Below are 57,671 nucleotides of genomic sequence, written 5' to 3'. Positions count from 1 at the left end.
CCGGATCCGCAGCTTCTGGCGCGGCTGACGCCCGGCATTATTTGGGTCGCTGCGCTGCTCTCCTCGCTGCTGGCGCTGGAGCGCTTGTTTCGCGACGACTTTCAGGACGGCAGCCTCGAACAGCTGATGCTGCTGCCTTTGCCGTTGCCGGCAGTGGTGCTGGCTAAGGTGATGGCTCACTGGACGGTGACCGGTCTGCCCCTGCTGATCCTGTCGCCGCTGGCGGCGCTGCTGCTGGGCATGGACGTCTATGGCTGGAAAATTATGGCGCTGACCCTGCTGTTAGGGACGCCAACGCTGGGATTCCTCGGCGCGCCGGGCGTGGGGCTCACCGTCGGGCTTAAGCGCGGCGGCGTGCTGTTAAGCGTACTGGTTCTGCCGCTGACGATTCCGTTACTCATTTTTGCCGCCGCCGCGATGGATGCGGCGGCTATGCATCTGCCCGTTGAGGGGTATATGGCGATTCTGGGCGCGCTGCTGGCGGGCAGCGCAACGTTAAGCCCTTTTGCGACGGCGGCGGCGCTTCGCGTCAGCATGCAGTAGCGCCTGTCTCCCTGATGGCGCTTATCAGGTTTGCGACGGCGGGTGGTTTTCAGGCCCGCGCTTATCAATAGATTCATCTTTATTTCTGGTGACTGAAATATGAGGAAAACAGGGATTCGACTAACGCATCCGCCGCGGCTTTATCAGCTCTGCGGCAGGGTTGCGCCGTGGCTGGGCTGCGTCAGCGCGCTGGTGCTACTCGCGGGCTGGGTCTGGGGATTTGGCTTTGCGCCCGCGGATTATCAGCAGGGCGACAGCTATCGCATTATCTATCTGCACGTGCCGGCGGCCATGTGGTCTATGGGCATTTATGCCCTGATGGCGGTGGCGGCATTTATTGGCGTGGTCTGGCAGATGAAGATGGCGAATCTGGCGCTGGCGGCAATGGCGCCCGTGGGGGCGGTATTTACTTTTGTGGCGCTGGTGACCGGAGCCGCGTGGGGGAAACCTATGTGGGGCACCTGGTGGGTTTGGGATGCCAGATTAACCTCTGAGCTGGTGCTGCTATTTCTTTACGTCGGCGCGATTGCGCTGTGGCACGCTTTTGACGACCGCCGTCTGGCCGGTCGCGCGGCGGGTATTGTGGTGCTTATTGGCGTGGTGAATTTACCGATCGTTCACTACTCGGTGGAGTGGTGGAACACCCTGCATCAGGGTTCGACGAATATGCAGCAAAGCATCGACCCGGCGATGCGCACGCCGCTGCGGCTGGCGATTATCGGCTACCTGCTACTGTTTATCACGCTGGCGCTAATGCGCATGCGGAATCTCATTTTGCTCATGGAAAAACGTCGTCCGTGGGTAAGCGAGCTGATTTTAAAAAGGGGCCGTCGATGAACTGCGCATTTGCAAACTGGAGCGATTTCCTGGCCATGGGCGGCTATGCCTTTTACGTCTGGCTGGCGGCGGCATTGACCGTTATCCCGCTAATGGCGCTGGTCGCGCACAGCGTTATACAGCATCGGATCATCCTGCGCGGCATCGTACAGCAGCGCGCTCGTGAAGCCCGGATGCGCGCGGCGCAGGAGGCAAGATGAATCTTCGCCGCAAAAATCGGCTGTGGGTCGCCCTCACGATCCTCGCCGGGCTCACGTTGACCACCGCGCTGGTGCTTTACGCGCTGCGCTCGAGTATCGACCTGTTCTATACGCCCGGCGAAATCCTCTATGGCAAGCGCGAAACGCAGCAACGGCCCGAGCCCGGTCAGCGTCTGCGCGTCGGCGGGATGGTCATGCCCGGCAGCGTGAAGCGGGATCCGAACTCGCTGCGGGTGAGCTTTAGCATCTATGACGCCGAAGGTTCGGTGGATGTCAGCTACGACGGCATTCTGCCGGACCTGTTTCGTGAAGGGCAGGGCGTGGTGGTGCAGGGCGAGCTTGATGAACAACGCCGGGTACAGGCGAAAGAGGTGCTCGCCAAACACGATGAGAGCTATACCCCGCCGGAAGTGGAAAAAGCGATGGAGAGAAACCATCGCCGGCCGGATAGCGCCTACAGGGATGCCTCCTCATGATGCCTGAAGTCGGCAACGGGCTGCTGTGTCTGGCGCTTGGCGTTGCGCTACTACTTTCCGTCTATCCGCTGTGGGGCGCGGCGCGGGGCGATAGGCGAATGATGGCCTCTTCCCGGATATTTGCCGGGCTGCTGTTTATCCTCGTAATGGGCGCCTTTATGGTGCTGATTAACGCCTTGATTACGAACGACTTTACGCTGAACTATGTGGTCAACAACGCCAATACTCAGCTGCCGGTCTGGTACCGCGTGGCCGCGGCCTGGGGCGCTCATGAAGGTTCGCTGCTGCTGTGGGTGCTGATGATGAGCGGCTGGACGCTGGCGGTAGCGCTGCTCAGCAGGCGGATGCCGCTCGATATCGTTGCCCGAGTGCTGGCGGTGATGGGAATGATAAGCGTCGGCTTTCTGCTGTTTATTCTGTTCACCTCCAACCCGTTTGCCCGTACGCTGCCGGAATTCGCCATTGAAGGGCGCGACCTGAATCCGCTGTTGCAGGACCCCGGGCTTATCTTCCATCCACCGCTGCTGTATATGGGCTATGTTGGATTTTCGGTCGCCTTTTCCCTGGCGATAGCCTCGCTGTTGAGCGGACGGTTGGATAGCGCCTTCGCGCGCTTTTCACGCCCGTGGACGCTGGCAGCGTGGGTCTTCCTGACGCTCGGTATTGTGCTGGGCTCCGCATGGGCGTACTACGAGCTGGGCTGGGGCGGCTGGTGGTTCTGGGATCCGGTGGAAAACGCGTCACTGATGCCATGGCTGGCCGGCACCGCGCTGCTGCATTCGCTGGCGGTTACTGAACAGCGCGCCAGCTTCAAGGCGTGGACGCTTCTGCTCGCCATCTGCGCATTTTCACTCTGTCTGCTGGGGACCTTTCTGGTGCGTTCCGGCGTGCTGGTCTCGGTTCATGCTTTTACCTCCGATCCGGCGCGCGGCATGTTTATTCTTGCCTTTATGGTGCTGGTGGTTGGCGGCGCTTTGCTGCTGTTCGCCGCGCGTGGCTATAAGGTGCGCTCGCGGGTAAATAATGCGCTCTGGTCGCGCGAGTCACTGCTGCTTGGCAACAACGTTCTGCTGATTACCGCGATGCTCGCGGTGCTGCTGGGTACGCTGCTGCCGCTGGCGCATAAACAGCTGGGCCTCGGCAGCATTTCGATTGGCGCGCCGTTCTTTAACACGATGTTCAGCGGGCTGACGGCGCCGTTTGCGCTGCTGCTGGGCATCGGCCCGCTGGTGCGATGGGGGCGAGATCGCCCGCGCAGGCTCAGGCGGCTGCTGGTTATCGCCAGCGCAAGCACGTTGGCGCTGGCGCTTCTGTTGCCATGGTGGTTTGGCGATAAGATTGTCGCCATGACGGTGGTCGGGCTGGCGATGGCCTGTTGGGTCTTTACGCTGGCGATGGCGGAGATCGCCTGGCGGGTTTCACGCGGCGCCAGAAAGACACTCAGCTACTGGGGAATGGTCGCAGGCCACCTCGGGCTGGCGGTCGCCATTGTGGGCATCGCTTTTAGCCAAAATTACAGCGTGGAGCGCGATGTGCGTATGCGCACGGGCGACAGCGTCGACATCCATGAATACCGCTTTTCCTTCCAGGAGGTCAAAGAGATTCTCGGCCCAAACTATCGTGCTGCCGTCGCGGTCATTGGCGTCACGCGAAATGGCGAACCGCAGGCGATACTGAATGCGGAAAAACGGTTTTACGCCAGCAGCAACGCCATGATGACCGAAGCGGCGGTTGACGGCGGATTTACCCGCGATCTCTATGCCGCGCTGGGTGAGGATCTGGGCAACGGCGCCTGGGCCGTGCGCCTCTATTATAAACCGTTCGTGCGCTGGATTTGGGCGGGAGGAGTGCTGATGGCGTTGGGCGGAGTATTGTGCCTGAGCGATCCACGCTACCGCCGGCGTCGTGGACACCCTACCGCGGAGGTCGGATGAAGCGCGGTATGATGGTGATCCCGCTGGTCATTTTTATGGCCATTATGCTGCTGCTGGTATGGCAGCTGGCGCGTAATGCGCAAGGGGACGATCCCGCCAGCCTGGAGTCGACGCTGATTGGCCAGCCGGTGCCGCTTTTTCGCCTTGAGGCGTTGGAGGATAGCAAGCAGCATTTTCAGGCGGATGTGCTGAGTCAGGGCGAACCGCTGCTGCTTAACGTCTGGGCAACCTGGTGCCCGACGTGTCGCGCAGAGCATCGGTATTTAAATCAGCTTTCCGCGCAGGGGATCCGCGTGGTTGGTCTGAACTACAAAGACGATCGGCTGAAAGCGATAGACTGGCTGAAAACGCTGGGCAATCCCTATGCGCTGAGCCTGTTTGACGGTGACGGAATGCTTGGCCTGGATCTCGGAGTCTACGGCGCGCCGGAGACGTTTTTGATCGATGGGCAGGGGATTATTCGCTACCGCCACGCGGGCGATCTTAACGATCGGGTGTGGGAACGTGAATTCAGGCCGCTGTGGGAGAAGTACAGTAGGGAGGCCGCGCCATGAGATTTCTACTGAGTGCGCTGATGCTGCTGCTTTGCGCGCACGCGCTGGCCGCTATTGATGTCATGCCGTTTAAAGATGAGGAGCAGGAACAGCGGTTTCGCCTGCTTACGGAGCAGCTTCGCTGCCCGAAATGCCAGAACAATAGCATTGCTGATTCCAGTTCCGCGATCGCGGCAGATCTGCGGCAGAAAGTTTTTGCGCTCATGCAGGAAGGGAAAAGTAACGATGATATCGTGGACTACATGGTGGCGCGCTACGGCAACTTCGTCACCTACGATCCGCCATTAACCCCGCTGACTATTCTGCTGTGGGTACTGCCGGCCACCGCGATCGCCATCGGCGGTTGGGCGATAGTGGCCCGTTCGCGCCGCCGCGTCAGGATCGGACTGGAGGCGTTTTCTGCCGGCCGGGCGCCTGAGAGCAAACCCACCGGGCCGTGGGTTTATATACCCGGCGCGGTCATTGCGCTGGCGGTAGGCGCGGCCAGCTATTGCCATACCGGCCACTATCAGCAGGTGAGAATCTGGCAGCAGGCGGTGGCCCAGACGCCGGCCCTGCTGGCGCGGGTACAGGAACCAAAGGCGTTGCCGCTTGATGAAGACGATTTGCGGCGTCTGGCCCTCGGGTTACGCACCAGACTGTGGCAAAACCCGGACGCCAACGTTGAGGAGTGGCTTATGCTCGGGCGGATTGGCAGGATCCTGGACAACGCCGGTATGGTGACTCAGGCTTATGCTCGCGCTTACGCGCTGGCGCCAGAGAACGATCGGGCGGCATTTAGCTATGCGGAGGCGCTGCTGCGGGTATCGGACCCACGGGGTGACGCGCTGGTGCGTCAGCTGATGGCGCACCAGCGCGTTAACGCCCGCCTGCTTAATCTGTATGCGCTTAGTGCGTTAGAACAGGCGCATTTTAGCGAGGCGCTGACGGCGTGGAAGACGCTGCTGAACCTATTACCGCCTGACGATGCGCGTCGAGCGGTCATTGAGCGTCACATTAACCAGACGGAGCAACGGTTAACCCATGGCGATCCCGCCGCCGAAGCGCCGGGTTAATAACCGCTCTGTTTATTCACCAGGTGTTTCAGCGGCAGCGCCTGCCGCTGCCGCTGGATGTTATCCAGCAGCTGGCGGGCAATCACCTCCGTCTGCGCGATGGAGGCCATATGCGGAGTGATAACCACCTGCGGATGCTGCCACAGCGGGTCTTCCTGGGGCAGCGGTTCGACGGGGAAGACGTCCAGCAGCGCGCCGGAGAGCTTGCCGCTATCCAGCGCCTCGAGCACGTCCAGATTCACCATATGCTCGCCGCGTCCGCAGTTAATTAGCGCTGCACCGTCAGGTAGTTGCTCCAGTAAAGGGTGGGCAAGGATGCCTCGCGTCTGATCCGTTAACGGCAGGACGTTGATCAGCGCATCCAGTTGGCCAAGAAATTCGCCAGCCTGAGCATCTCCGTGATAACAACGCACGCCAGCAAGGGATTTTTCACTGCGCGCCCAGCCGGAAACCTTATATCCCAATCCGGCAAGCTGCGCGGCGATATAGCCGCCAATTTCGCCGAGGCCCATGACCCCAACGTGATAATCGGCTGCCGCTCGCTGCGGATACATTTTCCAGACGCGCTCGCGCTGGTGAGCCAGCGCCCGGTCAAAGCGCCGCTGAAACCACAGCACGCCCCACAGCGCGTATTCAAACATACCGTGACGAAAATCTTCATCCACCACCCGACAGAGCGGAACATCGCTGGCGAAAACGCTGGCGGGCAAATGGTCGACGCCGGCAGACGCGGCCTGGATCAGCTTCAGTTGAGGCGAGCGCACCAGCAGTTGCGGGTCGGGAAACCAGCAGCAGGCATATTGCGCCTCGCGGGCGGCGGGGTCCTCTGGCAGAACCGCTTTCACTTCCGGGAATAGCGCGAACGCGGCGCAAATCTCCCGGGTATACTGAGGATCGTTACAATCCACGACGAGGGTGAACTGAGTCATAGGCATTAGCTCTTATAAGAAGTATCAAGACGGTCGAGGCGGCGCAGCCACGCCTGCCACACCAGCTGGCGTTCATGTTCAACCCCCATCAACTGCTCGCAGGCGTGCCGGCTCAGCGGCTCGGGTATCGTCTGGATGGGGCCGAGCGGCGCCAGCTGCGCGGCGGCCATCTGAATCTCGCAGGCGCGGTTCAGGTAGTACATGATGTAAAACGCATCGGCGACGGTGCGGCCGACCGACAGCAGCCCGTGGCTTTGCAGGATCATGGCGATGTTCTCGCCGAGCGAGCGCTGGATCCGCACGCGTTCATCGAGATCGAACGCCACGCCTTCATAAGGATGGTAGCCGACGCGTTGATAAAATTCGGTGCTGATTTGGTTAAGCTGCAGCAGCCCGTCTGCGCAGGCGGCAACTGCCATCCCCGGCAGCGTATGGGTGTGGATCACGCAGTGGGCGTCTTCGCGGGCCATATGGACCGCGCTATGAATCGTAAAGCCCGCCGAGTTCGCCGGAGCGCTGCCTTCGACGACCTTCCCCTGCATATCGACCACGATTAAGTTGCTGGCGGTGACTTCGTCAAACATCATGCCGAAGGGGTTAATCAAAAACCGCGGCTCGCCGTCGCCGGGCAGGCGTACGGAGAAGTGGGTATACAGCGTGTCTTCCCAGCCGAAGAGCGCCGCCAGACGATAGGCGGCGGCCAGCTGCTGGCGTAGTTCCCGTTCAGTTGCCATTTATTGTACTCCCATAAATTCACGAATGCGGGTCAGGGACGGATCGGCGACATCGCCGCGAATGCGTTGCGGCGGCATATCGCTCTGCACGACGCCGTTTTCCATCATCACCACCCGGTCAGAAATTGATAAGGCGAAGTCCATCTCGTGGGTCACGATAATCATCGTCATGCCTTCGCGGGCGAGGGACTGAATGACCTTCAGCACTTCGCCAACCAGTTCGGGGTCCAGCGCCGACGTGGGTTCATCAAACAGCATGATGTCCGGTTTCAGCGCCAGGGCGCGGGCGATGGCTACGCGCTGCTGCTGGCCACCGGAGAGCTGGTATGGGTACTTTTCGGCGTGCGCCAGCAGACCGACGCGATCCAGCAGCCACAGCGCTTGCTCCCTGGCGGCGACGCGATCAAGCAGCTTGTGATAGAGCGGGGCGAGCATCACGTTATCCAGCACCGTACGGTGGGGAAATAGGTTGAAGCCCTGGAACACCATGCCGATACGGCGTACGCCGGCGCGCATTTGCTGTTTATCGACAATGGATGCGCCTTTCAGATAATCCTCGCCGTAAAGAATGATCTCGCCGCCGTCGATGCTCTCAAGGGCGTTAATCGTACGGATCAGGGTAGTCTTGCCGGAGCCGGACGGGCCGATGATGCTGATTACCTCGCCGTTTTCCACTTTGAGGTCGATGCCTTTCAGCACGTGGTGCTGGCCCCAGGATTTTTCGATGGCGTGCAGATCCAGCGCCGGTGGGTTGCCGCTGGCGGCCTGCGCTTTTTGCGTCTGTACCGGCGGCTTCAGGTTCTGGCGCAGGGTTGCGCATTCACTCTCATTGAGCGTTTGCGGACGCTTACGCTGAATATCCAGCAGGTTTTCCAGCCCCCTGAACAGCCAGGTAAACACCGTCACTACCATGACGTAATAGACGGCGACCGCCAGCAGCGTCTCCATGACGAGGAAATTCTGCGCATACAGGCGCTGGCCGGTCAGCAGCAGTTCCGGCAGCGAAATAACCGACAGAATTGAGCTGAGTTTGATGATGGTGATGTATTCGTTAATCAGGGTAGGCAGGGAAATACGAAACGCCTGCGGGATAATAATTAAGCGCTGAACGCCGATAAAACTAAAACTTAAGGCATGGCCAGCTTCGCTTTGCCCTTTGGCGACAGAAAGCAGTCCGCCGCGATGGATTTCCGCCATATAGGCCGCTTCGGTCACCGTCATCGATACCAGCCCGGCAATAAACGGAATGCCGAGCAGCGGTTGGGTGGCCGGAAACAGCTGCGGTAGGTTATAGACAAAGACCAGCAGGACCATCAGCGGCACGCTGCGGAAAAACCAAATATAGAGTTCGACGGGAACCTTCAGCCAGCGCGGGCCGGAGAGCTTGGCGCAGGCTAAAAGAAAACCTAATATCAGGCCAATAAACCAGGACAATGAACTGACGACAACGACGGTGACACATGCCTGCCAGAATGCCCCAACGCTAAATAATGAGAAAAAGTATCCCCAATCGAACTCCATACCGACTCCCGTTTCATTATTGTATTAATTGATGCTTTCTAAGTTGTATTTCTTGATGATGGCGTCATATTTGCCGTTGGCTTTAAGGGTGGCTAACGTTGATTTAATGGCCTCGGCCAGCTCGGTGTTGCCTTTGGCGACGTAGATTCCCAGAGGCAGCGGATAGACCAGGCGGCTCGAGCTAATGGCCAGGCGGCCGCGGCTTTTCTCGACGATAATTTGCGCCGCCGGGGCGATTTCTAACTGGGCGTTGATATTTTTCGACAGCAGGGCCTGGGACGCTTCCGGCGCGGTCGGGAATTCCTGAATACTAATGGCCGGTTTGCCGTTTTTCAGACAGTACTCGTCGGAGTGCGTTTTCAGGCTCGAAACCCAGGCGGTGCCCGCCTGCAGACCTACCTTCACGCCGCACAGTTCGTCTTCCGTTTTTGGCTGAATAGCGCTGCTTTTCAGCGCAATGATTGACGCGCCGGACAGGGCATAAGGGATAGCGTCCGCCTGCTTCTGACGCTCGGGCGTCACGTACATACCGGAGATCACCGCATCGTATTTTTTACCGATGCCTAAGATCAGACTGGTGAATTTCGTGTCGATAAGCTGTGGTTTGGCCTTCAGATGTTCGGCGATCAGCGCCGCGAACTCCGGGTCGATACCGACAATATTGTTATTGCTGTCGTAGGACTCAAAGGGCGGATAGGTCACCTCCATCCCCACTTTAAAGACGCCCTCGGTCAGCAGCTCCGCGGCCTGAGCCAGCGGTGAAAAACAAGCGGTGACGGCGATGGATAAAGCCACACGGCGCGAGAGTTTTTTTAGCGTTTTGTTCATCATTTATCCTCACGGGTTATTTACGGTTTTTTGCTGTGCTTGTTTTTTCAGATGGCCAAAGGTGTTAGTGCCGCGGGCGCGTTCGGGGAGCTGGAGCTCGCCTCGGGTGACTTTCTCGCGCAGGTAGCGATAGGTCTGTAACGCCTGGCTCCACATATGCTCACCAATGCTCAGTTCTTGATACTCGCTGGCTTCGCCTGCCTCAAGGAAGCCCGGCAGCGGGCGAATCAGCGTGTGGTAGTCGCAGGCGAAAAACAGCGGGAAGGAGTAGCGTTCCTGCGGCACCTTGCGTACGCGGTGTGCAGTTGCAACAAATGTGCCAGCGCTCAGGACTTCGAGCATGTCGCCGATATTAATCACGAAAGCCTCTTCTCCGGTCGCGTTCTTCAGCGGCGGGGCGTCGATCCAGTCGCTATCCTCATTCAGCACTTCAAGACCCGGCTGGTCGGCGAGCAGCAGGGTGAAGCACTCATAGTCGGTATGTGCACCAATACCGGGAACGTCTTCGGCGCTGGCGTCAAAGGGGTAGTGGATCAGGCGCAGCTTCGATGGTGGGCAGGTGACCATCGACTTGAAATAGCCTTCCGGCAGGCCAAGGGCGAGAGCGAAGGCATCAAACAGGCGATGTCCAAGGGCGAAAACCGCCTCATAGTAGGCCAGCACCCGGGATTTAAACGCCGGCACGTCCGGCCACTCGTTGGCGCCAATCAGCGGCGTTTTCGCCATGACGTACGGGTGGTCGTCAGCGGCCTGAAAGCCGATATCGAACGCTTCTTTGTGATCCGGCTTGCCGGAACCGTAAATCTCTTCGCCTTCCGGAACGTAGCCTTTATGGCTTTTCGACTGCCCGATGTAGTACGCCATCTTGCGTTCCATCGGCAGGGCGAAAATCTCTTTGGCCGCCGCGCGGACCCCAGCAATCAGTTCAGGCGCGATGCCGTGGCCGGTAATGTAGAAAAAGCCGACTTCGCGGGCCGCCTGGCCGATAGCGTCGGCCACCGCCTGGCGTCGGGCGAGATCGTCGCAGTTCAGGTCGCTGATATCGATGGTCGGTAATTCAGTAAAAGAACTTTTTGCAGCGGTCATTTCTCCAGTTCCTTATTCAGTTAGCGAGGTGAATTCAACAAAATGCCGCTGTTCACGCTGGGCCATCCAGGCATTCAGCGACCACAGGTCGGCGACCGGAACGTTGGTAAACGGCAGGTGATGCAGGTAGCCATCGGGGCCAAACTCCGGCGTAAGCGTGGTTTGCTGGTAGCCGCGCCGGCGCTGCGATTGCCAGATCTGTTCCCAGAAGCGCTGTTGAAACTGCAGGGCCGACTGATATTCCGGCGCGGCGGGGTGCGGCACCTGCGGTCCCTGGTCGTAGCCGACGCGGGCCTGAATATGGTGAACCCGTTCGATAAAGGCGCTGAAGTCATCGCAGGGGTCATCCAGCAGGCGTTCGCTTACCACGATCCAGTGGCTGATATCGGCGGTAAATCGTAGCTGCGGCAGCTGTTGAACGATCTCCAGCGTTAGCCACGGGCTATACAGCGACGTGGCGCGATGGGTTTCAAAGCTGCAGAACAGCTCATATTCGGCGGCGAGCTCATGCGCCCTGCCGAGAAAATCCACCTGCTGCGCCAGCGGCCAGCGGTCGTTACCGGCCAGCAGGTTGACGAAGCGCGGATTAAGCGCTTTTGCCGCCGCAAAACGTTCTTTTAAGCGCTCCAGGTGCTGCGCGGGCGTTTCGCTCTGGGCCGGAATGACGCCGCCGCCGCTGAAGACAATGGCGATATACTCCAGCGCGGACGCTTCGATGCGTTGGGCCAGCGCCCGCTGCTCTTCCACCGTCAGCGGAACCCGCGCTTCAATGCCGCAGCAGCCGACGTTTTTGAGTTCGTTGACCGTTTGCTCCCACGGGGTGGTGACGCCCCACAGCGTACGAAAGACATTAAGCTGCATGGTTTTTCCTCTATGGGTATTTCACGCCGGGGAGAACGCAGAGCATTTCATACAGCAGGTTGGCGGCCAGCTGGGATGTGTTGCCGCTGACATCGTAGGGAGGCGAGACCTCGACCAGGTCGCAACCTATGAGGTTCAGGCCGCGGCAGCCGCGCACGATTTCCAGCGCCTGAATCGACGTCAGGCCGCCGACTTCCGGAGTGCCGGTACCGGGTGCCCAGATGGGGTCGAGGCTATCGATATCAAAGCTGAGATAAACCGGGCCATCTCCCATCTGCTGGCGAACCTCGGCCATCAGTGGGGCCAGGGATTTGTGCCAGCACTGCTCCGCCTGGACCAGACGAAAGCCGCGATCGACGCCCCACTGGAAGTCGCCGGCGTCGTAGCCCTGCGCGCGTTGGCCTATCTGGACGACGCGTTTGAGATCCAGCAGCCCCTCTTCGACGGCGCGGCGGAAGGTGGTGCCGTGGGCGATCTTTTCGCCGAACATCTCATCGTTGGTATCGGTGTGGGCATCGACGTGAATCAGCCCAACCGGACCGTGCTTTTTGGTCAGCGCGCGCAGTATGGGCAGGGTAATGGTGTGATCGCCCCCGAGAGTCAGGGGGATAAGCGGAAAACTATTTAAACCGGTGTAGTAATCTTCGATAATTTGCACCGATTTGAGCAGATTGTAGGTGTTAATCGGTACGTCGCCGATATCCGCTACCGACAGGGAATCAAAAGGCGCGGCGCCGGTGGCCATGTTGTACGGACGAATCATCACCGATTCGGTGCGAATGTAGCGCGGGCCGTAGCGCGTTCCGGAACGCTGTGAGGTTCCGATATCCAGCGGGATGCCGACAAATGCTGCATCAAGTCCCTGTAAATTATCAATAAATGGCAGGCGCATCATTGTGGCGCGGCCACCAAAACGCGGCATCTCGTTGCCACCCTGCGGTTGATGAAAGACGTTATCCATTTCAGCTCCTGAATCTGACCAACAAAACTCAACAACTGGGATAGTGCGAAAGATGTGCTGGACTTTAAATCGTCTGCCGCAAATACTTAGTTCATTTATTCGTGAACTAAACGCCATGCTTAACGACGCGACGCTCAACATTCGACAGCTCCAGGTTTTTGAGGCGGTGGCCCGTCTTGAGAGCTATGGCCGGGCCCAGCAGGAGCTGGGGATTTCCGTTTCCGCAATCAGCAATGCGATGTCGCAACTGGAAGGCCAGCTTGGCTTTAGCCTGTGCCAGCGAGGGCGCGGCGGTTTTGCGCTGACCGAAAAAGGGCAGCATTTTTTACAGCAGGCGATCCGCGTGCTGAGTGAACTGAACGAGCTGGAGCGTCAGTCGGCGCTGCTGAAAGGCGAGCATAGCGGTACGATTTGTATCTCAACGCTCGATTCCATCGAAACGGAAACCGCGCTGTCGCTGCCGGTGGTGCTGCGCAGCTTTAGCGATAAGTTTCCCAATGTGCATATCAAGCTGATTATTCGTACCCCGGCGGAACAGCTAAACGGCGTACTGAATAACCATATCGATCTCGCTATCGGCAGCTATAACTCGCGGGTGCACAACATCATCAGTGAACCACTCTATCGCGAGCAGCACTGGCTCTACTGTAGCGACCTGCATCCTATGTTCTTTAGCCGGCACCTTGATAAGGATCTGATCAGCCAGTGTCCGCTGGTGACGCGCAGCTACTGGAATACCAGCGATCTGCGGCGGCGTGGCTTCAGCAAAGGCAGCGCGACCGTTGAAACCGTCGATGCGCAGCTGCTGCTGATCCTGTCCGGGAAATATATCGGCTACCTTCCCGAGCACTACGCCTGGCCGTGGATTAAGGAGAATCGCCTGCGCGTGCTGTTACCCAATGAGTTTGGCTTTCAATCTCCTTTCTCAGCGATATGCAAACGCGGGCGCAGCAATGAACCTTACCTGAAGGAGTTTCGCAATCTTCTGAAGAAGAATACGGTGGCCAGACCGAAGTGGAGTGAGTGATCTTTTGGTCTGGATTTAGAAAAAACTTATGCCTGATTTGATTTGGCAAACGCCCGTTGAATATCAGGCATATAAACTGCAGTTTGCTATTAAAAATATGAATTTGAGTAAAATCTCAGATAAAAATATCGCTTTGCACCAGGATAATTCCCATCTATTAATTGGTTAAAAAATAGCCTTTTTGTGTGTTTTTTCTGAATTAATGGCAAATCTAACGCCTGGCGTTGTTTGTTAAAATTTTTTCTGCTGGAATCGACAAATATATTTTTTGAACTTTTTTTCTAATGGATGGGAAAATGATAAGAAATAGCTTATTAGCATTGGTGTGTATTTCTGTAGGTTTATTACAGGGGTGTACTAATGTTAAAAAACCACAGAGCGCACTAATAAAAAAAGATGTGATTCAAAATGAACAGCCAGCTCAGATTCCTGCCCTACAACAGTGTATCCAGGATGCTGACGCTTTGGTTAAGCTCGATAAAAAGTTTCAGCAGGATTCAAACGAGCTGTATGGTTTAATCAACGACGCTAAGTTTTATGCTTCTGTTTCAAGCCAAACGTCGGCCAGCGTAAAGTCAACGATTACTCCACTTTTTGAATACAAGATAAATGATAAGTGTAATAGTATTTCGCAGAAATTAATTAAAGAGTTCGAAAGCCGGGCAAGAAAAGCCGAGCTTAAGGATGGGCTGGCCAGATGATGTACCATAAGGGGAAATTGAATATATATAATCTTCGCGGTTTTGCGATTTTATTGTCTCTCTTTACCCTTATTGTGATGTTTCCCGCTCGTGCTGAGAGGGGAGACTTCCTTGATAATATATCGAAACTCGAAATAAAAAATCCGCCGGCCTCAGACGCCGCCAGTGGAGATTCGGCGTCGGCTAATCAACATAACGATAGCCGTGATAAAAAAGCACCGCAGAAGCAGGACGTCGTCAGAAAGAAAGTGAATCAGACGAAAACTGAAAGTACGCTTAACGCTTTGCGGAAACAGAATGCGGAACTGACCGCTGCGGCCAAAGCGGCAGAGAAAAAGCTCGATGAAACGACGCGCCAGCTGTCGGCGCAGATTGCCGCGCTGAAAGCACAGCGTGGGCAGCAAGAGAGCGGCGATCCTGCCGCCGTTAGCGCGCTAATGAAGAAGAACGCCGAGCTGACCGCCGCCGCTGATACGGCGCAAAAAAAGCTGGATGACACGACCCGCGACCTGTCGGCGCAGATTAGCGCATTGAAGGCTCAGAATGCGCAGCGCGAAAGCGGGCAGAAAACCGCGCTGGATGCGCTAACGAAAAAGAACGCCGAGCTGACCGCCGCCGCCGATACGGCGCAAAAAAAGCTGGATGACACGACCCGCGACCTGTCGGCGCAGATTAGCGCATTGAAGGCTCAGAATGCGCAGCGCGAAAGCGGGCAGAAAACCGCGCTGGATGCGCTAACGAAAAAGAACGCCGAGCTGACCGCCGCCGCCGATACGGCGCAAAAAAAGCTGGATGACACGACCCGCGACCTGTCGGCGCAGATTAGCGCATTGAAGGCTCAGAATGCGCAGCGCGAAAGCGGGCAGAAAACCGCGCTTGATGCGCTAACGAAAAAGAATGCCGAGCTGACCGCCGCCGCCGATACGGCGCAAAAAAAACTGGATGACACGACCCGCACGAAGTCGGTGCAAATCGCCGCGCTGCAAACCCAGAAGGAGCAGGGAGAGAGCCAGCAAAAAACCACCATCGATACGCTGACAGGAAAGAATCTGGAACTTCGCGCAGCAGCAGCAGCGACGCAGAAAAAGCTGGATGAGACCACCCGCGTGCTGTCGGCGAAGATCGCCGCGCTGAAAAATGAGAATACGCAGGGCGAAAGCCAGCAGAAAACCGCTCTCGACGCGCTGTCGAAAAAGAACGCTGAGCTCATCGCGGCGGCTGAAACGGCGCAGAAAAAATATGATGCTTCAGTCGCTGCTTTGAATGATAAAAATAAAGAATTACAGTCTACGCTCGATAGCCTGGCCATCAAGCAAAGCGATGTAAACCTGGCGGATAAAAGCAACAAAAATGCCTATGCGCTCGGCGTGTTCTACCTGACTCAGGCGCTATCCGATGTAAATAAAATGGCCGACAATAATGTCAAGCTAGCGCCTTCAGCGTTGGTTTCCGGGTTTAACGACGCTTATAATAAAAAACTTAAAATTAAAGAAAATGAAATAGAAAGTATCGTCAATATGCTTAACGAAAAACTATCGTCTAAGTACGTTGATATTGAAAAAAGAATCATGGCTAAAATCAAAAACAAGAAATATGAGGTTTTGCCTAATGGCGTCTATTTTGTGATTGATAAAAAAGGGAAGGCTCCGTACAAGCAGAATGAGACTTTATCCTTGAATATTCTGGAGAAAAAGCTTGATGGTACGCCGATACTTAATACGATGAATTCAACGATGGTGTACGATAAACAAACCGATCCTCTGATGGCGAAGGTATTATCATCGGGTTTTAAAGGCGGAACGGTTACGCTCTATGGTCAGGCCGGTTCGCTCTATAGCAGCACCCCCGATGAGATTAACCCGGACACGCTGATCTCAATTACCTTCGAATTACTTCCATAGCCGAACCAAACGGGCGCTGCGTAAGAAAGCCGCGACGCCCTACCAGGGCTATACCTCCATACAATCGCGGTACTTTGGTCAATACCTTATCGTCCAGCTGGCGCGGGTGGCAAAGACAATACAAACCACTCGATGGTTTTCACTCTTTCTGTGATCCAGATAATAAAAACCAGACTCTTGCGCGTAACCACGTTTACCTTTCCCTTCAAGGCGTCATAGTATAAACGTTAAATTAATGAACGCTGTTCTATAATGTAGAACAAGCATAAACTAAGGGGAAAGGATATGCAGCATAGTGCCCATTTCGCGGGGATTATCCCTCCTGTCTCAACTATTTTTACGCCTGAAGGCGATTTTGATCGACAAGGCACCGGGGCGCTAATTGACAACCTGATCGCTGCGGGCGTTGATGGACTGTTTTTTCTCGGCAGCGGCGGGGAGTTTTCTCAGCTCAACGTAGAGGAACGAAAAAACATTGCCGCTTTCGCCATCGCGCATGTGAATGGGCGTGTTCCGGTGCTGATTGGTACCGGCGGAACGAATGCTCGCGAGACGATCGCGCTCAGCCAGCATGCGCAGCAAAACGGTGCGGATGGGATTGTCGTTATCAATCCCTACTACTGGAAAGTCTCTGAAGCGAACCTAATCCACTATTTTCAGCAGGTGGCTGATAGCGTCACGTTACCGGTGATTTTGTATAACTTCCCGGCCCTGACCGGCCAGGATCTGACGCCGCCGTTGGTGAAAAAACTGGCGGATTCACGTGCGAATATCGTCGGTATCAAAGACACCATCGACTCTATCGCCCATTTGCGCAGTATGATTAGCCTCGTGAAGGCAGAGCATCCGCGCTTCTCCGTATTTAGCGGATATGATGACCATCTCTTCAATACCCTGCTGTTGGGCGGCGATGGCGCTATTTCTGCGAGCGGCAACTTTGCGCCTCAGCTTTCAGTTGGTTTGTTGCAGGCTTTTCGCGACGGGGATCTGGCGCAGGCGTCAAAACTGAACCAGACCTTACTGCAAATTCCGCAGATATATCAGCTTGATACACCATTTGTGAATGTTATCAAAGAGGCTATGGCGCTTTGCGGTCAGCCGATTTCAACCTATGTTCTCCCACCCGCTGCACCGCTTAATACAGAGAAAAAAGCGCAGTTAGCCACTCTGCTTCAACGACTTCAACTCTGCTAGCACGCAAGGATAACTATGGCTATTGATAACATCTTCACGCCGCAAAATGAGCGTTTTTACGCCGTTACCACCCATGCTGCTGGCCCTCAGGGGGCGCTGCCTTTAACGCCGCAAATGCTGATGGAGTCGCCAAGCGGTAATCTGTTCGGTATGACGCAGAACGCGGGTATGGGTTGGGATGCGAACAAACTGACGGGTAAAGAAGTCTTGATTATCGGGACTCAAGGTGGGATCCGTGCCGGGGACGGGCGGCCAGTCGCACTGGGGTACCATACCGGGCACTGGGAGATTGGTCTGCAAATGCAGGCGGCGGCGAAGGAAATTACGCGCAATGACGGTATCCCATTTGCGGCTTATGTCAGCGATCCATGCGACGGTCGTTCACAGGGGACGCACGGTATGTTTGATTCTTTACCCTATCGTAATGATGCGGCTATGGTTTTTCGCCGCCTGATTCGCTCTTTACCGACGCGTCGTGCGGTCATTGGCGTGGCCACCTGCGACAAGGGGTTACCAGCGACCATGATCGCTCTGGCGTCAATGCATGACCTGCCAACGATTCTGGTACCCGGAGGCGCAACTCTGCCGCCGACCGTTGGCGAAGATGCCGGGAAAGTACAGACTATCGGCGCGCGTTACGCCAATCATGAATTGTCGTTGCAGGAAGCGTCTGAACTGGGCTGCCGTGCCTGCGCTTCGCCGGGAGGTGGGTGCCAGTTTCTGGGAACAGCCGGAACGTCGCAGGTGGTGGCGGAAGCGCTGGGACTGGCTCTGCCGCATTCGGCCCTGGCGCCATCCGGGCAAGATGTCTGGCTGGAGATCGCCCGTCAGTCGGCGAGAGCCGTGATCGATCTTGATCATAGGGGGATTACCACCCGCGAAATTTTGACCGATAAGGCGATTGAAAATGCGATGGTTATTCATGCTGCGTTTGGCGGCTCAACGAACCTGTTGCTGCATATACCGGCGATCGCCTATGCGGCAGGATGCACGATTCCTGATGTTGAACACTGGACGCGCATTAACCGCAAGGTGCCGCGTCTGGTAAGCGTACTGCCAAATGGTCCCGATTATCACCCGACGGTGCGCGCTTTCCTTGCTGGCGGCGTACCTGAAGTGATGCTGCATTTACGCCAACTTGGTCTGCTGCATGAAGACGCTATGACGGTGACGGGCCAGACGGTTGGTGAAAACCTGGACTGGTGGCAATCTTCGGAACGGCGAGAGAAGTTCCGTCAGTGTTTGCGGGATCGGGATGGTGTAGATCCGGATGATGTTATTCTTCCTCCTGCGCTGGCGAAGTCCCGTGGATTAACATCAACGGTGTGTTTCCCGGTCGGAAATATTGCTCCTGAAGGCTCGGTAATTAAGGCAACGGCTATTGACGCGTCGGTTGTAGATAGCGATGGCATTTATCGCCATACGGGGAGAGCGCGGGTATTTGTCTCAGAAGCGCGGGCCATCGGCGCTATCAAGAAGGGGGAGATTGAGCAGGGCGATATTATGGTGGTGATTGGCGGAGGTCCTTCGGGCACCGGCATGGAAGAAACCTATCAACTGACCTCGGCGTTAAAGCATATTTCCTGGGGAAAAACAGTTTCGCTAATTACTGATGCACGCTTTTCCGGCGTCTCAACCGGAGCTTGTTTTGGTCATGTTGCACCGGAAGCGCTAGCTGGAGGGCCTATTGGTAAATTACGTGATAACGATATTATTGAAATTATCGTCGATCGTAATGAATTAACCGGAAGCGTTAATTTTATAGGCACGACCGATCGGCCGCTGACGCCCGAGGAGGGGGCGTATGAACTGGCGATGCGCTCCGCGCATCCTGAACTGCGTGCCCATGCGTTTTTACCTGATGATACCCGCCTGTGGGCGGCGTTACAGTCTGTTAGCGGTGGAACCTGGCGAGGTTGTATTTACGATACCGATAAAATTATCGACGTCATTAACGCCGGTAAAAAAGCGCTCGGACTGTAGCTGAATCATAATTATCCGTCTGCGGGATTTATTTCGCGGACGGATTTTCCTTACCCGTTATTTATTATTATTTTCACTTATTCCTATAAAGATGCTCATCACAAAAGCAAAATATCATAATTCATAAATAAGATATGACCATTGCCTCTAAAATATACTCATCAGTAATATCTATATATATCAATTGTTATATTGGCACACGATATAAGGGTGTATTCCTGATGCGCTAGCGCTCATCCAGGTCCCTCGTTTGCTTTGTATCATCTACTGGCGTTGGGGGATTCAAGAATGCAATTAACGATGAAGGATAAAATCGGCTACGGGTTGGGTGATACCGCCTGTGGCTTTGTCTGGCAGGCGACGATGTTCCTGCTGGCCTATTTCTATACCGACGTATTTGGTTTGTCAGCAGGTATTATGGGAACGCTGTTTCTGGTCTCCCGGGTGCTTGATGCGGTAACCGACCCGCTAATGGGCCTGCTGGTGGATCGTACCCGCACCCGCTATGGTCAGTTCCGCCCGTTCCTGCTCTGGGGAGCTATCCCGTTCGGTATTGTCTGTATGTTAACGTTCTATACGCCTGATTTTTCGGCAAATGGCAAAATTATATACGCCTGCGTAACCTACATCCTGCTCACTCTGGTCTATACCTTCGTTAACGTACCTTACTGCGCAATGCCTGGGGTGATTACCGCCGATCCGAAAGAGCGCCATGCTCTACAATCCTGGCGTTTTTTCCTCGCGGCGGCGGGATCGCTGGCGATAAGCGGTATTGCTTTACCGTTGGTGGGCATTATTGGCCAGGGGAATGAGCAGACAGGCTATTTTGGCGCCATGTGTGTACTGGGCCTGAGCGGAGTGGTGCTGTTGTTTGTGTGTTTCTGCACCACAAAGGAGCGCTATACCTTTGCGGTCCAGCCGGGGGCTTCGGTGGCGAAGGATCTGAAGCTGCTGCTGGGTAACGGGCAGTGGCGAATCATGTGCGCATTTAAAATGATGGCAACCTGCTCAAATGTAGTACGCGGCGGAGCAACGCTGTACTTCGTGAAGTACGTGATGGATCACCCGGAGCTGGCGACGCAGTTTTTACTCTACGGTAGCCTTGCAACCATGTTTGGCTCGCTATGCTCTTCACGTCTTTTAGGCCGTTTCGATCGTGTTAAGTCGTTCAAATGGATCATCGTGGCTTATTCGCTGATCAGCCTGCTGATTTTTGTGACACCAGCCCAGCATATTGCACTTATTTTTGCTCTCAACATCCTGTTCTTATTCGTGTTCAACACCACCACGCCGCTGCAATGGCTGATGGCTTCTGATGTTGTCGATTATGAAGAGAGCCGCAGTGGGCGTCGTCTGGACGGACTGGTGTTCTCAACCTATCTCTTCAGCCTGAAAATTGGTCTGGCTATCGGCGGAGCGGTCGTTGGCTGGATCCTGGCGTTCGTTAACTATTCCGCCAGTAACAGCGTGCAGCCGGATGAGGTACTGAGCACGATAAAAATTCTTTTCTGCGTTGTGCCTGTGGTTCTCTACGTTGGCATGTTCATCATGTTGTCGCTCTACAAGCTGTCCGATGCGCGAGTGGAGGCGATAAGCCAGCAGCTTATTAAACGCCGGGCCACGCAGAGTGAGGAACTCCCTGCCGCCGCCACAGCTATATCCCATTAACAGGAGGTTACCATGTACACTATCACCAACCCGATTCTGACAGGTTTCAATCCGGACCCTTCAATCTGCCGCCAGGGTGAGGATTATTACATCGCCACCTCAACGTTCGAGTGGTTTCCGGGCGTACGTATCTACCACTCGCGCGATCTAAAAAACTGGACGCTGGTGAGCACTCCGCTCAATCGCGTATCGATGCTGGATATGAAAGGAAATCCAGATTCGGGCGGTATTTGGGCTCCCTGTCTGAGCTATAGCGACGGAATGTTCTGGCTGCTGTATACCGATGTGAAAATCGTTGATTCACCGTGGAAGAATGGCCGTAACTATCTGGTTACGGCACCTTCGATTGAGGGGCCATGGAGTGAGCCTATCTCGATGGGTAACGGCGGCTTTGATCCTTCACTGTTTCACGACCGCGATGGGCGTAAATACTATATCTATCGTCCATGGGGGCCGCGTCATCACAGTAATCCGCACAATACTATTGTGCTGCAAGAGTATTTTCCGGCGACCGGGGAGCTTGCAAAACAGCGCAAAACGTTGTTTACCGGGACCGCGCTGGGTTATACCGAAGGCGCTCACCTCTACTATAAAGACGGTTGGTACTATTTGATGGTGGCGGAAGGGGGCACCAGTTACGAACATGCGGTGGTTATCCTGCGGTCCAGGCAGATTGACGGCCCATATGAACTTCACCCAGAAGTGACGATGATGACCAGCTGGCATACACCGGAAAACCCGCTGCAAAAAAGCGGTCATGGTTCGATGCTGGAAACGCATACCGGCGAATGGTATATGGCCTGGCTGACCAGCCGCCCTTTGCGCTTACCCGGCGTGCCGCTTCTTGCTTCTGGCGGACGTGGATATTGCCCGCTGGGACGCGAAACGGGCATCGCTCGCGTCGGCTGGCGTGACGGCTGGCCGTATGTCGAAGGCGGTAAACACGCGCCATTAACGGTTCCCGGGCCGAAAATGACGGAATGTGCGACCGTGAACAATGGCGACTGGCGCGATGACTTTACGCATGGTGCGCTGGATCCTGAGTGGCAAACCTTACGTATTCCCTTTGACGAGACGTTAGGCTCTCTGAGCGCGCGTCCCGGTTTTTTACGTCTTTATGGGCATGACTCTTTGAATTCAACTTTTACGCAGGCTACGGTTGCTCGCCGCTGGCAGCACTTCACATTCCGCGCCGAAACGCGGATGCAGTTTTCGCCCGTTCACTTTCAGCAGAGCGCAGGGCTGACGTGCTACTACAACAGTAAAAACTGGAGCTATTGCTTTGTGGATTTTGAAGAGGGGAGAGGCAGAACGCTGAAGGTTTTACAGCTCGACCATAATGTTCCTTCTTGGCCGCTGCATGACGATCCCATTGTGGTACCGGAACACGTAGAAAGTATCTGGTTACGGGTCGATGTGGACAAGCTGGTATATCGCTATGCGTATTCTTTTGATGGCAAGCAGTGGCATACGGTACCGGTAACCTATGAGGCGTGGAAACTTTCGGATGATTATGTCGGCGGACGTGGTTTCTTTACCGGCGCCTTTGTGGGCCTGCATTGCGAAGATATCAGCGGTGATGGTTGCTACGCTGATTTCGACTATTTTACCTACCAGCCGACGATAAAGTAGGCATTTAGCCCGGGTAACCCAGCGCGCGCGAAAGCTGGAGCCCGGCTTCCTGAAGCTGCTGGCGAAAACTCGCCAGCTCTTCATCGTTCACCCGCGAGGTCAGCGTAGAGAGGCTTAATGCCGCAATGACGCGCGATTCATGGTTCCAGACAGGGACTGCCACGCAGCGGACGCCCTGTTCATTTTCTTCGTTATCAAACGCGTAACCTTGCTCGCGGGTCAGTGCCAGCGTTTTCCGTAGGGCTTCTGCGGAGGTAATGGTGGCGGGAGTGTAGGCGGTGAAGCAATAATCGATCAGCAGCGTCTCCAGTTCCTCTTTGCTAAGCCATGCCACCAGAACTTTGCCTATTGCTGTTGCGTGGACTGGTAGGCGACGGCCAATACGGGAGTAAGCGATGGCAGCTAGCTTGCCTTCGATTTTTTCAATATAAACACCCTCGCGTCCATCAAGGATGCCGAGGTGAGTGGTCTGGCCGGTGCGTGAAGAGAGCTCAGTCAGCCAGCCTTTCGCTTTCTGGCGAATATCCATGGTACCCACGACAAAGTAACCCCGTTCAACCAGCTTCATGCCAAGCCGGTATTTACCATTTTCAGGGTTTTGATCGATATATCCATGCAGCTGTAGCGTTTTGAGCAGAGAGTGAAGGGTACTTTTACTCAACCCCATTTGTTTGCTGATGTCGGTGATTTTTAGCTCTGTCGTCTGTTCATTGAACAGATTCAGGATCTGTAACGCGCGTTCAACAGATTGAATAATTGGCATGATTTACAACCATCTCCCTGGATTTATGAGGCAACGTACCCGTTTGATCGTTAAAAATCAATCCAGAGCGCGGCACTTTGGCCTGGGGAAGAGTGATTTTGGAAACGGCGTTTTTAACCGGTCGCTTCCAGCAGCAGTAAATCCATCAGCAGGACCAGGTTTGACTCAAAGGAGGTGACGCCTGAGGCCTCCGCAGCAAAATGTACCGCTTCATCATACAGCGCAAAGTGCAGATCGGCGATGCCGGCAAGGGTGTTGGCTGATGCGCGGGTAAACGCGACCACCGTCATGCCGATATTTTTTGCTATCCGCGCTTTATCAAGTACCTGTTCTGTTTCGCCGCTGCGCGATACCGCGATAAACACCTGATACCGTGCGGCATTGCTTAAGAAAATATTGCGGCTATCGCCGGGTCCGGAGATAAACGCCGTTTTGCCCAACACCTGAAGCTTCTTTGTCAGATACTCCGCAAAAAGATAAGAAAATCCGGCGCCATAGAGAAAAAAACTCTCCTTTTCGCGCAGCAACGAGCAAAAGCCATCACGTTTGTCCGCGGTGACCCAGTGAAAAGTTTGCTGATAGTTAGCGATAAATTGGTTGAAAAGACCGGGCAAATCCGCGGCGATTTGTGTTTGAGGAGCAATGTGAGGCGTTTCAGAGAGCAACTGCTTGCAGTGCCAGATAAATTCGCTGTAGCCGCTAAAACCCAGTTTCTGACACAAACGCATAATGGTAGCGGTAGAGACGAAAGTGGCCTTTGCCAACTGGCGAACGGTGATATTGCCGATCAGCAGGGGATGTTCAGTAAGGTACGACAACACCCGATATTCCGCGCGGGTCAGGGCGTTACCGCGCGTTAAAAGCGTCGCCAGCCGGTTACTCATTTCACAACCTGAATGGTGGGGATGAAAAGCAAGATCACCTCTGGAGATTAAAGGGTTACCCGAGACCCGGCTTTCGAAATAGCGTTAACTGCCCTTCATAAACGCGGGGGTGACGTTAGCCTGTGCAAAGATTGTCGTTTTTTTTTGCGCTGCCGACAAGCGGCTCAGGACTGAGCCGCGTTAAAAGCCGCTTTTATATCGCTTCACCCTCGCGCCAGGCTTTATGCAGGGCAGGCCAATACTCGCGGTTGGCGTCGATCATCTCGTCAAGGATTGCTTTCGCATGCGCCATTGTCGGGACGGTGCGATTGAGCGTAAAGGCTTGCAGCGCTTTTTCGTAGCTGCCTTCAATTGTCGCTTCCACCAGCAGCTGTTCTGATGCCAACTGCTGCTGAAGTAAGGTTTGATGAAATAGCGGCACCTGGCCCACACGGATAGGTTCCGGACCTTCTGAGGTGATGTAGGCCGGGATCTCAACTACCGCATCGTAGGGCAGGTTGCTTATTGCGCCCCGGTTTTCGACCATCACCAGATGTCGTTGATGCAGGTTGAACGCCAGCGAGCGGGCAACGTCAACGATGAATTCGCCGTGTACTCCGACATGAAACGCATCCGACAGGATACCGGTGCGCTGATACTCTTCGGCGGCGGCAAACAGCTTTTTCTCCCGGCCGTTCATTACTTCATTCGCACGGGTGTAGTCAGGATCCTGATGTTCGACAATCTGGTTTGGCATCAGGTAGTACTGTAAATAGGGGTTTGGCAAATAGTCTGGGAAATTATCCATAATTGGCTGGATATTTCGCCATGTTTTCACCCACGACGGGTCGGAGTGCTGAGGGTCAGTTTTCGCGGCATCTTCAGTTAATAAACCGAATTTGGCGATATGGCGACGTAGCTCCGGCAGTTTATCTTCGCCATCGACCAGAACGCGGGTAAACCAACCAAAATGGTTCAGACCGAAGTAATCGACCTCTAGCTTATGGCGATCGACGCCAAGGATCGCGCCCATATTTCGCATCGCTGCGACCGGCATATCGCAGATGTTGAGCACTCGCGCATTCGGTCGCAGTCGGCGTACGCCTTCGGCTACGATGGCCGCCGGATTGGAGTAGTTAACAATCCAGGCTTTTTCATGCGCATAGCGGGTCACAAAATCAATCAGCTCAACCATCGGCAGGATGGTACGCAAACCATAAGCTAACCCGCCCGGCCCGCAGGTTTCCTGGCCGACAACGCCGTGACGCAGCGGGATTTTTTCATCCTGCTCGCGCATTTTATACTGGCCCACGCGCATTTGAGCGAAGATGAAATGTGCGCCGCTGAAGGCGGCCTCGGGATCGGTTGTCACGCTAAAGCGGATGGTTGCGCTATGGTCTCGTATCACTTTCTCAACAACCGGCGCGATGGTATTTTGCCGCTTTTCATCAATATCATAGAGGCGGATTTCCGCCAGCGGAAACTCGCTCAGCCGCACCATCAGGCTTTTTACGATGCCTGGAGTATAGGTACTGCCGCCTCCGGCAATGGTCAAAATGAACGGGGGTTTAAACATGATTATCTCCTTCAGAGAAACGTCTCAACGGCTTCTCGCATTTTCTTGACGTGCAGTCCGTAGACCACCTGGACGTTATTACCTTGCTTGATGATGCCTTTCGCGCCTGTTGCCTTGAGCGCGGGTTCATCAATGATGTCGACATCTTTCACGGTGACGCGTAAACGGGTGTAGCAGTTATCAACGACGTCAATATTTTGACGCCCGCCAAGACCAGCGATAATTGATTCGCCCAGTCCGTCGTTTTTTCCTTTGGCCTGATACTCTTGTTTGCTATACAGCCGCGTCTCCTGTTGATCATCCTCACGGCCCGGCGTCTTCATATTGAATTGAAGGATCAGGAAGCGGAATACGACAAAATAGAGCGCGAACATAATGAGACCGACGCCGATATACATCGGCCAGTTTGACTTCTCGGTGCCCAGCGGGAGGTTATAAAGAATGAAATCGATAATGCCATTCGCGCCGATCGCATGAACGCCAAACAGCGAAAAGAGCATCATGCCGAGGCCGGTCAGCACGGCATGGGCAACAAACAGCAGCGGGGCAACGAACAGGAAAGAAAACTCAATAGGCTCGGTCACGCCGACCAGCAGGGAGGTCAACGCTGCCGGGATTAGTATTGCTTTTGCTGCGGCTTTACGCTCTGGCTTTGCGGTCAGGTACATCGCCAGCGCGGCGGCAGGCAGGCCGAACATTTTGCTGATGCCGCGAGCATCCCAGACCACCGTGCTGCTGAGCTGTTTGACCTGCGGGCAGGCCATTTCGGCGAAGTAAATATTACGTGCGCCCTGATAAACCGTGCCGCATACCTCCTGCGTTCCGCCCAGTTCGGTATAAAGGAAGGGGGTATAGACCAGATGATGCAGTCCTGTCGGCACCAAAATACGCTCAAGAAACCCGTAAATCGCTACACCGAAGGGGCCGGAGCCTTTAATCGCCAGGGCCATCGCGCTGATACCGTGCTGAACGAACGGCCACACTTCGCTCATCAGCACGCCAAGCAGCATTGAGACCGGCAGCATGATGATGGCAACGAAGCAGTGGCCAGAGTAGATTGCCATAGCCCCGGAGAACTGTACGGGAGAGTATTTATTGTAGAGATAGCCTGAAAGCGCACCGGTAAGGATCCCGGCGAAGACCCCCATCTCGAGTACCTGAACGCCCAGAACCATGCTCTGACCCGCCGCTTTCATTTGCTCGGGTGCCGCGAGTTTATCCTGTAGCTGAAGCGTGATGTTCATAGCGTTGATAAAGACGATAAATGTCACGAGGCCGATGAGCGCCGCGTAGCCTTTATCGCGCGTGGCCAGGCCAACAGGAATACCCACGGCGAAGATTAGCGCCAGATTCACCAGTACCGATACCGCAGATTTGGCGATTAGCTGGCCGATATTCTGTATGAAAGGATGGCCGAGGAAAGGCAGGTATTCAGCAAGGTTACCGTTACCGAGCACGTTGCCAAAAGCGATAAACAGACCCACTATCGGCAAGATAAGTACCGGTCCATACAGTGATTTTCCAAAGTTTTGTAGGGCGTTCACAGCTCGTTTCATGTTTATCTCTCTTTTAGAACTGCGCACAGGGTGCGTTTCAGGCATAAAATTAGCAGGAGCAGGGGGCGTGAATCTATTTATCTTATTGTTTTAAAAACAAATGACGCGGAAAGTAACATGTAACCTTCCGGGGTGTGAAGGCGGTAACAGTGTCTAAGGTAATGAGTAGCTTAGATTAGTAGAGGCACAAAATTGCGTGAATAACGTGCGTGGGAACAACAAATATTCATTTATAAATCAGTCCGGTGGTGCCGCCAGGCTATTATCGTAAATAGGGTGTTTCTTAAGAAGAAATTCTTTCGGGTGGGCATATGAGCGAGTGTCTATCTTGTAGTGCAATCATTGTGGATGATCATCCCCTGGCGCGCATGGCCATTCGTGGCGTGCTGGAAAAGCAGCGCATTACCATTATCAACGAGTATGAAGACGGGGCTGCGGCCCTAAAGGCGTTGGCAAAAACGGTGGTGGATATCGTCGTTGTGGACGTTGAAATCCCCGGTATTAATGGCGTTGAGCTGGTGGAAAAACTCAGAGCACAGGGTTTTACCGGGATATTAATTGTGGTGTCAGCAAAAAACGATCGTTATTACAGTAAACGCTGCGCTCAGGCGGGGGCGAACGCTTTTATTAGTAAAAGACAGGATATGGATAATATTCTGGCGGCGATTAATGCAGCGCATAATGGTTATAGCTATTTTCCTTTTTTCCTCGAAGAACCGACGGTTGCGCTAACGGATAGCCAACGTCTGGAATCACTCTCGGCGCAGGAAATGAAGGTGATGAGTTATATGCTAAGCGGCTTAGACAATTCGCAGATTGGCGCAGCCATGTTTATTAGCGCTAAAACGGTGAGTACTTATAAAACGCGGCTGATGGAAAAGTTAGGCTGTAAATCGTTGGTCGAACTCCTCTCCTTTGCCCATCAAAATAAGCTGACCTGACGATGAAAGCGTGGCGCGCAATACTCCTTATTATCTGGATAGTTAGCGCTCATGGCGTTCATGCGCAGGGCGAGTCTCCGGTTGAACTGGAGCTGTCTGGCTACAGCTACATCACGCCGGTTCCGGTTTATTTGAGCGAGGATGACAGGCGGTGGCTGCAGCAGAAAAGAGCGCTACGCGTGGGGGTTTATCTACCGGGACAGCCTCCGCTGGTGCAAACCACGCTTACCGGACGCTACCGGGGAATGAATGCGGATTATTTGACGCTAATCCACTACTCGCTGAATATCCGCATTACCGTGCTGGGGTATCAAAATCGCGCCGATGCGATTCGCGCACTTAGGGCGGGTGAAATTGATACGGTGCTGACCGGCCTTGATACCCGGCCCTCTGTGGAAGAGGGGATCCAGCTTTCTGCTTCACTGGTCCATTCCTGGCCGGGGCTGGTGACTTCTCTGGTAAACGTCATGGCCCCCTTACACAGCCCGCAGAGTACGCGCGTGGCGGTTGTTGAAGGTTACCCTGATGCTGATTTTATTCATCAGGCGTTTCCGAATGCCGAGATTGCCAATTACGCCAATTATCAGGAAGCGCTGAGCTCTGTTGCCTACGGGCAAAATGCGTGGTTTATGGGGGACTCGCTGACCACCAGTACCTGGCTGTCGCAGGAGTTCAGCCTGGCGTTGAGTACGGTTAAATTCTGGTCTTCGCCGCAGAAAACGAGCCACTTTTTATTTTTACCAGCGCAGGCGCGTTTGCGGAAGATTATTAACAGCACCATCAGCGCGATAGATGAAAATCTCCACGGGCAAATTGCGCAGTCGACGATTGATAAAGGCAATCTCTCTTTTCTGCTTGAACCGCTCAATCTCACCTCGCGTGAAAAGCAGTGGTTAAAGAGTCACAAGACGCTGCGGGTGATTATTAATCCATGGTTTGCGCCGTATACCATGGCCGATAGTAATCAGGAAATACGTGGGGTGATAGGGGATATTCTTAATCTGATCGGTCTGCAAACGGGAATGCAGTTTGAAACGGTTGTCGTCAAATCGAATGAAGATATGATTTCTGAGATGAAAAAGGGCAACTGGCATATTGTACAGGCTGCAACCTATGATTTGAGCCGCGAAAACGATCTCTCCTTTACCCATCCTTTTATTACCACCCAGTTTGTCATCGTGGTCAGAAAGGAGGATGCACAGGAAACCGCGCTTCAGCCGGGGACCCGGGTGGCAATCAGCGCCGATCACACTCTACTGATGAAAATGAAAACCCGTCATCCGAATATCCACTGGGAGGAAGTCGAGAACTCCAGCGTAGCATTAAATCTTGTTGCAACAGGGAAGGTTGATGCCGCGATTTCCAATCAGCTGACCGCTCGCTACCTTAGCGAGCACTATTATCCTGACCAGCTAGCGTGGCTTCCGCTAGCGGAAGCACAGCCAGCGGCAATCAGTTTTGGTGTTCCTCGTTCTGAGCCTGAATTAAGGCAGATTCTTGATAAAGCGCTTGATGATATTCCGCAGAATGAAGTTTTGCAGATTGTCAGTAAGTGGATACGCCTGCCGGACGTCCGAATAGATACCTGGGAGCTATATAACCGGCCTTTCTATCTGGTGGCTGCTCTCGCAGCTTTGCTGGTGGTAAGTGCTTTACTCTGGGTGGCCTACCTGGCACTGCAAGTTCGCAGAAGAAAGGCGTCCCAGCGTTTACTCGAGATGGAAAAAAACAAAGCCCAGAAGGCAAATGAAGAGAAGCGTGAATTCCTTTCTTACATGAGCCACGAGATCCGCACGCCGGTAAGTGCGATTGTCGGATTTCTGGAACTTCTGCAGCAGTCTACTACCCACCTCACGCCTGCCGATAAAGCGTCGGTCGAGCATGCCGCGATGGCTTCACGCTCATTGCTAAAACTGATTGGTGAGATTCTTGACCTCGAAAAGATAGAGTCCGGGTTACAAGAGGTGGTTGTGAAGTGGGTGCATACGGATGCCCTGATAAGAGAAAAAATATTGCTCTTTACTGCACTTGCCGCGCAAAAGGGAATAGCGCTGTGCTATGAATCGCATCTGGAACCCAAAGAAGCCATGCAGCTTGATCCTCAGTTGTTGGGACAGGTGCTGACCAACGTGATTGGTAATGCGGTGAAGTTCACCCGTGATGGGCGCGTTCAGGTGTCGGCGAGAAAGCGCGATCGCACGCTGACGATCTCGGTGAGTGACACAGGGCCAGGGATCGGAAGCGAAGAACAAAAGTCCCTGTTTATGCCCTTCAGCCAGGGGAATGTGGGGGAACTTCATCGTGGTTCTGGCCTGGGGCTAGCGATTTCGAGAGCGCTGATGCAGCAAATGGGAGGAACAATTGATCTGCACAGTGAGCTTAATCGGGGGACCCGCGTGGTGCTAAGCCTGCCAGTGCAAACGTCATATGATGCCATTCCTGAATCCGTTGCAACCGAGCCTTCATCGTCGGTCATTGACAGAGCGCTGCGAGTATTAATCGCTGACGATCACCCCTCCAGCCGTCTTCTACTCAAACGCCAGCTCGCCAACCTGGGTATTGCTGCCGATGAAGCCGGAAATGGTGAAGAGGCGTTACGCTATCTCCAGCAGGACCATTACGACCTGGTTATTACCGATCTCAATATGCCGGTGATGGATGGAATCACCTTGACCCGGCAGGTGCGAGGATTTGATAGCAAGCTGCCTATCTGGGGACTGACTGCGACGGCACAGCAGCATGAACGTGAACGCTGTCTTGCGGCGGGAATGACGGGATGTCTTTTTAAACCGATTACGCTTGCGCAAATTTCTCGACTGTTAGCCGAAGTGAGCGAGACGAGCCGGGCTGCGTTTGATGAGAAGCGGCTGGCGGTGCTGGCGCAAGGCAATCGGTCGCTGATGCTCACGGCTCTGCGCGATGCGCAGCGGGAAAATCGACGCGATCTGGAGGCCGCCCGAGTGGCCGCTCGCGAGGAGAACTATCCATCTGTGAAACATCATATTCATCGCCTCAACGGTACTGCCCAGCTTCTGGGGGCTAATGAATTGGTCAATATTGCCCAACGGCTTGAAGATCGGCTGCCCGATGCTATTTCGACGACAGAACTTATCAACGTTTTGGACCAAATAGAAAGTTCGCTTAATAAGCTGGAACAGTCCATCGAATGTTTCCAGTCATAATCTCTTGTCCTACATCTGTAGGCCCTTCCTGACAGAATTATCAGCGTTCGCTGATGTTACCCTGCGGTTAACCAGGTAAAATTAGCCCTGTTCCGACGCAATATATTTCGTTAACTGTTAAGGGAATATTGTCTAAGAAAAATCTAAAATCATGGTTATTACAGGTTCTGGCTATCAAAGACTAATAGATCATTAAGTTGCACCTATGCATTGTACTAGTTTTAAATTCCATGTTTTTATTTATTATTGGTTTTTTGGTTTGGCCATTAGCGCTCTTCATGGGTTAATAATCCATGAAAGATGAAAAGATAGTAGAAACGATCGTTTTTAACTTAATAAGTGAAAACCATTACTTTTATGCTGTCATAAAAAAATATTTTCTGTAAATTTTACATCGAAACACGAAAGGGATTACAGACGCTAAATAACAAAGAGGATTATGTCGGAAAGGTAAGCTTTATGGATTTGTCAGACGCCATTTTTTCTGATGATTACTTTTTTATCGTCGGCATCTGTGCGTTGTTAACGCCGGAGTTGATTGATGAAAACTACTATATTATAGACATTGAAACGATAAACCTGTCAGAGGTGCGAAAGCACATATTTCCCGGCAGGAAAGTTATTGCGTTTATTACCAATGATCTTGACTATTATGCATTAATGCATCTGCCGGATTTCATTTTTATTGATAAAAAATGTCGATTGAATGAGATCCCCTCATGTTTACTGGTTAAGAATTCAAGATATAACTATAGAGTGAAATATTCACTTTCTCGTCGTGAGAAAGAAGTGCTCTCTTGTATGCAGAAAGGCCTGGATGCTAAAGAAATTGGTATTGAGCTAGGGATGACGATGAAAACGTTTTATACCCATCGGCGCAGTCTGATATTTAAGCTTCAGCAGAACAATCGCGTTTCGCTGTATCAAAATATTGTGCGCAGCGAATCCTATAAGTTAAGCACTTGCGAATATAACTGAGTGGTATCACTCGTTAAAAAATTATGGAGGTGAAAGCTACAAAGATTTTTTAGGATTACTTATTTATTTTCAAAAATTCAATTAATTATCTGGAACTTATATATGAAAAAGATTGCACTGATTTCTGCACTTATGTCTCTGTCCGTATTTCAGGCTGCAAATGCCGCTGACGGAGTTATCAATTTTACCGGAAACATTACGGGGACAGCCTGCGTGGTTGATACTTCCGCTATTTCTCAACCTGTTGATCTCGGCACTATCTCTACCACGGCATTTACCGGTGGTAATGGTGCTACGGCGGCGGCGAAGCGCTTTAACATTGTGCTGAAATCCTGCCCTGCCAGCGTTTCCAGCGCCAGCATTCGTTTTGATGGTACCACCAGTGCCGCGAATCCTTCTATTCTGGCTCTTAGCAACGGGCAAACTGCATCGAATGTTGGCGTGGCCCTTTATGAGCAGGATAGCACGACGCTTATTCCAGTAGGCTCCACCTCGGCAAGCGTGACTTTGCTGGAAGATGTGAATAATACCCTGACCTACTTCGCTAAATATATGGCGACGGGCGCAGTTGGTGCAGGAACAGCAAATTCCTCTACGTCATTTACCGTAACTTATCAGTAACCGCAGGGCCCTTTGTGGCCCTGATTTAGTCTCTCAGGATCTCTTCATGTTTCGGAAAGTATTAAAAAAAATCGCTGTGAGTTTGTTACTTATCTCAACAAGCGCCATCAGTGGTGTGGAAATTGGTGGCACCCGATTAATTTATAATGGCACTGGTCATCAAGCGGCGATCAGCGTAAGTAACCCAGATAATACACCCTATTTAATTCAGTCATGGGTCAGTAAAAATGAGAACAGTGATGATGGTGATAGCCTTTTTGTCACTACGCCACCGCTATTTAAATTAAATCCACATACGCAGAATTCTGTACGTGTGATGTTAGCCGGTAACGCTGTACCTCAAGACCGCGAAAGCGTGTATTGGTTGAATATTAAATCAATACCTTCTTCGTCGGCGGAGGCGAAGAATGAGTTGTTGATTGCTGTAAAAAGTAAAATGAAAGTTTTTTATCGCCCCGCAGGATTAAAAGGCGACCCTTCATTAGCTTATCAGCAATTAACCTTTTCCGCCGCGGGTGGAAAACTCAGTGTGCATAATCCGACTCCTTATAGCGTGTCGCTTTATGATGTAAAAGTTAATGGTAAAGAATTAGCAAAACCTCCAATGGTTTTACCATTCCAGACGCTATCGCTACCTCAGACAACAGTAGCGAGTGGTGAAGTATCGTGGCGTGCGATAAATGACTTTGGAGGCATTACGGCTCAACATAAATTTAAAATTTAGGTTAATTATTCATGCTCCAGTTTAATGCGATGTCAGGTTGTGCAAAATTAACTCAGTTAGCTGCGCTTATTTTTTTATGCATTTATGTCCCAGCGCTACTGGCTGAGGATTATTTTGCCCCGGATTTTATTGAAACTCGCGGAAATCTTCCTCGTGATGTTGATATCTCCCGTTTTAGCAAAGCCGACGGGCAGATGCCCGGCGTGTATCATGTCGATGTTTATCTCAACGGAAATTACGTCGACTCGCGCGACATCGTATTTGTCAGTCATGAAAGCGATTTAATGCCAGGGCTGACCCGTGCAGATTTTACGCAATGGGGCGTGAAGCCAAATGCGCAGCCCAACTGGATGGCGTTGGATGAATCAGCGACGGTTGAAAATATCAGCAACCTACTGCCCGGTAGTCAGCTTCATTTTCAGTTTAATGGAATGCGGCTTGAGCTCTCTGTTCCCCTGGAGTATCTGAGACGGGATCCTCAGGGTTCGGTATCACCGGCTCAGTGGGACGATGGACTAAATATGCTGTTTTTGAACTATAACGTTTCCGCCGCCAATAACCATGGCGGCACTGAATCGCAAAACGATAGTTATTTAAACCTGCGTAGCGGCATTAATGTCGGACCCTGGCGGCTGCGTAATTATTCAACCTATAACAACAACAACGGAATGAGTCGCTGGAACACCATTGCTACCTCCCTTGAGCGGGATATAAAAACGCTGAAGAGCCAGTTTAGCGCGGGTGATGGTTATACCCAGTCCGGGGTCTTCGACAGCGTAAATTTTCGTGGTGTTCAGCTCTATTCGGATGACTCAATGCTGCCAGAAAGCGTACGCGGGTTTGCTCCCGTGGTGCGCGGTATCGCACAAAGTAACGCCCAGGTAACCATACGTCAGGGTGGCAACATTATCTGGCAGTCGTATGTTCCACCAGGCCCTTTTGTGATTGACGACCTATATCCCACTGCCGCCAGCGGCGATCTTGACGTGGCGGTACGTGAAGCGGATGGCTCGGTACATCAGTTTATCCAGCCCTTTTCCGCGGTACCGGTAATGCAGCGGGAAGGCCAGTTTAAATATGCGCTGGCTGTGGGGCAGTATCGGGCGGCAAATGATCAGGATAAGGAACCAACGTTTTTGCAAACGACTCTGAGCTATGGTTTGCCCTGGGATACCACGGTTTACGGCGGAATGCTGACTTCAGCAGATTATTGGGCTGGCGCATTAGGAATAGGGAAAGGATTTGGCGATCTTGGTTCGCTCTCTTTTGATACCACATTTGCCCATTCGCAATTACCCGAGAAGACCCAGGAGGGGGTTTCGTTACGCGCGCAGTATGCCAAGGATTTTGCGACAACCGGAACCTCTCTGAGTTTGATGGGCTACCGCTACTCCTCATCGGGCTTTCGTGACTTTCAGGAAGCAAACGGCGATGTGAATCCGTTCCGCATGGTAAGTGATGAAACGCGGCTTGATGACAACTGGCGCTATCAACGTAATAAACGCAGTAAAGCTCAGGTCACGCTGAATCAAAGGCTCGGTGACTGGGGTAACGTAAATCTTTCCGCCTGGCAGCAGGATTACTGGGGAGGTGATAGCGAGCGCAGTGTGAATGTGGGATACAACACCAGCGTTAACAATATCAATTATGGCCTGAACTATAGCTATTCGAAGGGGCCATGGCGCAATGACAACGATCATATTGTCGCTTTTACGATGCAGATCCCGCTGTCACGTTTCTTGTCGGACAGTTGGATGACGCTCTCTGCTAGCAGCAATAAGAAAGGTGATAGCGTTTCGCAGATGGGATTATCCGGCTCTGCATTGGAAGATAAAAACCTGAGCTGGAACGTGCAGCAGGGCTATAACAGCAAAGGCTCCGATACGATGGGCAGCGCTTCCGTCAACTATAAAGGGCGCCATGGAGAGTATCAGCTTGGCTACAGCTATTCTCGTGATAGCCGCCAGCTTTCAGCAGGCGCGATGGGCGGGTTGGTGGTGCATCCATACGGTATCGCCGCGACTCAGCCGCTCGGCGAGACCATGGCGCTGGTAAAAGCGGATAACGCCGCTGGAGTAAAAGTGGCAAACAATGGTGGGATTTATACCGACAGTAAAGGTTTTGCCGTGGTGCCATATGTGACGCCCTATCGGCAGAACAGTCTATCGCTGGATACCGCCACGTTGAATAACAACACGGATGTTCTCAATGATACTCGTACGGTAGTGCCCACGAAAGGTGCTTTAGCGCTGGCAGATTACCCCACCGTAACGGGATACAAAATCATGCTACAGCTGTCCAGAAAAGAGATCCCGTTTGGGGCGACGGCCAGCATAAAAAATCGCGATAACCTGACGGATGGCATCGTTGACGAGCGCCAGCGGGTCTGGCTAAACGGCGCACCGGAGAAGGGGACCGTGGAGGTGAACTGGGCGGGTGAAAGCTGCCGCGCAACATATCAGATAACCTCGTTTTCAGACACCACGCATTACGTTACTGCACCATGCCATTAAGCAGGAGAGAAAAAATGAAACCGATTGTCATCACCCTGATTTTTGCTGCTCTGGGGATATTTTCTCAAGCTGCTCTGGCCTGGGATTGCACGACCCCAACGCCTTCAACCACCGTCTCGCCGCAGAATATTACGATATCGCGCGCTCTCCCTATTGGTGCAGTTATCGGCACTCAGCTTGTGACGCCAACCATCAATGCGTTCAGCTGTTACAACTCTGCTGATGGCGTAATCTCCAATCAGACCTTAGGCGTGATTGCGAACGGCACATTTGATTCGATGGTGAACGGTCGGCGCGTGTATAAAACCAACGTTGCCGGTATTGGCTATGCCATCTCGGGTTCAACGACAAAATGCGCCGGTGGCAGTGCGGCGGTTACCGGCAGCAATACGATCCGGGGCGATATCAATACCGCTAAACTTTGTGAGAACACCAGCGGAATGATTAGCCCGACGTTAAATGGCACCGTAACGGTGACGTTTTATAAAACGGCAACCGAAACCGGATCCGGCACGATAACCGCGAAATCCGTAGGTGCGCTGGTTTTACTGAATAATTCGCTGCTTTGGCAATCCCCTGAGGCGGAGGTCAATATCAACGCCTTCACGGTGACAACTCCGGCCTGTAAGCTGGCGACGGCAGCGATACCTGTTGATATGAGAGAGGTCGATAAACGCGCCTTCAGCGGCAAAGGTTCTACTCCTGGTGACGCCTATACCCAGTCGTTCAATCTCCCGCTCACCTGCAACGCTGGAACCCGGGTTAGCGTCAAAATGGAGGGGAATATTTTTGATGCAACAAGAGGAGTGATCAATACGACCAGCGGCAATAATGCTGCCACGGGCGTGGGCATTCAGTTGCTTTATAATAATCAGCCGATGGCGCTGGGTTCGGATGTCGGCGTGGGGACTTCCTCGGCAAGCGGTGGATTCAGCGTACCTCTAAAGGCGCGTTATTATCAGACTGGGGATAAGATCACTACCGGTACCGCGAACGGCGTGCTGTCATTTACGATGACTTATCAATAACGAGATTGCCGCTTCATGCATGTCTATGTAAGGTGGATTGCTGGGAGCGATTTCATTAGAAAACTGGCCTGTACCGGTTGTACCGCCTGAACCAATACATGGGCTTTGATATCGGTGACGCCTATATTGCCAATTGCAGGAAAAACATCTCTTTCCAGTGAACGCCAGATATCTTCGGCGTAGTCTTCTGTAACGCTGGTTTTCTTGACGTTCCACCAACGTTCAGCGACAAGTTTGAACGTGTTGGTCTTTGCTTCCAGGTATTCCTTGCCAGTTCTTTCTGGTGTTCCTGAGGATCGATCTCTTTTACCAGTAATGCACGAGATTCAGCTCTGAGTTTACGTGCATTGGAAAGTGAGACAGCAGGGTAGGCGCCGAAGCTTTGCTTGGTTCTCTGCTTTGTTAAGGGGCGATGATAACGGAACTGCCAGAGTTTGCTTCCACTGGATTTGATAAGCAGCGTCAACCCATCACCATCGTATAGCTGGTAATCGGTATCTTTAGGTTTGGCGGTTTTGATTTCCGTATCCGTTAACGGCTTGGTTCGTCGTGCCATGAGTCGTCTCCATGCTTTTAGGGCCAACGAAAACAATAGAGTTTTTCGTTGGACCTATCAATGGGCCTAAAAGGTTCGGATTTAATTAGTTCTCTTCGGACTTCGCGGGACAATTTGAGGGCACAAAAAAGCCCGCAGGGCTTGCGCCGTGCGGGCTCTTAGGACTTCATCGGATGACTCTGGTAATCACCGATGGAGAATTTTGGTGCTGGCGGAGTCTGAATAAATCGCGTAAGTATTTAAATTTAAATTATTTTAATGTGTTCAACTTTCATTTGTGTACCTAAACGTGTACCAATTATGGAATGTCATAGCATTCTTCCCTATCTAAAGTTGTCGATTGCTCTTCCTCCTGATGATTTTTCTGGATCTACAAAGGCTGGATAAAAAGTTTTTTTGCATTTAACTGTTCACACTGTTCACCTCCTTATTTTTCTTTTTAATATCATAATGATAGTCGGTGATTAGTTGGTGAAGAGTGAACAGTCAACTCTTCACCTTAGCGCATCTCCGGCCTGTTTACGGCGACCACCACCGCAATATGATGGTGATGAGGGGGGGGTAAAAAGTTTTTTTGGGTTTAACTGTTCACACTGTTCACCTTTGGTTTTTTATTAATACTTTCATAGTGATACAGGGTGAACATACGGTGAAGGGTGAACAGTGGATTGTTCACCATTGAGGGAGGGGCAGATACAAAAAGACCGGCGGTTGCCGGTCTGAGACAGGTTAAGTCGCGGTGGGTTCATCGCACTTCGGCAGCCAGTCGCCGTAGCTTTCCTCTTTCAGCGACAGGTTAGTTTGTATCCCTTGCTTTGTGTGCCGCTTCTCATAATTCATCCCGTACTCTTTCAGCATCATGGGCAGTCCCAGTCCGAACATTTTCAGGCTGAGCACATTCCTGTACCCGTTGGCCTCCATATAGGCCAGATACGCGTGATAGAGATATTTACGGTAATTACGCGGGATGATACTGGCATTACCAATAAACATCCCGTTGGTCTGCGGCAGCGCCTGCAGATAGCCGCAAAAATCAAACGTCGGGTCAGCGTCGCGCTTGATGCTCAGCGCCTCGTCGGAGTTCTGCTGCGACTGGAGCAGGGCGCGGGCGCTCATCGGGTCGCTGAACTGCTGCATCAACTGGCGCACAATCACGGCCAGCTCGCGGGCGATTTTATCCCTGAGCTGCGGGTCGCGCTCCTCCGGGGCTATCTGCTCCGGGAAGTGGATAATCACCCGTCGGCGCGACACGCCGCCGCTGCGGTCGGTGAAGCGCATCGGGTTATTGTTCACGGCCAGAATGACTGCCGGAATATGCGTCGAGTACGGGTTCTGGTATTTCGGGTCGACTGACACCGCATCGCCGCCGGTGATGGCCTTGAGCCCGGCACCGTCACCGCTCCATTTCTCCTGGTCAGGCAGACGAATAAGCGAGAAGCCAATCAGGGAGGCGCGCTTGCGCGGGTCTTCCAGTGTGTCGATGTCCGCCGACGTGGCGTTATCCTCTCCGGCCAGCATCGTGGCGATTTCGGCGAGAATACTTTTCCCGCTGCCACCGGGGCCGGTCACTTCGAGAAAGAGCTGCCAGTCGTAGCGGTTCGCCAGCACCATAAACAGCGCAGCCAGAATCACGTTACGTTTTGTTGGTTTGCCACTGGCCGCCCGGTCGAGCCAGCGCCAGAAGTTAGGCGCATGGGTTTCCAGCGTTTCCCCTTCTACCGGCGGGGTGAAATCCACGTCGCACAGGGTGCGCAGCCAGTGTGATTTACTGTGCGGGCTGAATATGCCTGAGCTGGTATCGAGCACCCCGTTGCGAAAACCAATCAGACGGCGTGCCGGTGCCTCCTGCTGGGGAATAATCAGTTTCAGCGTCTCCACCACTGAGGTAATTCTCCCCGACGAGAACGGGGCGCGTATGCGCTGGAATAAATCAGCCACACTCCGTGAAAAAGTGGCGGCCGGGATATTTTTCCAGATGCCGTTTTCATAGCGGGACAGGAGCTGGCCGTTGGCGTCCACGGCCAGCGCTTCGCCGTAATGTTCATGCACCCGCCAGGCCTTGTCGCTAGCGCCCATGGCGGTAAATTCCGCCTCGCTCATGGTGTCAAACGGGCTTTGGGCCGCTGGCCGGATGGCGTCATAAATGGCTTTACGCGTGGCGTCTTCCCCTTTCAGCATCACCGCATCATTCCAGTCACCGAACACCGGCGGCAGGGCGACAATGCCCTCGCAGGCTGCTGCGGCCGCGGCGGCTTTTGTCTGGCCGTCGCCGTTCAGGTCACGGTCAGCGGCGAGGATAATCTGACAGGCCGGGTGTTTGCTGCGGGCCAGGCTCGCCAGAGAAAGAAGGTTCACGGACGACAGCGCCACCATGACGGTTTCCCCGGTCAGGTGATGCACGGTAAGGGCCGTTGCATAACCCTCCGCTATCCACAGGCGTTTTCCGGCCTGTTTCTGTCCGTTGATGAGATGGCATGCCCCTTTCACCTGCCCGCCTTTCAGGGTGCGCTTGAGCCCCTCAGCGTTAATGAGCTGGAGGTTAACCAGCGCGCCGGTCCCGTCATACAGCGGTACAACTAAATCACCGGCGCGGTAGGCCACGCCGCCGGTTTTGTGCGACGTGGTCAGCGTCAGACACTCACGACCTGCGAAGCCCTTGCGGGTCAGGTAGGCGTTGCCGGTGGCCGGGCGCGTTTTCTCCAGCAGTCTGACGGCCAGCGCGGCCGCTGCTTTGCGGTCGGCCTCCGTTCCGGCCTCTGCGGTCGCCATCACCTCCGGGGCCACTGGCGGCATATTGCCGGTGACGGCGTTCACCTTCCCGGCGGCCTCGGATGCCGATATGCCGAACACCTTCTCAACCAGTTTCAGGCCGTCACCGGCGCCGCACTGGTTACAGAACCATGTACCGCGCCCCTCTTTATCGTCAAAGCGGAAACGGTCAGCCCCGCCGCACACCGGGCAGGCCTGATGGCGGTTTTTTATCACTTTCATGCCCAGCGCCGGGAGAATGCGCGGCCAGTGGCCGCACGCCTGTTTTACCGTGTCCGTTACGTTCATTTTCATGGTGATTGTCTCCCTCAGTGCAGTACAGGCGATGTGATATGGCGGGCGCAGAGCTCATCCATCACGGCGAACCCGAGGAAGGACAGCGACGGGGCGGCTTTCAGCGGCCCGGCCTGCATCAAATCTTCCAGCAGCGCACAGGCAATCAGACGGCCTTTTTCCTCGCCGTGCTGGCGCAGGTAGAAGCCCTCCAGCTCGGCGGCGATGGCGCTTTCCAGCGCGTCGAGGGTGAGGTGGGGATAGCGGTGCTGACGTTCGCACAGGGTCAGCCAGGCACAGGCGACAGCGCGGCGATACAGGGCGGCACGCAATACGGGTGGCAGAGGCGTTTTCATACGTTGCCCTCCCCGGTGAACCAGCGGTGGTTGCAGCGCTCGACCACGCCGTCGAGCTGGGCGGTCATGAGGTAAATCACGGAGGTGAGCTGTAACTGCTGGGCCGGGTCACGACGCAGGGAAGTGCAGTCCTGCACCTGCATCAGGTCGCTGACGAGCTGGCCGACATTGCGCATATGCTCAAGGCATTCGAGGTCACGGGCAGTAATCGTGGAGTGTCTCATGCGCGCACCTCCGCCACCGGCAGACGCCCGGCAAACGAGAGGACGTAATCGCGGACGAGGGAAAGGCGTGCGGCGTGTTCATTACCGGCAACGGTGCGAAGCATACAGATACGGGGTTTACGGTCTGCGCGACGAACGGCGGCAAACACAAAGACAAATTGCGGATGTGACGGGGTGAGGATAATAGCCATGACGGCAGCCTCCTTGAAGTAGTTTGAAAAACTACCACCGGAAACGCCAATTTCACTGGTGGCAGCCCGAGCGGGGTTGGCGTAACCGGCCTTCAAGGGAACCGGCCAGCCCGAAGGCTGCCCCGCCCGGACTACCATTATCAGAAAAGAACCCTGGTGCACGAATAAACACCACAGCCCTGAAAATGGGTGTGCCTGAGCAACGACATAAAAAAACACGCATGGCGCGTGTCGTGTCGCCTTGAAGTTATTCGGAACGCCAATTCCGGCTGTCGATTTTGCGACAGCGGCAAAACTATACCTGGAAACGGCGAAGGGAAGCAAGCCAGAAAAAGGGGCTTTTTGCGGAACGGGCATCATCATGCGTCATAGCCCCGGTTGCGTTCGGCGATACGGTCGGCCATCCACCCGGTGATTTCCGACTGTGCCCACGCCACGTTTTTCCCGCCGAGGGAGATTTGCTTCGGGAAAGCCTCCCGGCTGATGAGATCGTAAATCGTGGAGCGGGGCAGCCCGCACAGATGCATCACTTCGGGCAGGCGAATAAAGCGCTCCTGAACGGCATCAGAAACCGGCATCAGCGGCGCGGCAGGGGCAGAAGACGGGGAAGAAAAAGCGATGTGCATCGGGCTACCTCATAAAGTCCATACAGTGCCGGTCGTGTCCGTCCGGCCTCGGGTAGCTCCCTATTATGTTTATATTTTCTCTCGGGTCATGTGAGATTTTCGGGAAAACAAACATTGACTTTTCTCAGACTCAAACAGTGGCAAACGTTGGCAAACAGATGCAAATCACTGCATTACATTGCAACAACATTTATTACTTTTAGTTATAAATATTTATATATTAATCGAAAAAAAGTCTAAGTGATATCGTCACTGCAAAAACCGAGGGTGAACAGTGGTGAACAGTGGGTGAACAGTCAACCCCTCAACTGTTCACCCTTTATCTTACTGTATTATTTATATTTTTTCTTATGGTGAACAGTGGTGAATAGTTAACAGTAAAAAAACAAACAGTGAGTATGCTTTTCCTGAGACCTTTCTCTGGCAAGCCGGGTTTTGACGTCCTGTTTGTGCCAGCACTGCCACAACCGCAACAGGTCGTGTTGTTGTGTGTGCCCCGGCAGAATCACCTCAAGTTGAAACCACGAGGAAATCTGCCATGACCGACACCACCTTTATCCCTGATTACCTGAAACCGGCGCTGGAGCGACTGACCGCAGCCAGAACGGCCCATCTTGAACAGGCCCGCCTGATGGAGGACACCCTGACGGCCATCACCCGTGCGGAGGAGCAGAAAGCAGAGCTGGAGCAGGACAACGGCAGCGACACCCGCACCTGGCGCGCCGCTTTCCGTGCCGGGGGTGCCATGCTGACCGATGAGCTGAAAAGCGGCCATATCGAACGCGTGGCCCGCCGGGAGCTTGCACAGGAATGTGACAACCTGACCGAAGTGCTGGCCTTTGAACGTGACCTGCTGAAAGCCACCTGCAACAGCACCGCGCGTGCATTCCGGCAGGCGCATCATGCTGTGCTGAGTAAATACGCTGAGGAAGAGCTTAACCGCGCGCTGAATGACACCCTCGGGCCACTGGTCCGGGCGATGGTGCTGAAAGCGGATGTGATGGCAAATCCGCTCGCCAACACCATCGGCCATCAGGGCTACACCGAGCCGGAGAAAGAGGTTATGCATAAGGTGGTGACCTTCCTGACCAGGAAAGTGAGCGACTTCTCCGTTACGCCAGCGGATGAGCCGGTACTCTCCCTGACCGGTTTCCCGGCCGTCGCGCTTCCGCATATGGACCACGACGCCGCCAGCACGCCCGGCGAGCGTAAGGTCTGGCAGGAGAAAATCCGTCAGCGCGAGGCTGACCTGAAAGCGCGGGGGCTGCTGCCATGATGCACTGTCCGTTCTGCAAAAAGTCGGCGCATGCCCGCACCTCCCGCTATCTGTCGGAGAACGTCAAACAGCGCTATCACCAGTGCACCAATATTGAGTGCTCGGCGACGTTCCGCACCACTGAAGCCATCGACGAGGTTATCCGTCCTCCGGCGGAGAAAACGCCGCCTGTCGCGGAGCCGGTCACCCCCCCGGCCCCCCGTAAAGTGCAGGGCTGCTACAGCTCGCCATACCGTCATTAATCAGGGGAGAACTGACCATGACCACCCTTACGCTACAGCAGGCCTTTGAGGCCTGTCAGAATAACAAAACCGCCTGGCTGAACTGTAAAGCCGAACTGGCGGCCGCAGAGCAGGAATACCGCGAGCAGGTGCTGGCCGGGGATGACCGTATACCGGGCAGAATGCAGAAATTACGCGACATTATCGATGTCAAAAAATGGGAGATTAATCAGGCCGCCGGGCGCTATATCCGCTCCCATGAAGCGGTGCAACGCATCAGTATCCGCAACCGGCTGAATGACTTTATGCAGGCGCACGGTGCTGAACTGGCGGCCACGCTTGCCCCGGAGCTGATGGGACTCAGCCAGCAGCCCGCACTCCTGACCGGCCATGCGCTCGACCGTTCGGCCCATTACCTGAGGGAAGCCCTGTCCGTGTGGCTGAGTACCGGTGAAGAAATTAATTATTCGGCAGAAGACAGCGATATTTTAACGGCCATCGGATTCAGGCCTGACGCGGCTTCGCGGGTGGATAATCAGGAAAAATACACCCCCGCACAGAGCCTGATTTATGCCCGCCGGCGCACGGAACTGGCCAGTAAGTAGCCCCGCAAAAAATCCCCGAAAATACCGCTATTTTTCCCGAATTAAGCCATGCATCCACAGGGTGCATGGTTTTGCATGCACTTTCCCGTCCCGTCACTCCCTTCGCAACCCTGTCCCGGCGCGGCCTGAGCCCCCCGATGCACCTGCGTGAAAACCGACCCACGAAGCGGGCAGGCGAGGCGGGGAAAGCACTGCGCGCCAGCGGTAAAGTATTTATTTAATGATATTTAATTTCGCGGCCTGAGCGCGTCGCTGCGCTGCGCAGGTTCTCGGGAGTGCGGTGTGTGGTGCGGTGCTGTTCGGGGGCGTGGTGAGCTTCTGAGGCAGCCAGTCGAGGGGTAAGAAAAAACCATCCAGACACAGCGGAAATCAGTCATTTCGGCGTTCATTGTATCGCTTCTAGAGGTTCTATATCCCTGGCGTATTCGGGTCTGTGGCAGTCTGAGTCTCGCGATGCATCTGCATGAAAACCGACTCACGAAGCGGACAGGAGGAGCGTGGAAAGCATTGAGCGCACAGAAAGAAATTAAAATCTACGCATCAGGTTTCTGAATGTTGGATCACTAAAACATTGAAAATGTCTTCATGGATTCTCATTGGCCATAAATTTAATATAAGGATAGGAAGGTTTCTAACTATAGGGCTTCATAGTATAAAAAATTATATAACAAAAAGTTATTCTTGTGCGCATTTATATACCAATTGAAAATATGTTTGGTATCTAAAAAATTAGCGAAAGTAGTTGACCTAAATTGTAATGTGAGATTATTTATCTAATTGAAAATTCTACTGGCACATCTAGATTATTAGAGGACAGAGCATGAGCCTACCGCAGACACTTATAGATAAAATAAAAAGAGGAAGAGTTGTTCTATTTCTAGGTTCCGGTGCTTTAATTGGCGCGAAACTAAAAAAATATGATGTGCCTAAAGGGAACGATTTGGGAATATTGATATCTGATAGATTCCTTAACGGTGATTATAAATATGAATCTTTGACTCAAATTGCTGATTTGGCAATATCAGAGCATGGAATAATAGATGTGCAAGAGTTTATTAGGGAGGTATTTGAGGATCTTGAAGTTAACGATTTTCATAAAATAATTCCCGATTTTCAATGGAAAGCTATTTTTTCAACTAATTATGATAGGATGATAGAGTTTTGTTACGAAACTAAAAAGACAAATCAAACTCTTTCTATACATTTATCTAATAATGATGGCTTTAATGAGGGTGAGAAGACAACTGATATACTTAATTTTATAAAATTGCATGGGTGCATAACCAGAACCAGAGACCCAGAGTTGCCACTCATTTTGACTGTTGAACAATTCAATGATTACGAAAAAAATAGGAATTTATTGTTTAAATACTTATATGAGTTGGCTATAGAATATAGCATTGTATTTGTTGGACATAGTTTACAGGATGCAAACATAAGACATATAATATCAATGGTTAATAATAATGTACCCCAAGGACAAAGGCATTATTTATTGAAGCCAGGTATAAAAGATCCCGAAATTAATTTATGGGCTTCCAAAAAAATAAATGCTTTAAATTTTACCTTTGAGGCCTTTTTGAGAGAGGTTAATGATGTAATACCTTGGTCTGAAAGATTCAACTATCTTATTACGCCAGTTCAGAATAATGCTATACAAAAAATATTTGTAACTACTGCACCTCCATCCGAAGAGCTTAATAGAATTCTAACAGATAGCATACAATATGTGCATTCTGATATGAATACTGAACAATTTAACCCAAAGGAATTTTATAAAGGTTCTGATTTGGGATGGTATGCACAAAGTGCAGAATTAGCTATTAAAAGATCTTTATTAGATCGTTTCTTAGAGGAAGTAATACTAAAACCTGAAACTGAAAGAAGTGATACCACCGAGTTGATTTTGCTCAAAGGTGAAGCAGGGTCAGGAAAAACAGTTTTTCTCCGGCAAGTTGCTTGGGAAATGAGGGTTATGGATTTTGGATGCCCACTTTGGGTTAATAATGGAGATAATTTAACTGTTGAAATCATCAAAGAGGTAATAGAAAAAACCAATGAAAGAGTTTTTCTTTATTGGGATAATGCATCATTACACGTAAACAAGATCGCTGCGTTTATGAATAACGCAATAAAAGCCGAGTTGAAAATAACGATAATAACAGCTGAAAGATATAACGAATGGAGTCAACGTTGCGATTCACTTAAAGAGTTAATAACCGAAGTATATTCTTTGCATAATCTTAGTGAGTCTGAAGTGACAAACTTAGTCGAGAAACTAGAGTTTCATGATTGCTTAGGCCCTAACCTCATAAATAAAAATAAAGCTGAGCGTATACAGGAGTTTATTGTTAATTCAGAGCGGCAATTATTAGTTGCTTTGCACGAAGCAACTATGGGGGAACCATTTGAAGATATTATCTTCAGTGAATACAATTCTATCTATCCTATACAGGCAAGAACAATCTACCGAACAATTTGCACATTGAATAGGCTACGAGTTCCTGTTAGAGCAGGCCTAATTGCTAGAATTTTCGGCATCAATTTCACTGAGTTCAAACAGCAGTTTTTTACTCCATTGGAGAAAATAGTATTATGGGATTCAGAGGGGAATGATGATTATCATTATAGAGCTCGTCACTCGGAAATAGCGGAAATAGTATTCAATCGTGCATTTAGCAATACATTAGAAAAATATAATGAATATACTCAAATATTAGATAAGATAAATATTGCATTTGAATCTGATAGGATTTCTTTTAGACAATTTATGCGAGCAAAATCTCTTCATGAGATTTTCCCCGATTATCAAGATGTAATTAGCATTTATCAACAGGCTCTCAAAACCATAGGAGAAGATCCCTATTTGTTACAGCAAATGGCAAACTTTGAGAGGATAAGGCCAAATGGAAATTTAACTCTTGCGATAGAATTACTTGAGAATGCGAAGGAAAAGGCTCCTTATGACAGCAGTATAATTCACACCATGGCAACAGTATGGCGAGATAAAGCCAATAATAGTAATGAAGCCTATGATAGGATAAAGTTTCGTGGAGAGGCTCGACATTTATTACAGGAAGCACAAAGACGATGGGGAGGGAGTCCGTACATCTTAACAACTCTTCTTGAGCTTTCTATCGATAATTTTGAAGATAATATTAAGGATGATAATGTTTCTGGGAAAATTATAGATGATCTAATCAGTAGGATTGAAGAAGAAATTACCATTAGCAAGCAAAAATATCCGGATGAAGCAATGCTCTCAAACCTGGAAGCAAGATTTGCCGGAATTATGAGTGATGATGGAAGAATACTAAGTTCATTACTTGCTGCTTTCAGTGATAACTCTAGGGATCCCTTTATAGCGATAAGACTTTCGAAAATATATATTGATAAAGGTGACTTTAATGAAGCTTCTAAGGTTTTGACGCAGGCTTTAGAAAGAAGACGAAACGACCATCGGTTGAATTATCAGTATGCGGAATTGCTAAGATTAATGGACCCCTCTAAAAGAGCTCCTTTGATTTACTATTATAGAAGGGCATTTACTCCGAACGATAAAAACTTTCATGCTCAATTTTGGTTCGCTCGATTTGCATATGAGTCAAGTGATCCTAAAGAAGTTGCATTATCTGCTGACATTTTCGAGTATCTTCGGACTTCCAGAGTATCAAAAGATGACCGGTTCAAAATTAGAGATTATATAGGTGGTGAAATCAACCCAACAATATTTAGGGGGAGTTTGAAAGGAATCAATAGCGGATTTGGGTTCGTAACGGTCGATGGAAGTGGAAAAGATATTTTTTTTCCACGATCTGAGGTTCAACATGACCTTTGGGAAGCATTGAAGGTAGGTGATAGGCTGAAGTTTAATATCGGTTTCAATTATGCTGGTACGGTTGCATGTAATATCGTCCCATCATAGTATTATTTTATAATTATGAGGCTGATTAAATAAAAAATATCAGTCTCATTTATTTTTTATTTTAATGTTTATCTTTTACCAATCCACCCCACCATGTCATTATTTCTTGTCTTTGTACTAAATAAGTTGAACGATTATATGCTCTCCGAACTTCATTTTTATCACTATGAGCTAAAGCTGCTTCAATGATATCCGGGTTGAAACCAGCTTCATTCATTGCTGTGCTTGCGATAGAGCGCAGCCCATGAGCAACAAGTTTTCCACCATAGCCGATACGTTTCAAAGCGGCATTAGCCGTTTGGCTGTTCATCGCCTGCTTTGGATCATTTCTACTCGGGAAAACATGTTCACGATGAGCACTGATTGGCTTCATCACTTCCAGAATATCTAATGCTTGTTGAGATAGAGGAACGATGTGCTCACGCTTTGCCTTCATCCGTTCGGCTGGAATAGTCCAGAGCTTTGCATTGAGATCGATCTCTTCCCAACGAGCACCTGAGGCCTCTGAAGGGCGAACGAGCGTCAGGAGCTGCCACTCTATGAGGCAGCGTGTTGGAACAGATAAATTAGACATAACCAGTGACCGCATCAATTTTGGCAATTCTTCTGGCCGCAGCGTCGGCATGTTTTGCTTTTTTGGTTTCTCAAAGGCCATGCCAACACCTGATGCCGGATTCGCATCTATCAGACCGGTGTTAACCGCATAAATCATTATCTCGTTAACACGCTGTACCAAACGACGAACAGTCTCAAGAGCACCGCGCGCTTTAATTGGCTCTAGTGCTTCAACAATCGTTCTGGCCTTTATCTCCTGAACAGGCATCGAACCTATAGCGGAGAACACATCTTTGTCTAAAGAGCGCCAGATGTCTTTTGCATAATCCTCTGTGACGCTTTTGCTTTTAAGCTGGAACCAGTTAGCAGCCACCGTTGAGAAAATGCTGTCTAACTCAATCTGGCGCTGTTCTGACGCTTGCTCCTGTTGCTGTTGTGGATCCATGCCTTGCGCGAGCGTGGTTAAGTGCTGGTCGCGAATCTGACGAGCTGCTGCGAGTGTAAGGGCAGGGTATGATCCGAGGCTGAGATTAGTTCGGCTGCCACTGTTCGGACGTTGATAGCGGAAGCGCCAGAGCTTTTTACCAGTAGTTTTGACGAGTAAGAACAGGCCATCACCATCATGTAAGGTGAAGTCTTTTTCACGGGGTTTAGCTTTAAGTATTTCGTTGTTAGTCAGTGGGCGTGTAATGCGCGCCATGTCTGGATCCCTTCCATAATTGGTACACGTTTAATGGACCACAGTATAGCGTGTACCTAAACGTGTACCAATTTTCTCTGGATTTAGCCGGATGCCCTCGGACAACGACAGACACAAAAAAGCCCGCAGGGCTTGTGCCATGCGGGCTTTCAGGATTTCCCCGGACGTATCCGGAAGAGCAAGTGGTGGAGCTGGCGGGAGTTGAACCCGCGTCCGAAATTCCTACATCCTCGGTACTACATGCTTAGTCAGTCTTTACATTCGCCTGGCACCTGCGGACAGACACGCCACTACCAGACTAGCCTGATTAGTTTTAACGTTTCAACCCCAGGCAGGGCCTCCACGCGATCTCTTTTGGGTTTGACCTCTCTTTGATCCCCGTCTTAAGAGCGGAAGCTAGGGAGAGAGGGCTCAGAGCAGGTTATTAAGCTGCTAAAGCGTAGTTTTCGTCGTTTGCGACTATTTTTTTGCGGCTTTTTACGAGGCCAACCGCCCCTCGGCATGCACCTTGGGTTTCGCAAATCCCGTCGAATCCAGAATCAGCCCCAATGTGTACGTTGAGTATAACAGATTTATGAATGCGCTTACCAGCCCTCGTTTCGAGGATTAAGGCGTCAGGTTGGGTGAAAAATCAGCATCAACAACAATATAGCGCCAGGGTCAGCAAAACTGACCCTGATGGGATGGGGAGTTAACGACCCGCGTGCTTCATAATTCGGGCTTTATCTACTGCCCATTCGCGGTCTTTGATATCGGTACGCTTGTCGTGCTGTTTTTTACCTTTTGCTACGCCGATTTTGACTTTGCACCAGGCATTTTTCCAGTACAGAGAAAGAGCGACCACAGTGTAACCTTCGCGGTTGATACGCCCGTACAGGGTATCCAGTTCACGCTGGTTGAGCAGAAGCTTACGGGTACGCGTCGGGTCGCAGACGTAGTGAGTGGAAGCAACAGCCATTGGCGTAAAGTTGGCGCCAAACAGATAGGCTTCGCCATCTTTCAAAATGACATAGCTATCACCAATATTGGCTTTACCAGCACGGAGAGATTTTACCTCCCATCCCTGCAGAGCAAGACCAGCCTCGTATTCATCTTCAATAAAGTATTCATGACGGGCGCGTTTATTCAGCGCAATGGTGGCTGATCCAGGTTTGTGGGCTTTTTTCTTAGTCATAGTATCCTGAAGTCATCGTCTTAAAACAGTCGTACCTCAATCTTCCCGCGAGGCGTAATGGGCTATCTTAGCACGAGTTGCGGTACAGCGTTTTTTTTAGCAGCAGATAAATGATATTATTTACACCGTGTTTATATGTGGAACCTGCTATGCCTCAGATTAGCCGTACCGCCCTCGTGCCGTTCAGTGCGGAACAGATGTACCAACTGGTAAATGATGTGAAGTCCTACCCTGATTTTCTGCCGGGCTGCACCGGTAGCCGGGTTCTGGAGCTCGGTCCGACGCAAATGACCGCGGCGGTTGACGTCTCCAAAGCAGGTATCAGCAAGACCTTCACAACGCGAAATACGCTGACCAGTAACCAGAGTATTCTCATGAGTCTGGTCGATGGTCCGTTTAAGAAGCTGATTGGCGGCTGGAAGTTTATCCCCTTAAGCCCGGAAGCGTGCAAAATTGAGTTTCATCTCGATTTTGAATTCACCAATAAGCTGATTGAAATGGCGTTTGGTCGTATCTTCAAAGAGCTGGCCATGAATATGGTGCAAGCGTTTACGACGCGGGCAAAAGAGGTTTACAGTGTCGGCTAACATCATCGTTGAAGTTGCCTACGCCTTGCCGGAAAAGCAGTATCTGCAACGCGTTAAGCTGGAAGAGGGCGCGACGGTCGAGCAGGCGATCGTGGCCAGCGGTCTTCTGGCGTTACGTGATGATATCGATCTGGCGAAGAACAAAGTGGGTATTTATAGCCGCCCGGCGAAGCTTCAGGATCGGGTCCACGATGGCGATCGAGTAGAGATCTATCGGCCGCTGATTGCAGACCCTAAAGAGCTGCGTCGCCAGCGGGCTGAGAAAAGCGCGGGAAAGTAACCGTTTCGCACAAAGCTCAGAGATAAAAAAAAGCGCTCATTGAGCGCTTTTTGCATATTGATAGCCTTACTCCGCCGTCAGGGCAGGTTTGTTATCAATGTTGGTCAGCACACCGCTGCTGTTGAAGGTCAGGGTAAGCGTCTGTTGGGTAACTTTTTCATGCCCAGGCTGCTGACGGAAAACGTAGAACCAGGTATTGGTGCCAAACGGATCTGACATCATCGGGGTACCAAGAGCATAGGCAACCTGTTGTTGCGTCATGCCGACACGAATTTTTGCTACATCGGTTGGTGCCAGATAGTTTCCCTGGTTGATGTCAGGACGGTAAACCACTCGTTCCAGAGTGGAACAGCCTGCGGTCAACATAAGAAGAACCGCTGCGGCAGCAGTCAGCATTTTACAGCGCATAGTGATTTGATTCCTTTTTGGGCCCGAGCAGTACGTGGCTCATCTGTAATATGCCGATGATAATAGACCTTTGCCCGGTTGGGAACCTTCGGCTGCAGGTCTATCGGCAATTTGCTGTTCACTATGACTCTGTGAAAATCAAAAAGTTTAGGCGGCAAGCAACTCTTTCGCGTTTGCCAGGGTATTACGAGTGACTTCACTACCGCCCAGCAGGCGGGCCAGTTCCTGCAAACGAGCGCGTTTATCCAGAGGGTGCATATGCGTCTCGGTCATTTCACCGTCCGTTTCCTTGCAGACGAAGAAATGGTGATGTCCACAACCGGCAACCTGCGGTAAGTGGGTAACGCACATTACCTGGGTTGATTCGCCTAATTGACGCAGTAGTTTACCGACGACTGCCGCCGTAGGGCCGCTGATGCCGACATCCACTTCATCGAAAATCAGCGCCGGAGTTTCCATCTTACGTGCGGTGATGACCTGAATCGCCAGCGCAATACGTGACAGCTCGCCTCCGGAGGCAACTTTAGCAATCGGCTGCAGCGGCTGACCCGGGTTAGTGGTGACGCGGAATTCGATATGGTCCGCGCCTTCAGCCGTAAGGTGGCGCTCATCAAACGCGACATCAATGGCGAACACACCGTGCGGCATCGAGAGTGAGTGCATACTCTCCGTAATGAGCTGAGTCAATTCATCGGCGCTATTTTGGCGCAGGGCATGCAGCTGCTTTGCCGTATCCAGCGCCAGCTGATGATGCTCAACGACCAGTTGGCTAAGAGATTCCAGAGAACCGGCGCTATCATCCAGCATACGCTGCTCTTCCAGTAGGGATTGGTAAAGGTCAGGAAGCTCTTCGGGCGCGATTTGATGCTTCCGCGCCAGGGCGATCTGTCGGGAGATACGCTGCTCCAGCTCGAACAGGCGGTTCGGATCGAGATCGAGGCGATCGTGATAATGGCGCAGTTCGTCCGTTGCTTCGCTAAGCTGGATAGACGCCTCTTCAAGCATATCGAGTACCCCGGAGAGGTTACTGTCCATACCTGCCAGCTCGCTGACCAGCTGCTTCGCGGCGTACAGTTGACTCTGCAGGTTGGATTCTTCGCCGTCTGCCAGTACCGTCAGCGCATGCTGGCAGGTCGTCAGCAGCTGACCGCTGTTAGCCAGACGTTTGTATTCTTCATCAATTTGTTCGAATTCGCCCGACTGCGGGTTGAACTCGTTTAGCTCTTTTAATTGATATTGCAGCAGGTCCGCACGGGCTGCGCGCTCCTGACTTTGCTGCTGATGCTGCGCCAGATCGCGACAGCTTTTATGCCACTGACGATAGCGCTCTGCCATTAGCTGAGTAAGCGCATACTCACCGGTATAGCCATCAAGCAGCGTCTTCTGGTGTTCGGGTTTAGTCAGCAACTGGTGGGCGTGCTGGCCGTGGATCTGGATAAGCAGTTGACCCAGATCGCGAAGCTGGGATAAAGGGACTGCCGTGCCGTTAATAAAACCGCGAGAGCGGCCGTCAGCGCTGATGACGCGGCGAAGTAAACACTCACGCCCGCTTTCCAACTGGTTCTGTTCCAGCCAGCGCTGAGCGGCAGGTGTGTCTTTCAGGGAGAAGCGGGCGCATAAATCAGCCCGGTTGGCGCCTCTGCGCACCATATCGGCTTCCGCCCGACCACCGAGGCACAGCCCCAGCGCGTCGATAGCGATCGATTTACCGGCGCCGGTCTCGCCGGTAATGGCGGTCATACCGCTGTGAAAATCGATTTCAAGCTCACGAACAATAGCAAAATTACTAATAGTGAGTTGTGCCAACATAGCTGCCTTCCTGTATGAAAAACCATTACTGTGTTTTCGTACAGTATAATCTGGTTTTTTATCCAGTAAAGGGGCTGGCTATAAAATCAGAACAATTTTTTCGACCAGCCAAGCTTGGTGCTTAATGTGTTGAAATAGCTGTAATCTTTTGGGTGGATGAGATTGAGGTGATAATCACAGCGGCGGATCAGCACATCTTCACCATCCTGAATTGGAAGCGCTATCTGGCTATCGCAGCTAATTTCAAGGTCGCTACAGCGTTGAGAAAAGCGCAGGCGAATGGTGCTGTCGCCATTGATCACCAGCGGGCGTGCCGAGAGCGTATGCGGGAACATGGGGACCAGGGTGATCGCATCCAGTGAAGGCGTGAGGATCGGCCCTCCAGCAGAGAGTGAATAAGCCGTGGAGCCGGTGGGCGTGGAGATAATCAGGCCATCGGAGCGCTGAGAGAAAGCAAATACCTCATCAATGTAAACTTCAAACTCAATCATATGCGCCACTTTGCCGGGGTGCAGGACAACTTCATTAATTGCCGTGCTGATGCGCTTCTGGCAATCCTGCTGACACACCTGAGCTTCCAGCAGAAAGCGTTTTTCGGCGATATAGTGGCCTTCGAGCACATCGGCAAGCTGCTGTAGCGCGTTATCCGGGTCGAGATCGGTCAGAAAACCGAGGTTGCCGCGGTTAATCCCAATAACGTTAATGTCGTAGCGCGCCAGCGTACGGGCTGCGCCGAGCATATTGCCATCGCCGCCAACCACGACGGCCAGATCTGCCTGTTGGCCAATTTCGGCCAACGTCCCGGTCTTGACATTGCTGAGCTGAAGTTCATGCGCTATTTGCTGCTCAACCAGCACTTCATAACCTTTGCCGGACAGCCAGCGCCAGAGCATTTCATGTGTGGTCAGCGCGGTTGGGTGACGAGGGTGTCCCACAATGCCTATACACTTGAAGTGGTTCTTCATGATCTGGATGTCCTTGCGTTAAATGAATAGTGACAATCTGGCCGCGTTCCCTTGAAACCAGGAAGCTGATCCCCATAATAAGCGAAGTTAGCGAGATGAATGCGAAAAAAACGCGGAGAAATTCATGAGTAGTAAAGAACAGAAAACGCCTGAGGGGCAAGCCCCGGAAGAAATTATCACGGAGCAGCACGACGACGTTGAGGCGGTAGAGCCTGAGGTTTCGGCTGAGCAGGTGGATCCGCGCGATGAAAAAATTGCGAATCTGGAAGCTCAGCTTGCTGAAGCGCAGAAGCGCGAACGTGAAGTATTGCTACGTGCGAAAGCCGATGAAGATAACCTGCGCCGCCGTACCGAGCTGGATATCGAAAAAGCGCATAAGTTTGCGCTGGAAAAATTCGTCAACGAGCTGCTGCCGGTCATCGACAGCCTGGATCGCGCGCTGGAAGTCGCTGATAAAGCTAACCCGGATATGGCGCCGATGGTTGAAGGCATCGAACTGACGCTGAAGTCCATGCTCGACGTGGTACGTAAGTTCGGCGTGGAAGTGATTGGCGATACGAACGTGCCGCTGGATCCGAACGTCCATCAGGCCATTGCGATGGTTGAGTCCGAAGACGTCGCGCCAGGCAACGTGCTGGGCGTTATGCAAAAGGGTTATACCCTGAACGGTCGTACTATTCGCGCGGCGATGGTCACCGTCGCGAAAGCGAAGTAAATAAGCGAAACGGCTACCGTGAGGTGGCCGTTTTTCTATTCCCTTCTGTCAGTCCGCAGGGTGGCTATGACTCAGCCACGCTCTCGCGAATGGGTTTAACCGGCATCACCTTCACCCGTTTAATCATATTCTCCTGAACATCAAGAATATCGATATCATACTGTTCGATGCGTACGCGGGTACCCGGAGCGGGGATCTCTTCGAGTGCTTCCAGGATGATACCGTTAATGGTTCGCGCTTCATCTTCCGGGAGATGCCAGTTAAATGCCTTGTTGATTTCCCGTACGTTGGCGGTTCCATCGATAATCACTGAGCCATCATTAAGCGGCGTCACCTCTTCAGCAAGCGTAGGCGACATTGAAGTCGTAAAATCGCCGACGATCTCTTCGAGGATATCCTCAACCGTAACCAGACCCTGAATGTCGCCATATTCATCAACGACCAGACCCACTTTCTTTTTATTACGCTGGAATTTCACCAGCTGCGTACTGAGCGGCGTTCCTTCCGGCACGAAGTAAATTTCATCGGCGGCGCGCAGCATGACTTCTTTTGTGAACTCTTTTTTCTCGGTCATCAGGCGATAAGCTTCGCGTACCCGCAGCATGCTGATGGCATCGTCCAGCGTGTCGCGGTACAGCACGATGCGCCCGTGTGGAGAGTGGGTCAGCTGGCGGACGATGGATTTCCAGTCGTCGTTAATATTGATACCGACAATATCGTTGCGCGGAACCATGATGTCGTCAACGCTGACTTTCTCGAGGTCCAGGACGGAGAGCAGCATGTCCTGATTGCGCCGGGAGATTTGCGAACGTGATTCATTAACGATAGTGCGCAGCTCATCTTTGCTTAATGCCCCGCTAATCACGATGTCGGTTTTAATGCCCATCATGCGCATCAGAATGCGGGTAATCGTGTTGAGCAACCACACCAGCGGCATCATCAGTATTTGCAGCGGCGCGAGCAGGAGGCTGCTGGGATAGGCCACCTTTTCTGGATAGAGCGCCGCGATGGTTTTTGGCAGCACTTCGGCAAACACCAGCACCACAAACGTCAGGACGCCGGTGGCAATGGCGACGCCGGCATCGCCGTACAGGCGCATACCTACAATGGTACCCAACGCCGAGGCAAGAATGTTGACGAGGTTATTACCAATGAGAACCAGGCTAATGAGACGGTCAGGCTTGCGCAGGAGCTTTTCGACGCGTTTTGCCTGACGATTGCCCTGCTTGGCCAAATGACGCAGGCGATAGCGGTTTAGCGTCATCATGCCGGTTTCTGAACCGGAGAAATAGGCGGAGATAACCACCATGACGATCAGCGTCACGATCAGCGTGGTGGTGGAGATATGTTCCACTTGGGATTCCTTAAAGACTTAGCTCATTAACTGTTGCAATACGCGGCTACCAAAGTAGGCCAGCGTCAACAGTCCTGCGCCAGTCACGTTAAACCAGACGACCCGGCGTCCGCGCCACCCTTCATGATAGTGGCCCCAAAGCAGGACGATATAAACAAACCACGCAATAATAGACAGTACTGCTTTATCAATGTTTTCCGCGCTAAATAGGTTGTGCATATAAAACAACCCGGTGCACAGCGTCAGGGTTAACAGCACCACGCCTATCTGGGTGATATGGAACATTTTACGTTCAATGCTCATCAGCGGCGGCATTTCGCTACTGAAGGTCAACTTTTTATTCTTCAGCTGATAGTCAATCCACGCCAGCTGCAGAGCGTAAAGCGCAGCGATAATCAGCGTAGCATAAGAAAAGAGCGACAGGCCGATATGGACCAACATCCCCGGCGTGGTTTCCAGATGCGTGATGTACTCGTTCGGCATAAAGGTCGCGAACGCGAGGTTGATTAAGGCGAAGGTGTAGACAATGGGCAGCAATAGCCAGCCGCGATTACGCGATGCGACGATGGTCATCACCGTACAGATCATCAGGCTGACCAGCGATCCCACGTTTAATAGACTGAGGTTTTGCCCGCTTTCGCCGCCGGGAAAAATGCGTGACTCCAGCGCGAAGGCGTGACAAATCAACGCAATAGTTGCGGAAAGAATCGCCATCCGCCGCCAACTGCTGTT

51 protein-coding genes, 1 other RNA gene and 2 pseudogenes (2 of these 54 cut by a window edge) are annotated in these 57,671 nt (G+C 52.4%); 28 read left to right on the top strand and 26 right to left on the bottom strand.

The genetic code is table 11. The features are described 5' to 3' along the window. The 7 genes from ccmB to KCG39_RS12250 form a co-directional block, all read left to right on the top strand. Positions 1 to 543: the 3' portion of a heme exporter protein CcmB gene (gene ccmB / locus KCG39_RS12280; protein WP_087828905.1), read on the top strand. It extends 114 nt beyond the left edge of the window; 543 of the gene's 657 nt are visible here — the last part of the coding sequence; its start codon lies off the left edge, out of view; it ends in the stop codon at positions 541 to 543. Positions 544 to 642: 99 nt separating this feature from the next. Then, complete coding sequence (locus tag KCG39_RS12275; protein ID WP_087828906.1) at positions 643 to 1,380, top strand: heme ABC transporter permease; 738 nt, start codon at positions 643 to 645, stop codon at positions 1,378 to 1,380. Next, entirely contained in the window at positions 1,377 to 1,580 is a 204-nt protein-coding gene (gene ccmD / locus KCG39_RS12270; protein WP_004123891.1) for a heme exporter protein CcmD, read from the top strand. The genes KCG39_RS12275 and ccmD overlap by 4 nt, the downstream gene beginning before the upstream one ends. Continuing rightward, entirely contained in the window at positions 1,577 to 2,056 is a 480-nt protein-coding gene (ccmE, locus tag KCG39_RS12265) for a cytochrome c maturation protein CcmE (protein ID WP_004123890.1), read from the top strand. The genes ccmD and ccmE overlap by 4 nt, the downstream gene beginning before the upstream one ends. Beyond that, positions 2,053 to 3,990, top strand: a complete 1,938-nt coding sequence (locus KCG39_RS12260; protein WP_112167334.1) for a heme lyase CcmF/NrfE family subunit — start codon at positions 2,053 to 2,055, stop codon at positions 3,988 to 3,990. Before ccmE ends, KCG39_RS12260 begins: the two co-directional genes overlap by 4 nt. Beyond that, a complete protein-coding gene (locus tag KCG39_RS12255) occupies positions 3,987 to 4,544 on the top strand; it encodes a DsbE family thiol:disulfide interchange protein (RefSeq protein WP_004123886.1) in 558 nt (185 codons plus the stop codon). The genes KCG39_RS12260 and KCG39_RS12255 overlap by 4 nt, the downstream gene beginning before the upstream one ends. Next, positions 4,541 to 5,599 carry a cytochrome c-type biogenesis protein CcmH gene (locus KCG39_RS12250; RefSeq protein ID WP_142468444.1) on the top strand — a complete coding sequence of 353 codons (1,059 nt, stop codon included), beginning with the start codon at positions 4,541 to 4,543 and terminating at the stop codon, positions 5,597 to 5,599. The genes KCG39_RS12255 and KCG39_RS12250 overlap by 4 nt, the downstream gene beginning before the upstream one ends. Here the strand turns inward: KCG39_RS12250 and KCG39_RS12245 are convergent. Genes KCG39_RS12245 through speB form a run of 7 tightly spaced genes read right to left on the bottom strand, consistent with a single transcriptional unit; the run spans position 5,596 to position 12,519 of the window. After that, positions 5,596 to 6,528 (bottom strand): 2-hydroxyacid dehydrogenase, encoded by a 933-nt coding sequence (locus KCG39_RS12245; RefSeq protein ID WP_142468443.1) that lies wholly within the window; start codon positions 6,526 to 6,528, stop codon positions 5,596 to 5,598. The two genes, KCG39_RS12250 and KCG39_RS12245, sit on opposite strands and share 4 nt — an antisense overlap. Before the next feature lie 5 nt (positions 6,529 to 6,533). After that, positions 6,534 to 7,262 (bottom strand): class II aldolase/adducin family protein, encoded by a 729-nt coding sequence (locus KCG39_RS12240; RefSeq protein ID WP_112167331.1) that lies wholly within the window; start codon positions 7,260 to 7,262, stop codon positions 6,534 to 6,536. Beyond that, complete coding sequence (locus KCG39_RS12235; RefSeq protein ID WP_142468442.1) at positions 7,263 to 8,783, bottom strand: amino acid ABC transporter permease/ATP-binding protein; 1,521 nt, start codon at positions 8,781 to 8,783, stop codon at positions 7,263 to 7,265. 24 nt (positions 8,784 to 8,807) lie between these two features. Beyond that, positions 8,808 to 9,611: an ABC transporter substrate-binding protein gene (locus KCG39_RS12230; protein WP_004123877.1), complete on the bottom strand. Its 804-nt coding sequence runs from the start codon at positions 9,609 to 9,611 to the stop codon at positions 8,808 to 8,810. Positions 9,612 to 9,620: 9 nt separating this feature from the next. Next, a complete protein-coding gene (locus KCG39_RS12225; RefSeq protein WP_004123875.1) occupies positions 9,621 to 10,697 on the bottom strand; it encodes an isopenicillin N synthase family dioxygenase in 1,077 nt (358 codons plus the stop codon). Positions 10,698 to 10,709: 12 nt separating this feature from the next. Continuing rightward, positions 10,710 to 11,558: a sugar phosphate isomerase/epimerase family protein gene (locus KCG39_RS12220; RefSeq protein WP_142468441.1), complete on the bottom strand. Its 849-nt coding sequence runs from the start codon at positions 11,556 to 11,558 to the stop codon at positions 10,710 to 10,712. A 10-nt stretch (positions 11,559 to 11,568) separates the two neighbouring features. After that, positions 11,569 to 12,519 (bottom strand): agmatinase, encoded by a 951-nt coding sequence (gene speB / locus KCG39_RS12215; protein WP_211811617.1) that lies wholly within the window; start codon positions 12,517 to 12,519, stop codon positions 11,569 to 11,571. Between the two features lie 115 nt (positions 12,520 to 12,634). Here speB and KCG39_RS12210 point away from each other — a divergent pair, with 115 nt between their 5' ends. The 7 genes from KCG39_RS12210 to KCG39_RS12180 all read left to right on the top strand — a co-directional run bounded on the left by KCG39_RS12210 (position 12,635) and on the right by KCG39_RS12180 (position 22,625). Beyond that, the gene (locus KCG39_RS12210; RefSeq protein ID WP_032742189.1) at positions 12,635 to 13,546 is read left to right on the top strand and encodes a LysR family transcriptional regulator; all 912 of its coding nucleotides are present in this window, start codon (positions 12,635 to 12,637) and stop codon (positions 13,544 to 13,546) included. A 296-nt stretch (positions 13,547 to 13,842) separates the two neighbouring features. After that, the gene (locus tag KCG39_RS12205; protein WP_004123864.1) at positions 13,843 to 14,247 is read left to right on the top strand and encodes a hypothetical protein; all 405 of its coding nucleotides are present in this window, start codon (positions 13,843 to 13,845) and stop codon (positions 14,245 to 14,247) included. Next, positions 14,244 to 16,148 carry an FKBP-type peptidyl-prolyl cis-trans isomerase N-terminal domain-containing protein gene (locus KCG39_RS12200; RefSeq protein WP_211811616.1) on the top strand — a complete coding sequence of 635 codons (1,905 nt, stop codon included), beginning with the start codon at positions 14,244 to 14,246 and terminating at the stop codon, positions 16,146 to 16,148. Before KCG39_RS12205 ends, KCG39_RS12200 begins: the two co-directional genes overlap by 4 nt. Before the next feature lie 285 nt (positions 16,149 to 16,433). Then, a complete protein-coding gene (locus KCG39_RS12195; protein WP_142468439.1) occupies positions 16,434 to 17,342 on the top strand; it encodes a dihydrodipicolinate synthase family protein in 909 nt (302 codons plus the stop codon). Positions 17,343 to 17,357: 15 nt separating this feature from the next. Continuing rightward, positions 17,358 to 19,325, top strand: a complete 1,968-nt coding sequence (locus tag KCG39_RS12190; RefSeq protein ID WP_004123858.1) for a YjhG/YagF family D-xylonate dehydratase — start codon at positions 17,358 to 17,360, stop codon at positions 19,323 to 19,325. Positions 19,326 to 19,613: 288 nt separating this feature from the next. Beyond that, positions 19,614 to 20,993 carry an MFS transporter gene (locus KCG39_RS12185; RefSeq protein WP_004123857.1) on the top strand — a complete coding sequence of 460 codons (1,380 nt, stop codon included), beginning with the start codon at positions 19,614 to 19,616 and terminating at the stop codon, positions 20,991 to 20,993. 12 nt (positions 20,994 to 21,005) lie between these two features. After that, the gene (locus KCG39_RS12180; RefSeq protein WP_004123853.1) at positions 21,006 to 22,625 is read left to right on the top strand and encodes a glycoside hydrolase family 43 protein; all 1,620 of its coding nucleotides are present in this window, start codon (positions 21,006 to 21,008) and stop codon (positions 22,623 to 22,625) included. A gap of 4 nt (positions 22,626 to 22,629) precedes the next feature. Here KCG39_RS12180 and KCG39_RS12175 read toward each other — a convergent pair whose 3' ends face one another. The 4 genes from KCG39_RS12175 to KCG39_RS12160 form a co-directional block, all read right to left on the bottom strand. Next, positions 22,630 to 23,388: an IclR family transcriptional regulator gene (locus tag KCG39_RS12175; RefSeq protein ID WP_004123850.1), complete on the bottom strand. Its 759-nt coding sequence runs from the start codon at positions 23,386 to 23,388 to the stop codon at positions 22,630 to 22,632. 113 nt (positions 23,389 to 23,501) lie between these two features. Beyond that, positions 23,502 to 24,272 carry a MurR/RpiR family transcriptional regulator gene (locus tag KCG39_RS12170; RefSeq protein WP_004123848.1) on the bottom strand — a complete coding sequence of 257 codons (771 nt, stop codon included), beginning with the start codon at positions 24,270 to 24,272 and terminating at the stop codon, positions 23,502 to 23,504. A 193-nt stretch (positions 24,273 to 24,465) separates the two neighbouring features. Next, positions 24,466 to 25,827 (bottom strand): 6-phospho-alpha-glucosidase, encoded by a 1,362-nt coding sequence (locus KCG39_RS12165; RefSeq protein WP_049114792.1) that lies wholly within the window; start codon positions 25,825 to 25,827, stop codon positions 24,466 to 24,468. A gap of 11 nt (positions 25,828 to 25,838) precedes the next feature. Next, on the bottom strand, positions 25,839 to 27,383 hold the full coding sequence (locus tag KCG39_RS12160; RefSeq protein ID WP_004123842.1) for a PTS transporter subunit EIIC: 1,545 nt from the start codon (positions 27,381 to 27,383) through the stop codon (positions 25,839 to 25,841). Between the two features lie 311 nt (positions 27,384 to 27,694). On the opposite strand from KCG39_RS12160, the gene evgA reads away from it, so the two are divergent. The 7 genes from evgA (at position 27,695) to KCG39_RS12125 (ending at position 37,370) form a co-directional block, all read left to right on the top strand. Continuing rightward, a complete protein-coding gene (gene evgA / locus KCG39_RS12155) occupies positions 27,695 to 28,324 on the top strand; it encodes an acid-sensing system DNA-binding response regulator EvgA (RefSeq protein ID WP_004123841.1) in 630 nt (209 codons plus the stop codon). A 2-nt stretch (positions 28,325 to 28,326) separates the two neighbouring features. After that, positions 28,327 to 31,506: a response regulator gene (locus tag KCG39_RS12150; RefSeq protein WP_211811615.1), complete on the top strand. Its 3,180-nt coding sequence runs from the start codon at positions 28,327 to 28,329 to the stop codon at positions 31,504 to 31,506. A gap of 459 nt (positions 31,507 to 31,965) precedes the next feature. Continuing rightward, the gene (locus KCG39_RS12145) at positions 31,966 to 32,484 is read left to right on the top strand and encodes a helix-turn-helix transcriptional regulator (RefSeq protein ID WP_004123835.1); all 519 of its coding nucleotides are present in this window, start codon (positions 31,966 to 31,968) and stop codon (positions 32,482 to 32,484) included. A 102-nt stretch (positions 32,485 to 32,586) separates the two neighbouring features. Then, the gene (locus KCG39_RS12140; RefSeq protein WP_004123832.1) at positions 32,587 to 33,105 is read left to right on the top strand and encodes a fimbrial protein; all 519 of its coding nucleotides are present in this window, start codon (positions 32,587 to 32,589) and stop codon (positions 33,103 to 33,105) included. 46 nt (positions 33,106 to 33,151) lie between these two features. After that, complete coding sequence (locus KCG39_RS12135) at positions 33,152 to 33,829, top strand: fimbrial biogenesis chaperone (RefSeq protein WP_004123828.1); 678 nt, start codon at positions 33,152 to 33,154, stop codon at positions 33,827 to 33,829. Positions 33,830 to 33,840: 11 nt separating this feature from the next. Beyond that, positions 33,841 to 36,342, top strand: coding sequence for a fimbria/pilus outer membrane usher protein (locus tag KCG39_RS12130; protein WP_211811614.1), 2,502 nt, complete (start codon positions 33,841 to 33,843; stop codon positions 36,340 to 36,342). A gap of 14 nt (positions 36,343 to 36,356) precedes the next feature. Further along, positions 36,357 to 37,370, top strand: coding sequence for a fimbrial protein (locus tag KCG39_RS12125; protein WP_211811613.1), 1,014 nt, complete (start codon positions 36,357 to 36,359; stop codon positions 37,368 to 37,370). A gap of 65 nt (positions 37,371 to 37,435) precedes the next feature. Here KCG39_RS12125 and KCG39_RS12120 read toward each other — a convergent pair. The 7 genes and pseudogenes from KCG39_RS12120 to KCG39_RS12095 all read right to left on the bottom strand — a co-directional run. Beyond that, positions 37,436 to 37,926, bottom strand: a pseudogene (locus KCG39_RS12120) (integrase arm-type DNA-binding domain-containing protein); the annotation flags it as partial. Positions 37,927 to 38,655: 729 nt separating this feature from the next. Then, positions 38,656 to 40,989, bottom strand: coding sequence for a primase-helicase zinc-binding domain-containing protein (locus KCG39_RS12115; RefSeq protein ID WP_211811612.1), 2,334 nt, complete (start codon positions 40,987 to 40,989; stop codon positions 38,656 to 38,658). Positions 40,990 to 41,003: 14 nt separating this feature from the next. Continuing rightward, positions 41,004 to 41,324, bottom strand: coding sequence for a DUF5375 domain-containing protein (locus KCG39_RS12110; RefSeq protein ID WP_211811611.1), 321 nt, complete (start codon positions 41,322 to 41,324; stop codon positions 41,004 to 41,006). Further along, the gene (locus tag KCG39_RS12105; protein WP_087759024.1) at positions 41,321 to 41,548 is read right to left on the bottom strand and encodes a hypothetical protein; all 228 of its coding nucleotides are present in this window, start codon (positions 41,546 to 41,548) and stop codon (positions 41,321 to 41,323) included. The genes KCG39_RS12110 and KCG39_RS12105 overlap by 4 nt, the downstream gene beginning before the upstream one ends. After that, the gene (locus tag KCG39_RS27925; RefSeq protein WP_232393288.1) at positions 41,545 to 41,739 is read right to left on the bottom strand and encodes a host cell division inhibitor Icd-like protein; all 195 of its coding nucleotides are present in this window, start codon (positions 41,737 to 41,739) and stop codon (positions 41,545 to 41,547) included. Before KCG39_RS27925 ends, KCG39_RS12105 begins: the two co-directional genes overlap by 4 nt. Before the next feature lie 24 nt (positions 41,740 to 41,763). After that, positions 41,764 to 42,096 (bottom strand): annotated as a pseudogene (locus KCG39_RS27920) (ash family protein); the annotation flags it as partial. Between the two features lie 2 nt (positions 42,097 to 42,098). Beyond that, on the bottom strand, positions 42,099 to 42,365 hold the full coding sequence (locus KCG39_RS12095) for a helix-turn-helix transcriptional regulator (protein ID WP_211811609.1): 267 nt from the start codon (positions 42,363 to 42,365) through the stop codon (positions 42,099 to 42,101). Positions 42,366 to 42,903: 538 nt separating this feature from the next. Here KCG39_RS12095 and KCG39_RS12090 point away from each other — a divergent pair. The 4 genes from KCG39_RS12090 to KCG39_RS12075 all read left to right on the top strand — a co-directional run bounded on the left by KCG39_RS12090 (position 42,904) and on the right by KCG39_RS12075 (position 48,392). After that, positions 42,904 to 43,641, top strand: a complete 738-nt coding sequence (locus KCG39_RS12090; RefSeq protein WP_211811608.1) for a glycoprotein 3 — start codon at positions 42,904 to 42,906, stop codon at positions 43,639 to 43,641. Continuing rightward, complete coding sequence (locus KCG39_RS12085; protein WP_004136116.1) at positions 43,638 to 43,883, top strand: ogr/Delta-like zinc finger family protein; 246 nt, start codon at positions 43,638 to 43,640, stop codon at positions 43,881 to 43,883. The genes KCG39_RS12090 and KCG39_RS12085 overlap by 4 nt, the downstream gene beginning before the upstream one ends. Positions 43,884 to 43,900: 17 nt before the next feature. After that, on the top strand, positions 43,901 to 44,467 hold the full coding sequence (locus KCG39_RS12080; RefSeq protein WP_211811607.1) for a phage polarity suppression protein: 567 nt from the start codon (positions 43,901 to 43,903) through the stop codon (positions 44,465 to 44,467). An 820-nt stretch (positions 44,468 to 45,287) separates the two neighbouring features. After that, complete coding sequence (locus KCG39_RS12075; protein WP_211811606.1) at positions 45,288 to 48,392, top strand: P-loop NTPase; 3,105 nt, start codon at positions 45,288 to 45,290, stop codon at positions 48,390 to 48,392. 61 nt (positions 48,393 to 48,453) lie between these two features. Here the strand turns inward: KCG39_RS12075 and KCG39_RS12070 are convergent, their stop codons facing one another. From KCG39_RS12070 to smpB, 3 genes are all read right to left on the bottom strand, one after another. Next, positions 48,454 to 49,647: an integrase domain-containing protein gene (locus KCG39_RS12070; protein WP_211811605.1), complete on the bottom strand. Its 1,194-nt coding sequence runs from the start codon at positions 49,645 to 49,647 to the stop codon at positions 48,454 to 48,456. Between the two features lie 183 nt (positions 49,648 to 49,830). Beyond that, positions 49,831 to 50,194, bottom strand: a transfer-messenger RNA (tmRNA) gene (ssrA, locus tag KCG39_RS12065). A gap of 144 nt (positions 50,195 to 50,338) precedes the next feature. Beyond that, complete coding sequence (smpB, locus tag KCG39_RS12060; protein WP_004104655.1) at positions 50,339 to 50,821, bottom strand: SsrA-binding protein SmpB; 483 nt, start codon at positions 50,819 to 50,821, stop codon at positions 50,339 to 50,341. 149 nt (positions 50,822 to 50,970) lie between these two features. Here smpB and KCG39_RS12055 point away from each other — a divergent pair, with 149 nt between their 5' ends. Both KCG39_RS12055 and KCG39_RS12050 read left to right on the top strand, forming a co-directional pair. After that, on the top strand, positions 50,971 to 51,408 hold the full coding sequence (locus KCG39_RS12055) for a type II toxin-antitoxin system RatA family toxin (RefSeq protein WP_004123817.1): 438 nt from the start codon (positions 50,971 to 50,973) through the stop codon (positions 51,406 to 51,408). Further along, the gene (locus KCG39_RS12050) at positions 51,398 to 51,688 is read left to right on the top strand and encodes an RnfH family protein (RefSeq protein ID WP_004123815.1); all 291 of its coding nucleotides are present in this window, start codon (positions 51,398 to 51,400) and stop codon (positions 51,686 to 51,688) included. Before KCG39_RS12055 ends, KCG39_RS12050 begins: the two co-directional genes overlap by 11 nt. A 66-nt stretch (positions 51,689 to 51,754) precedes the next feature. Here KCG39_RS12050 and bamE read toward each other — a convergent pair whose 3' ends face one another. From bamE to nadK, 3 genes are all read right to left on the bottom strand, one after another. Then, the gene (gene bamE, locus KCG39_RS12045; protein ID WP_004123807.1) at positions 51,755 to 52,096 is read right to left on the bottom strand and encodes an outer membrane protein assembly factor BamE; all 342 of its coding nucleotides are present in this window, start codon (positions 52,094 to 52,096) and stop codon (positions 51,755 to 51,757) included. Between the two features lie 147 nt (positions 52,097 to 52,243). Then, positions 52,244 to 53,905 (bottom strand): DNA repair protein RecN, encoded by a 1,662-nt coding sequence (recN, locus tag KCG39_RS12040; RefSeq protein ID WP_087829086.1) that lies wholly within the window; start codon positions 53,903 to 53,905, stop codon positions 52,244 to 52,246. A gap of 86 nt (positions 53,906 to 53,991) precedes the next feature. Beyond that, positions 53,992 to 54,870 (bottom strand): NAD(+) kinase, encoded by an 879-nt coding sequence (gene nadK, locus KCG39_RS12035; protein WP_004123797.1) that lies wholly within the window; start codon positions 54,868 to 54,870, stop codon positions 53,992 to 53,994. 124 nt (positions 54,871 to 54,994) lie between these two features. Between nadK and grpE the strand changes: the two genes are divergently transcribed. Then, complete coding sequence (grpE, locus tag KCG39_RS12030; protein WP_004123793.1) at positions 54,995 to 55,585, top strand: nucleotide exchange factor GrpE; 591 nt, start codon at positions 54,995 to 54,997, stop codon at positions 55,583 to 55,585. Positions 55,586 to 55,649: 64 nt separating this feature from the next. Here the strand turns inward: grpE and KCG39_RS12025 are convergent, their stop codons facing one another. Both KCG39_RS12025 and KCG39_RS12020 read right to left on the bottom strand, forming a co-directional pair. Beyond that, positions 55,650 to 56,939: an HlyC/CorC family transporter gene (locus tag KCG39_RS12025; RefSeq protein ID WP_004123790.1), complete on the bottom strand. Its 1,290-nt coding sequence runs from the start codon at positions 56,937 to 56,939 to the stop codon at positions 55,650 to 55,652. Between the two features lie 18 nt (positions 56,940 to 56,957). Further along, a protein-coding gene (locus tag KCG39_RS12020; RefSeq protein WP_087829087.1) for a cytochrome C assembly family protein crosses the window boundary here: on the bottom strand, positions 56,958 to 57,671 show its 3' portion. Its footprint extends 78 nt past the window's final position; 714 of the gene's 792 nt are visible here — the last part of the coding sequence; the start codon falls outside the window, past its right edge; it ends in the stop codon at positions 56,958 to 56,960.

Origin of the sequence: Klebsiella pasteurii (assembly GCF_018139045.1) — a bacterium.
GTDB lineage: Bacteria > Pseudomonadota > Gammaproteobacteria > Enterobacterales > Enterobacteriaceae > Klebsiella > Klebsiella grimontii.
The sequence above is the reverse complement of the archived record's forward strand: the minus strand, read 5'-3'. Positions and strand labels throughout refer to the sequence as shown.

Coding starts and splice junctions, on each gene's coding strand:
- KCG39_RS12275 (WP_087828906.1), top strand. CDS start 643: ATGAGGAAAACAGGGATTCGACTAACGCATCCGCCGCGGCTTTATCAG.
- ccmD (WP_004123891.1), top strand. CDS start 1,377: ATGAACTGCGCATTTGCAAACTGGAGCGATTTCCTGGCCATGGGCGGC.
- ccmE (WP_004123890.1), top strand. CDS start 1,577: ATGAATCTTCGCCGCAAAAATCGGCTGTGGGTCGCCCTCACGATCCTC.
- KCG39_RS12260 (WP_112167334.1), top strand. CDS start 2,053: ATGATGCCTGAAGTCGGCAACGGGCTGCTGTGTCTGGCGCTTGGCGTT.
- KCG39_RS12255 (WP_004123886.1), top strand. CDS start 3,987: ATGAAGCGCGGTATGATGGTGATCCCGCTGGTCATTTTTATGGCCATT.
- KCG39_RS12250 (WP_142468444.1), top strand. CDS start 4,541: ATGAGATTTCTACTGAGTGCGCTGATGCTGCTGCTTTGCGCGCACGCG.
- KCG39_RS12245 (WP_142468443.1), bottom strand. CDS start 6,528: ATGACTCAGTTCACCCTCGTCGTGGATTGTAACGATCCTCAGTATACC.
- KCG39_RS12240 (WP_112167331.1), bottom strand. CDS start 7,262: ATGGCAACTGAACGGGAACTACGCCAGCAGCTGGCCGCCGCCTATCGT.
- KCG39_RS12235 (WP_142468442.1), bottom strand. CDS start 8,783: ATGGAGTTCGATTGGGGATACTTTTTCTCATTATTTAGCGTTGGGGCA.
- KCG39_RS12230 (WP_004123877.1), bottom strand. CDS start 9,611: ATGAACAAAACGCTAAAAAAACTCTCGCGCCGTGTGGCTTTATCCATC.
- KCG39_RS12225 (WP_004123875.1), bottom strand. CDS start 10,697: ATGACCGCTGCAAAAAGTTCTTTTACTGAATTACCGACCATCGATATC.
- KCG39_RS12220 (WP_142468441.1), bottom strand. CDS start 11,558: ATGCAGCTTAATGTCTTTCGTACGCTGTGGGGCGTCACCACCCCGTGG.
- speB (WP_211811617.1), bottom strand. CDS start 12,519: ATGGATAACGTCTTTCATCAACCGCAGGGTGGCAACGAGATGCCGCGT.
- KCG39_RS12210 (WP_032742189.1), top strand. CDS start 12,635: ATGCTTAACGACGCGACGCTCAACATTCGACAGCTCCAGGTTTTTGAG.
- KCG39_RS12205 (WP_004123864.1), top strand. CDS start 13,843: ATGATAAGAAATAGCTTATTAGCATTGGTGTGTATTTCTGTAGGTTTA.
- KCG39_RS12200 (WP_211811616.1), top strand. CDS start 14,244: ATGATGTACCATAAGGGGAAATTGAATATATATAATCTTCGCGGTTTT.
- KCG39_RS12195 (WP_142468439.1), top strand. CDS start 16,434: ATGCAGCATAGTGCCCATTTCGCGGGGATTATCCCTCCTGTCTCAACT.
- KCG39_RS12190 (WP_004123858.1), top strand. CDS start 17,358: ATGGCTATTGATAACATCTTCACGCCGCAAAATGAGCGTTTTTACGCC.
- KCG39_RS12185 (WP_004123857.1), top strand. CDS start 19,614: ATGCAATTAACGATGAAGGATAAAATCGGCTACGGGTTGGGTGATACC.
- KCG39_RS12180 (WP_004123853.1), top strand. CDS start 21,006: ATGTACACTATCACCAACCCGATTCTGACAGGTTTCAATCCGGACCCT.
- KCG39_RS12175 (WP_004123850.1), bottom strand. CDS start 23,388: ATGCCAATTATTCAATCTGTTGAACGCGCGTTACAGATCCTGAATCTG.
- KCG39_RS12170 (WP_004123848.1), bottom strand. CDS start 24,272: ATGAGTAACCGGCTGGCGACGCTTTTAACGCGCGGTAACGCCCTGACC.
- KCG39_RS12165 (WP_049114792.1), bottom strand. CDS start 25,827: ATGTTTAAACCCCCGTTCATTTTGACCATTGCCGGAGGCGGCAGTACC.
- KCG39_RS12160 (WP_004123842.1), bottom strand. CDS start 27,383: ATGAAACGAGCTGTGAACGCCCTACAAAACTTTGGAAAATCACTGTAT.
- evgA (WP_004123841.1), top strand. CDS start 27,695: ATGAGCGAGTGTCTATCTTGTAGTGCAATCATTGTGGATGATCATCCC.
- KCG39_RS12150 (WP_211811615.1), top strand. CDS start 28,327: ATGAAAGCGTGGCGCGCAATACTCCTTATTATCTGGATAGTTAGCGCT.
- KCG39_RS12145 (WP_004123835.1), top strand. CDS start 31,966: ATGGATTTGTCAGACGCCATTTTTTCTGATGATTACTTTTTTATCGTC.
- KCG39_RS12140 (WP_004123832.1), top strand. CDS start 32,587: ATGAAAAAGATTGCACTGATTTCTGCACTTATGTCTCTGTCCGTATTT.
- KCG39_RS12135 (WP_004123828.1), top strand. CDS start 33,152: ATGTTTCGGAAAGTATTAAAAAAAATCGCTGTGAGTTTGTTACTTATC.
- KCG39_RS12130 (WP_211811614.1), top strand. CDS start 33,841: ATGCTCCAGTTTAATGCGATGTCAGGTTGTGCAAAATTAACTCAGTTA.
- KCG39_RS12125 (WP_211811613.1), top strand. CDS start 36,357: ATGAAACCGATTGTCATCACCCTGATTTTTGCTGCTCTGGGGATATTT.
- KCG39_RS12115 (WP_211811612.1), bottom strand. CDS start 40,989: ATGAAAATGAACGTAACGGACACGGTAAAACAGGCGTGCGGCCACTGG.
- KCG39_RS12110 (WP_211811611.1), bottom strand. CDS start 41,324: ATGAAAACGCCTCTGCCACCCGTATTGCGTGCCGCCCTGTATCGCCGC.
- KCG39_RS12105 (WP_087759024.1), bottom strand. CDS start 41,548: ATGAGACACTCCACGATTACTGCCCGTGACCTCGAATGCCTTGAGCAT.
- KCG39_RS27925 (WP_232393288.1), bottom strand. CDS start 41,739: ATGGCTATTATCCTCACCCCGTCACATCCGCAATTTGTCTTTGTGTTT.
- KCG39_RS12095 (WP_211811609.1), bottom strand. CDS start 42,365: ATGCACATCGCTTTTTCTTCCCCGTCTTCTGCCCCTGCCGCGCCGCTG.
- KCG39_RS12090 (WP_211811608.1), top strand. CDS start 42,904: ATGACCGACACCACCTTTATCCCTGATTACCTGAAACCGGCGCTGGAG.
- KCG39_RS12085 (WP_004136116.1), top strand. CDS start 43,638: ATGATGCACTGTCCGTTCTGCAAAAAGTCGGCGCATGCCCGCACCTCC.
- KCG39_RS12080 (WP_211811607.1), top strand. CDS start 43,901: ATGACCACCCTTACGCTACAGCAGGCCTTTGAGGCCTGTCAGAATAAC.
- KCG39_RS12075 (WP_211811606.1), top strand. CDS start 45,288: ATGAGCCTACCGCAGACACTTATAGATAAAATAAAAAGAGGAAGAGTT.
- KCG39_RS12070 (WP_211811605.1), bottom strand. CDS start 49,647: ATGGCGCGCATTACACGCCCACTGACTAACAACGAAATACTTAAAGCT.
- smpB (WP_004104655.1), bottom strand. CDS start 50,821: ATGACTAAGAAAAAAGCCCACAAACCTGGATCAGCCACCATTGCGCTG.
- KCG39_RS12055 (WP_004123817.1), top strand. CDS start 50,971: ATGCCTCAGATTAGCCGTACCGCCCTCGTGCCGTTCAGTGCGGAACAG.
- bamE (WP_004123807.1), bottom strand. CDS start 52,096: ATGCGCTGTAAAATGCTGACTGCTGCCGCAGCGGTTCTTCTTATGTTG.
- recN (WP_087829086.1), bottom strand. CDS start 53,905: ATGTTGGCACAACTCACTATTAGTAATTTTGCTATTGTTCGTGAGCTT.
- nadK (WP_004123797.1), bottom strand. CDS start 54,870: ATGAAGAACCACTTCAAGTGTATAGGCATTGTGGGACACCCTCGTCAC.
- grpE (WP_004123793.1), top strand. CDS start 54,995: ATGAGTAGTAAAGAACAGAAAACGCCTGAGGGGCAAGCCCCGGAAGAA.